We start from the raw sequence: 57,671 nt of genomic DNA on the forward strand, positions 1-57,671 counted from the left end.
ATTAATCGTTTTAATATTGTTGATTAGAGGGAACTAATGACATTAACCCAGATCCACGCCCTGCTTGCCGTACTTGAGTACGGTGGTTTTACCGAAGCCAGTAAGCGGCTGTACATGACCCAATCCGCCGTTAGCCAGGCAATTTCAGCGCTAGAGGAAGAGCTAGGGGTTGATATTCTTATCCGCGAACGCCGCAAAGACATTCAACTTAGTCCGGCCGGGAGTCGGATCGTTTCACACCTGCGGACGATCGTGTCTGAAACCAACGCGGTGAAAGAGATTGCCGAGCAAGAGCGACAAAACCCGGCCAGAACCCTGCGAATCGGCTGCTTTCCCAGCGCCTGTGCCTGTATTTTGCCCGGCATCATCCACCACTTCGAACAGCATCACCCGCACATCAAAATTATCCCTTATGAAGAAAACAGCACGGCAATCGTTGATTCCCTGCGCAGTGGGGACATCGATGCGGGATTTGTGCATTTCCCGGTAAATGGCATGTACTGCGTACCGGTGTATCGCGACAAATTTACCGTTGTAGTTCCTGAAAGCCATCCGCTGGCGGCCAATAGCACAATTTCAGTGGAACAACTGGTTGGAGAACCGCTCATTATCAGCAAAGGTCGCTATGAATTAAGCATCATGACGCTATTTAAAGAGAAGGGAATTGAACCGGTCATTAAATACGAGTTTAACCATCCGGATACCGCGATGAGCTTTATTCGTCAGGGGCTGGGTATAGCGTTATTACCGGAATTAACGCTGAAGGCGGTTGGTGGGAAAGTACGCTCAGTCGCGCTGGAACCGACGTTCTATCGACAGATATCCTTACTGGCAAAAGAGCCGCCGGTGGACGGCAGCCCTTTATTTCTCCTGCAGGCATGTATGGAAACGTTGACAGCAGACGGCCTTATCTAGCAGTTAAAACGTTTCATCCATTAAGGCCTGTGACCGGAGGTGCATCACAGGCCTTACGCCATCACTCTTTATTCAAGAATTTCACTGCTTTGTCGGGGAAGTCGGTGAACAGCCCGTCCACGCCCGCCTTGTTATAAAGAATGTCATACAGCTGGTTTACGTCAGTGGTGTAATCCGGCAGTTGATCGGCGCGAACGGTATAAGGATGCACCACCATCTTATTCTGATGTGCGTCCTGCACCATGCCAGTTAACGAGATATTGCCCTTCTTCGACTTCTCATCAATCAGCATGTGGTAGTCCGGCCCAATGCCGTCCGCATACTGCGCAACCTGCTTCATGGCACCCGGCTTAAACATCCAGTCGTAGTTGTAATTAACCCAACTACCGTCCGGCTTTTTCTCCTGAGTTTCATTCCAGTCGGTGTACGCAATCAACTGTACCAGATTGAGATCCATCCCCATCTTCGGTTCCAGTTCATTTTTAATGCGCTTCAACTCTGCAACATCAAAACACTGTAGATAGACCTTGTCGTTCTTGTCGGTATACCCGTACTTTTTCAGCACTTCCAGCGTCTTAGCCGCAATGTCCTTCCCTTCCTGGTGATGGAACCACGGCGCTTTCATTTCCGGGTAAATACCGATGTTTTTACCGGTGGAATGATTTAATCCCTGAACAAACTCAATCTCTTCTTCGAACGTGTGCACGCGGAAATCAGATTTACCCATCGGGAAGCGCCCTGGGTAGGTCTGGACCTTTTTGCCATTTTCGATATCGAAGCCTTCGGTAAATTTCAGCGATTTAATTTCATCCAGCGTAAAGTCGATAGCGTAGTAACGCCCGTCTTTACGCGCCCGATCCGGGAAACGCTCGGCAACATCGGTGACGCGGTCAAGATAATGATCATGCAGGACGACCAGATGGTCATCCTTGGTCATCACCAAATCCTGCTCCAGATAATCCGCACCCTGGGCATAGGCCATCGCTTTCGCTGGCAGCGTATGCTCCGGTAGATAACCGCTCGCACCACGGTGCGCAATCACGATTTTATCTGCGGCAACCGCCGCGCTGCTGACCACCATACCTGTGAGCATCAGCGCCACGCTGAGACTTTTCAATGTAGTTTTCATCTATTAGCCCCCGTTACGTTTCAGTTGCATCTCTTCGTGATGACGTTTTTCGCCAATCATGACGACCACCAGCAGGATAACCGCCAGCACGCTACCGCCAATCATCACCATAAAGCCGCCGTCCCAACCGAAGAAGTCAACGGTGTAGCCAACAATGGCGCTCGCAGCCACAGAACCACCGAGATAACCGAACAGACCGGTAAAGCCAGCTGCCGTTCCCGCCGCTTTTTTCGGTGCCAGTTCCAGCGCGTGCAGACCAATCAACATTACCGGGCCGTAGATCAAGAAGCCGATGATGATCATACAAGCCATATCCACGTTCGGGTTGCCTGCCGGGTTCATCCAGTAAACGATGGTCGCAATAGTTACCAGCGTCATAAAGAACACGCCGGTCGCACCACGGTTACCACGGAAGACTTTATCCGACATCCAGCCGCACAGCAGCGTGCCCGGAATACCCGCATACTCATACAGGAAGTAGGCCCAGGATGATTTATCGAGTGCGAAATGCTTCACTTCTTTCAGGTAGGTCGGTGACCAGTCCAGGATGCCGTAGCGCAGCAGATAAACAAACACGTTGGCGATAGCGATGTACCACAACAGTTTGTTTGGCAGTACATACTGCATGAAGATCTGCTTCGCAGTCAGCTCTTCTTCCGCTTTCTCGTTGTAATCGTCCGGATAGTCGTTCTTATACTCTTCGATAGGCGGCAGGCCGCAGGACTGCGGCGTATCACGCATCATCGCAAAGGCGAACAGCGCAACCACAATCGCACCGAAAGCAGGCATATACAGCGCCGCTTTCCAGTCATTGAACCAGGCCATACCGAGCAGGAACAGCAGAGGAGGCAGACCGCCGCCCACGTTGTGCGCACAGTTCCAGACGGAAACAATACCGCCACGTTCTTTCTGCGACCACCAGTGCACCATGGTACGACCACACGGCGGCCACCCCATCCCCTGGAACCATCCGCAGAGGAACAGCAGCACAAACATTATCGCAATGCTCGATGTCGCCCACGGCACAAAGCCCATAAACAACATCACTGCGGCAGCCAGAATCAAACCTGCTGGCAGGAAAACGCGCGGATTCGAGCGATCCGAAACGGACCCCATGATGAATTTCGAAAATCCGTAAGCGATGGAGATACCGGACAACGCAAAACCCAGATCGCCGCGAGAGAAACCCTGCTCAACCAGATATGGCATCGCCAGGGCGAAGTTCTTACGTACCAGATAGTACGCGGCATAACCAAAGAAAATCCCCAGGAAAATCTGCCAACGCAATCGACGATATGTCGGATCGATCTCCGTAGCAGGCAAACGCGCCTTATGTGGCGCTGGTTTAAAAATACTCAACATAGTGTAGCCTCCGTGGCCGTCTTTCATTCGAAGTAAACACTGCAGTTCGTCATTACTACCCTACCGCTTCCAGTGTGGCCGCGATGTTAAGGAAAGATACCTAACAAAAATGTGAAACGCAGCACATATTGTTACAGATTTATGACAAATGTTCATAAAGGCGCACGGAATCACGTTTCATTTTCGAATAATGAGCGATTATGCGCGAAATCAAACAATCCATTTTTTTTATGTGGCTAAATGATAAAAAACGAACTGTGAGGAAAAACAATGAAAACTCGCGACTCGCAAACAAGTGACGTGATTATCATTGGTGGAGGAGCAACAGGTGCAGGGATCGCACGTGACTGTGCGCTGCGCGGGTTGCGCGTCATCTTAGTGGAACGCCACGATATCGCCACAGGTGCGACCGGGCGCAACCACGGTCTGCTGCACAGCGGTGCACGCTACGCCGTCACCGACGCTGAATCTGCCCGTGAGTGCATCAGCGAAAACCAAATTCTGAAACGTATCGCCCGTCATTGCGTTGAGCCAACGGACGGTCTGTTTATTACTCTGCCGGAGGATGAGCTGTCCTTCCAGGCCACCTTTATTCGCGCATGTGAAGAGGCAGGGATTCGCGCAGAAGCGATTGACCCTCAGCAGGCACGTATTATCGAACCTTCTGTGAATCCACAGCTGATTGGTGCAGTAAAAGTACCAGACGGCACGGTCGATCCTTTCCGCTTAACAGCAGCTAACATGCTGGATGCGCGTGAGAATGGCGCGGTTATCTTAACGGCGCATGAAGTGACGGGACTGATCCGCAAAGGCGCAACGGTTTGCGGCGTTAACGTGCGCAATCATCTGACAGGCGAAATGCAGTCCCTGCATGCACCGGTTGTCGTCAACGCCGCTGGGATCTGGGGTCAACGCATTGCGGAATATGCCGATCTGAGCATCCGTATGTTCCCGGCCAAAGGTTCGTTGCTGATTATGGATCATCGCATTAACCAGCATGTCATTAACCGCTGCCGTAAGCCTTCTGACGCCGATATTCTGGTGCCTGGCGATACCATTTCACTGATCGGTACCACCTCACAGCACATTGATTACGACGATATCGACAGCAACCGCGTCACCGCAGAAGAGGTCGATATTCTGCTGCGTGAAGGCGAGAAGCTGGCGCCGATTATGGCGAAAACGCGCATTTTACGCGCCTACTCCGGCGTACGCCCGCTGGTGGCCAGCGACGACGACCCAAGCGGTCGTAACGTCAGCCGTGGGATTGTACTGTTCGATCACGCTGAACGTGACGGACTGGAAGGGTTTATCACCATTACCGGCGGCAAACTGATGACCTACCGCCTGATGGCGGAATGGGCCACCGATGCCGTTTGCCGTAAGCTGGGCAATACCCAGCCTTGCACAACGGCAGACACCGCGCTGCCTGGCTCACAGGAATCTACCGAGCATACGCTTAAACGCGTGATCTCATTGCCCGCGCCACTACGCGGCTCGGCGGTCTACCGTCACGGCGATCGCACCCCTGCGTGGCTTAGCGAAGGCCGTCAGCACCGCAGCCTGGTCTGCGAATGCGAAGCAGTCACCGCAGGCGAAGTGCAATACGCCGTCGAGAATTTAACCGTCAACAGCCTGCTCGATTTGCGTCGCCGTACCCGTGTTGGAATGGGGACCTGCCAGGGCGAATTGTGTGCCTGCCGCGCCGCAGGTTTGCTGCAACGTTTTAATGTCACTACCGCAGCGCAGTCCATTACCCAGCTTTCCGATTTCCTCAACGAACGCTGGAAAGGCGTGCAGCCTATCGCCTGGGGAGATGCGCTGCGCGAAAGCGAATTCACGCGCTGGGTTTATCAAGGGTTGTGTGGTCTGGAAAAGGAGCACCAGGATGAAATTTGATACCGTCATTATCGGCGGCGGCCTCGCCGGACTGCTATGTGGCCTGCAACTGCAAAAAAGCGGACTGCGCTGCACGATTGTTACCCGCGGCCAAAGCGCCCTGCATTTTTCCTCCGGCTCACTGGATTTGCTCAGCAGCTTACCCGATGGTCAACCGGTGACGGATATAGAAGCGGGTTTGAATGCGCTGCGCACTCAGGCACCCGCACATCCGTATAGCACCATCGGAACGCAGAACGTTCTGGAACTGGCCCAGCAGGCGCAAAATTTGCTGGAAGAATGCGGAACACATTTGCAGGGCAAAGTGCATCAGGCGCATCAACGTGTTACCCCGCTGGGCACCCTGCGCTCAACCTGGTTAAGTTCCCCGGAAGTGCCGGTCTGGCCTCTGTCCGCACAGCGTATCTGCGTTGTAGGGATTAGCGGGTTACTGGATTTTCAGGCGCATCTCGCCGCGGCGTCATTACGCCAACGCAATCTCAGCGTCGAGACAGCAGAAATCGAGCTACCGGAGCTGGATGTCCTGCGTGATAACCCAACCGAGTTTCGCGCCGTTAATATTGCGCGCCTGCTGGATAACGAAGATAAATGGTCGCTGCTCTATGACGCATTGCTGCCAATGGCAAAAACCTGCGACATGATAATCATGCCGGCATGCTTTGGTCTGGCAGATGAGCGGCTCTGGCAGTGGCTTAACGAGCGCCTCCCCTGCTCTCTGACACTGTTACCGACCCTACCACCTTCGGTACTGGGCATGCGTTTGCACAACAAATTACAGCGCCAGTTTGTGCGCCAGGGCGGTGTGTGGATGCCGGGTGATGAAGTGAAAAAAATCACCTGTCAGGATGGCGTGGTCAGCGAAATCTGGACCCGAAATCATGCCGATATCCCCTTGCGGCCACGTTTCGCCGTGCTCGCCAGCGGCAGTTTCTTCAGCAGCGGGCTGGTCGCCACGCGTGAGGCAATCTACGAACCAATCCTGGGACTGGATGTACAGCAAACAGCTACCCGCGCCGAGTGGTATCAGCGTGATGTTTTCGATCCACAACCGTGGCAACAGTTTGGCGTGACTACCGATTCCGCATTACGCCCATCACTGGCGGGAAAAACGATAGAAAACATGTATGCCATTGGTTCCGTCCTCGGCGGATTCGACCCTATCGCCCAGGGTTGCGGAGGCGGCGTGTGCGCAGTTAGCGCCTTACATGCCGCGCATCATATTGCGAAACGTGCAGGAGGACAGCAATGAGCGACACACGTTTTGAAAGTTGTATCAAATGTACGGTGTGCACCACCGCCTGCCCGGTAAGCCGCGTCAATCCGAGCTACCCGGGTCCTAAGCAGGCCGGCCCGGACGGTGAACGTCTGCGCCTGAAAGATGGCGCGCTATATGACGACGCGCTGAAATACTGCATCAACTGTAAACGCTGCGAAGTGGCCTGTCCGTCAGACGTGAAAATCGGCGATATTATCCAGCGCGCGCGCGCCAAATACGACACGACGCGCCCATCGTTGCGTAACTTTGTCTTAAGCCATACCGATTTAATGGGTAGCGTATCCACCCCCTTCGCCCCAATAGTGAATACCGCCACCTCTTTAAAACCGGTGCGTCAACTGCTGGATTACGCGCTAAAAATCGATCATCGCCGTACGCTGCCGAAGTACTCCTTTGGCACCTTCCGCCGCTGGTATCGCAGCGTTGCCGCACAGCAGGCGCAGTATCAGGATCAGGTCGCCTTTTTCCACGGCTGTTTTGTGAATTACAACCATCCCCAGCTCGGCAAAGACCTGATCAAGGTGTTGAATGCGATGGGTACTGGCGTGCAACTGCTGAGTAAAGAGAAATGCTGCGGCGTGCCGCTGATTGCCAACGGTTTTACCGATAAAGCGCGTAAGCAGGCAGTAAGCAACGTGGCCTCACTCAGAGAGGCGATTGATGGCAAAGGCATTCCGGTGATCGCCACCTCATCAACCTGTACCTTTGCGCTACGTGATGAATATCCGGAAGTGCTGGATGTCGACAACTCAGGCCTGCGTGAACACATTGAACTGGCAACCCGCTGGCTATGGCGCAAGCTGGATGAAGGTAAAACGCTGCCGCTGAAAACGCTGCCGCTGAAGGTGGTCTATCACACGCCATGTCACATGGAGAAAATGGGCTGGACGCTCTATACGCTGGAGCTACTGCGACAAATTCCAGGGCTGGAGCTGACGGTGCTGGATTCTCAGTGTTGCGGGATTGCCGGGACTTACGGCTTTAAAAAGGAAAACTATCCGACGTCACAGTCTATTGGCGCACCGTTATTCCGCCAAATTGAAGAAAGCGGCGCTGATATCGTCGTCACCGACTGCGAAACCTGTAAATGGCAGATTGAGATGTCTACAAGCAAAAGCTGCGAACATCCTATCACCCTGCTTGCCAAAGCGTTGGGTTAACTCTGTTGCCCGGTAGCATTTGCTACCGGGCATTTTTGCGTAGTCCGTTCCGCTTAATTGAATACGTTGCAGTCGGACGTATTTATCTCTGATTCACCCACGCAAAGAACACATTTCCCGCATGCAGCGCATATTAAAAGTGGATACCGTCACGCCATCTTCTCTTTCTGGTGACGGACTACCATGGCTAAATCCACTACATCTATACCGCATGATGCCGTTTTTAAAAAGATAATGTCTTACCCTGAGATGGCTCGGGATTTTCTGGATATACACCTTCCCATCGCATTACGTGAGATATGTGATTTACAAACGCTGAAGCTGGAGTCCACCAGTTTTATCGAGCAGGATCTCCGCGCATACTACTCCGACGTAGTGTGGTCACTAAAAACCCGCGAAGGTCAGGGCTATATTTATTGTGTTATTGAACATCAGAGTACCGCGGTACCGCATATGGCATTTCGCCTGATGCGTTATGCCACCGCGGCGATGCAGCATCATCTTGATGCCGGGAATAAAACGCTGCCGCTGGTGATCCCCATGTTGTTTTATCACGGTCAACAAAGTCCCTATCCCTGGTCGCTCAACTGGCTGGATGAATTTGAAAATCCGCAACTGGCACGACAACTGTATTCAGAGGCTTTTCCGCTGGTCGACATTACCGTAATACCTGACGATGAAATCGCGCAGCATCGCGGGGTTGCGCTGCTTGAGTTGATGCAAAAACATATCCGCGATCGTGATTTAATGGGGTTAGTGGACCGCCTGGTCTCGCTATTAATTACAAGCACTGCTAATGACAGCCAGCTACAAACGCTATTTAATTACCTGATACGGTACGGCGACGTTTCTCGCGTCAGTGAGTTTATCCGCGAAGTTGCCGAACGATCCCCCCATCACAAGGAGAAGCTGATGACAATTGCAGAGAGGCTCAGGCAGGAAGGCCACCAAAATGGACTGCAAGAAGGGATACAGCAAGGGTTAGAACAAGGGGTGCAAAAAGGTACGCAAGAAGAAGCCTTACGTATCGCTCACATAATGCTGGAACAAGGTATTGATCGTGATTTAGTTCAGTTAATTACCGGGCTATTGCCTGGCGATACCACCGCATGAGCCAGATTGGGAAGGCATTTAGCCTTCCCAATCTGTGATTAAATCGTCAACGACTCAACCACTTCGATCCAGCCGTGTTCGCTAGCGATTTCCAGATTGTTAAGCCAGCGGCGCAGCATATTTAGCGCCATCATCGCGCACACTTCCTGACGAATCGCCAGACTGTAGCGATTTGCATTCAGCCGTACGCGCAAGGCGTGTGTCCCATCAGCCGTGGCCAGCGCAAAGTTAATATGTTCGTTTTCGAAAGCCGATATAGCGAGTGCTAATCCAGCATAATGCTTGCTGCGTCGCTCGGTTATCCAATGCGCCGTTTGCGCCAGCGTTTCTTCCTGGGGCGGAACCACTTCACTCGCCAATAACGGAGCATTCGCACGAGAAAGCTGCAATGCCACCAGACCACCGGTGAATTGTTCGCTCAGCGTCAGGCTGAATTGCCGTTCTTGCAACGTGCGGGCGATTTGCGCGGGTAAGCCTTCCGTACCTTCAAAAATCATATTCTGCCCGGCAACCCGCTTAACTTCTGGCCACAGCGCCAGCATCGCTTCCCGTTGGGAATCCGGCCCGGTCAGCTTCAGCTCAATAATCGGCATTGAGGAGCGGTAGCCCATTGTCACTCCCGGTGGCAACGGGAGCGGATCCAGGCTCTGCGCCAGGTCGCTTTCAGAACGGCCAAAGGTGGTTAATCGCAGGCATAACGGGGGCTGAGCCAAAGAGAAACGCTCACGCAAACGAGGCAGGATCTCATGCTCCACCATGACTTTGAATTCTGACGGTACACCCGGTGTAAAGAACATCAGGCAGCGGTTAAGCTTCAGGGCGAACCCACACGCGGTACCCACCGGATTATTGATAAACTCAGCGCTGGCCGGAAGTTCAGCCTGTTTGCGGTTGCTCGGCGCCATCACGCGGCCACGATCGCGGAAATATCGCTCCATCTCGGCCAGCCATGCTTCATGCAGCACCAGCCCTTCGCCTTTTGCCGTTGCCGCTGCCAGCGCGCTCAAATCATCGCTGGTAGGTCCTAGACCGCCATTAACGATCAGTACATCGGCGTGCTCGCTACGCTCACGCAAAACGGCGACCAAATCGTTAAGATTGTCACCTACCGTGTTGCGGCGTGTTAGCGGTAAACCCTGATTAAAGAAAAAATCGGCCAGCCAGGCGGCATTGGTGTCGACGATTTGTCCGTGCAACACTTCATCCCCTGTGGATAGCATCTCCACGTTTAACATCGTGTTCTCCTGCTTTTATGATGAAAACACTATAACGCATGGAGGGGGGAAGGCGCGACTGAACGCCGCGCCAGAAATGTTAGAAGCTAGCGTTAACCCCAACGTACGGGCCATCAGCAATCGCGTTATCACGGTTGCCGTCTTTGCCTGCCAGGTTCAGGTAACGATAACCGGCTTCGATGCTCAGCGGACGCATAATGGTCAGACGCGCACCGGCATTCGCTTCTTCATAGCTGTCGATACCGCTGGAAAGTGAATCAGGAGAGTAATAATACTCACCAAACAGACGGAAGCTATCGCCAATTGGCCATTGTAAACCACCACCGACAGCAGCAGCATAGCCTTCATCGCCATCGTTTGGATTAGTATAAACACCTTTACCACCAACGGTCGCCATCAGCGGCCCCAGTGGGATATTCAAACCTAAACCCAGCCCGGCAACATCACCGTCGTCATCGTTATGCATCCAGTTACCGCTGACGGCCAGACCAGTACTCTCAGTGCCCATACCGAATCCCAGGTTGGTGTAGTCTTCGCCAGCCTGGCCGCTGATGCTAATCGCGCTCGCCGACGCGGAAACAAACAGCATTCCGGCAAAACCCAACATTAAACTTTTTTTCATTTTCTATCCTTTCCAGCAAGAATCAAAACATAGCCCCAAAACCGATGAATTGTACTGTCAGATGGCGAGGAATCAATGAGCTAAAAAAGCGATGCAATGACATATTGTAACTAAATACTACTCACAAGATTTATTTAAGGTTAAATTCTTGTGCCAATTACACCGTTGGACGTCCCAGAACGTCATTTTCAACAAACATCCTGTTTTCCCTGCCAAAGCGCTCTTGATCACCGATGAAACATTTTTTCTGCCGCCAGCAAAAGGTAAGATGCGTGCATGACGGAATTTTCTCTACCTCCCCAACAAGGACTCGACTGATGCGCCAAAGAACGATTGTTTGCCCATTAATTCAAAACGATGGCTGTTATTTACTCTGCAAAATGGCTGATGACCGCGGTGTGTTTCCCGGTCAGTGGGCGCTTTCTGGCGGCGGTGTTGAACCGGGTGAACGTATTGAAGAAGCTCTGCGCCGTGAAGTGAGGGAAGAGCTGGGCGAGCAACTGGTGTTATCAGAAATTACCCCCTGGACCTTCAGTGATGATATTCGCACTAAAACCTATGCTGATGGCAGTCAGGAAGAGATTTACATGATTTATCTTATCTTCGATTGTGTCGCGGCGAATCGTGAAGTGAAGATTAACGAAGAGTTCCAGGCATTCGCCTGGGTTAAACCGGAAGATCTCAGTGCCTACGATTTAAATATCGCCACGCGTAAAACGTTAACCTTAAAAGGGTTACTGTAGGTTATCATTTTAATAACGGCATATAATTAACATTCTGAATAGCGGCATTGCACTCTTCAACTTATAGCAAACAGCAATGTCGCAAAAACCTAAAAAAACACTTAATTTCATTAAGATAAACAAAAAAACACCTCTATTTAGCTATCGTTCCCAAACCTTAAACTCTTAAGGATAAATTAACCTTCAGTCATTAACCTTTGTAGCCTGATGAAATAATTAACGACGCCCCTGTTTATCACTAAAAATAAAACTTCGGTGGCGTTAAATGGCTTGAAGGAATAATGATGTCTGACTTTTTGCCTTTCTCTCGCCCGGCCATGGGCGCTGAAGAACTTGCCGCAGTGAAGGCGGTTCTGGACTCTGGATGGATAACCACCGGCCCGAAAAATCAACAGTTGGAAGAGGCTTTTTGCCAGCTCACGGGGAATAAGCATGCCGTCGCCGTTTGCTCCGCCACTGCAGGAATGCACATTACGCTGATGGCGCTGGGCATTGGTGCGGGCGACGAGGTCATTACGCCGTCGATGACGTGGGTTTCTACCCTCAACATGATTGTTTTGCTGGGGGCGACGCCAGTGATGATCGATGTCGACCGCGATACGCTTATGGTGACACCTGAGCAAATTGAAGCTGCTATTACCCCACGAACCAAAGCCATTGTTCCAGTACATTATGCTGGCGCCCCCGCCGACCTCGACGCAATTTATGCCATTGGCGAGCGTTATGGAATCCCGGTAATAGAAGACGCAGCCCATGCCGTAGGGACATTGTATAAGGGCCGTCATGTCGGTGCTCGCGGCACGGCAATCTTCTCGTTTCACGCTATTAAAAATATCACCTGTGCGGAAGGTGGACTGATCGTTACCGACGACAGCCAGCTTGCTCAGCGGCTTCGCAGTCTGAAGTTTCACGGTCTGGGCGTTGATGCTTTTGATCGACAAACCTATGGTCGGGCACCGCAGGCCGAAGTGCTTGCACCTGGATACAAATACAACCTGACGGATATCAATGCCGCTATTGCGCTGGTACAGCTCAATAAGCTGGAGCAACTGAACTCACGCCGGGCGCAAATTGCCCAGCACTATCAAAAAGCGCTGGCTGATACGTCATTTCAACCGCTGGGCCTACCGCAGTGGTCGCACGTTCATGCCTGGCATCTGTTCATCATTCGCGTTGACGAAGCGCGCTGTGGCCTGAGCAGTGATGCGCTGATGGAAGCGCTAAAGGCCAAAGATATCGGCACCGGCCTGCATTTTCGTGCAGCCCATACGCAAAAATATTATCGCGAACGCTTCACTACCCTTTCGCTCCCAAATACAGAATGGAATAGCGCACGCATCTGTTCGCTGCCGTTATTCCCCGACATGACCGACGATGACACTCAGCGGGTCATTACGGCGCTTCGCGAGATAGCAGGACAATGAGCATGTTTGAAGCCACACCGATTAAAAAAGTCTCGGTTGTTATTCCCGTTTTTAATGAACAGGAAAGCCTGCCAGAGTTAATCAGACGCACCAGCGACGCCTGCGAGAAATTGGGCAAAGACTATGAAATTCTGCTAATCGACGACGGCAGCAGCGACCGTTCCGCTCAGTTGATGATGGGCGCCTCTCAGGCACCGAACAGCCATATTGTCTCTATTTTACTGAATCGTAATTACGGACAGCACTCGGCGATTATGGCCGGTTTCAGCCATGTCACCGGAGACTTGATCATCACGCTGGATGCTGATTTGCAAAACCCGCCGGAGGAGATCCCACGGTTGGTCGCCACTGCAGATGAGGGTTTCGATGTGGTAGGCACGGTACGCCAGAACCGTCAGGATAGCGTATTTCGTAAGACCGCCTCACGAATGATCAACCATCTGATCCAACGAACCACCGGTAAAGCAATGGGCGACTACGGCTGCATGCTACGCGCCTATCGCCGTCACATCGTCGATGCCATGCTGCATTGCCAGGAGCGCAGCACCTTTATCCCTATTCTGGCCAACATTTTTGCCCGTCGCGCCACGGAGATCCCGGTACATCATGCAGAGCGTGAATTTGGTGACTCCAAATACAGCTTCATGCGTCTGATCAACCTGATGTATGACCTGGTGACTTGCCTTACCACAACACCGCTTCGCATGTTGAGCCTGCTGGGCAGCGTGATCGCTGCCACGGGCTTTACCTTATCAGTCCTGCTTGTTGTTCTGCGCCTGACGCTCGGCCCACAGTGGGCAGCAGAAGGGGTATTCATGCTGTTTGCCGTCCTGTTTACCTTTATCGGCGCACAGTTTATTGGCATGGGTTTACTCGGCGAATATATCGGCCGCATCTATAACGATGTCCGCGCCCGCCCCCGCTATTTTGTTCAACACGTTATCCGCCCACAAACTACGCAGTCAACCGAGGAAAACCGCGCATGAAAGCCGTCGTATTTGCCTATCACGATATGGGATGTCAGGGTGTCCAGGCCTTGATGGATGCAGGTTATGAAATCGCTGCCATTTTTACGCACACCGACAACCCGGGTGAAAAAGCGTTTTTTGGATCTGTTTCCCGCCTCGCGGCCAGCGCCGGTATTCCGGTTTACGCCCCAGACGAGGTTAATCATCCCCTGTGGATTGAGCGCATTAGCCAACTGGCACCCGATGTTATCTTCTCGTTCTACTATCGCCATTTACTGAGTGATGAGATCCTCAGTCTTGCCCCTAAGGGTGCATTTAATCTGCACGGCTCGCTGCTGCCGAAATACCGTGGTCGCGCACCGCTGAACTGGGTATTGGTCAATGGTGAAACCGAAACCGGCGTCACGCTTCACCGCATGGTTAAACGCGCGGATGCTGGTGCCATAGTTGCCCAGCAGCGTGTCGCTATTTCACCGGATGATGTGGCGTTAACGCTGCACCATAAGCTGTGCCAGGCTGCGCGTCACCTGCTGGAAGAGGCGCTGCCCGCGATTAAAACGGGAGATTATGCAGAACTCTCCCAACAGGAAGCAGAGGCGACCTGTTTTGGTCGCCGCACACCGGAAGATAGCTTCCTCGACTGGAACAAGCCTACTGCGGAATTACATAACCAGGTCCGTGCCGTCAGCGATCCATGGCCGGGTGCATTTAGCTATGTCGGCACGCAAAAGTTCACCGTCTGGTCATCGCGCGTTTGCGCAAACGACATTGCGGCCCAGCCGGGCACCGTCATCTCCGTGTCTCCTTTACTGATCGCCTGTGTCGATGGCGCACTGGAGATTATTACCGGACAAGCTGGCGATGGTATTGCAATGCAGGGTTCACAACTGGCGCAAGTTCTGGGTCTGGTGCCAGGTTCTCGCCTGAACAGCCAGTCAGTGACCACCAGCAAACGCCGTACTCGCGTACTGATCCTCGGCGTTAACGGCTTCATTGGTAACCATCTAACCGAGCGCCTGCTGCAAGAAGATAATTACGAAGTGTATGGACTCGATATTGGCAGCGACGCCATTGGGCGTTTCCTGCAACATCCGCGATTCCATTTCGTCGAAGGTGATATCAGCATTCACTCCGAATGGATTGAATATCATGTGAAAAAATGCGACGTTGTGCTGCCGCTGGTGGCGATCGCAACGCCTATCGAATATACCCGTAACCCGCTGCGCGTATTTGAGCTCGATTTTGAAGAGAACCTGAAAATCATTCGTTACTGCGTGAAATACCGCAAGCGCATCATTTTCCCGTCAACCTCCGAAGTCTACGGCATGTGTACCGACAAAGTCTTTGATGAAGACAGTTCGAATCTGATCGTCGGTCCGGTCAATAAACCACGCTGGATCTACTCCGTATCCAAGCAGTTGCTGGACCGTGTTATCTGGGCATACGGCGAAAAAGAGGGATTGCGCTTCACCCTGTTCCGCCCGTTTAACTGGATGGGACCGCGTCTGGACAGCCTTAACGCCGCGCGTATCGGCAGCTCACGCGCCATTACACAGCTGATCCTCAACCTCGTGGAAGGTTCACCGATTAAGCTGATTGAAGGCGGTAAGCAAAAACGCTGCTTTACCGACATTCGCGATGGTATCGAAGCTCTGTACCGCATCATTGAAAACGAAGGCGGCCGCTGTGACGGTGAGATTATCAACATCGGTAATCCACAGAACGAAGCAAGTATTCAGGAACTGGCAGAAATGCTGCTTTCCTGCTTTGAAAAACATCCGTTGCGTAACCACTTCCCGCCGTTTGCCGGTTTCCGTGACGTCGAAAGCAGCACCTACTACGGTAAAGGTTATCAAGACGTTGAGCATCGTAAGCCTAACATTCGCAATGCAAAACGCTGCCTGAACTGGGAACCGACCATTGAGATGCAGGAAACAGTAGAAGAGACGCTGGACTTCTTCTTACGCAGTGTGGATATCACGGAACACACATCATGACCAAAGTAGGCTTGCGCATTGATGTCGATACATTCAGGGGGACGCGCGAAGGCGTGCCCCGCCTGCTGGAGACATTAAACCGACATAACGTTCGGGCAAGTTTTTTCTTTAGCGTTGGGCCTGACAACATGGGACGCCATCTCTGGCGTCTGGTGAAGCCACAATTTCTGTGGAAGATGCTGCGTTCAAACGCAGCATCACTCTACGGATGGGATATTTTATTGGCGGGAACCGCATGGCCGGGAAAAGAGATTGGCCAGGCCAACGCGGCAATCATTGCACAAACCGCCCAGATTCATGAAACCGGTTTGCATGCCTGGGATCATCACGCCTGGCAAGCGCGAAGCGGAAACTGGAATGACAAACAGCTGATTGATGATATTTCACAAGGTATCACCACACTTGAAGCCATCATCGGTCAGCCAGTCACCTGCTCTGCCGTTGCCGGATGGCGTGCCGACAACCGTGTCGTCCACGCCAAAGAAGCATTCCATCTGCGCTATAACAGTGACTGTCGGGGAACGTCGTTATTTCGTCCGGTGCTGGAATCCGGGAAAACGGGGACGCCACAAATTCCCGTCACCCTACCAACATGGGATGAAGTGGTTGGTCAGGAGGTCCAGGCGGTGGACTTCAACTCCTATATTCTCTCCCACATCCAGATGAGCAGAGGAACACCGGTGTACACCATTCATGCGGAAGTTGAAGGCATCGCCTTTCATCAGAACTTTGACGAGCTGCTTACTCGCGCCGCGGACATGGGGATGACATTCTGCCCGCTTGGCGAGCTGTTACCTGACGACATCAGTACGCTGCCGTTAGGACAGATCGTACGTGGAAAAATACCCGGCAGAGAGGGATGGCTCGGCTGCCAACAACCGGTGAGTGTGACACCATGAAACCTGCTGCCCGCTACACTCTGGCATTTATCGCTTTAATCGCACTGTATTTTATTTTACCTATCAACAGCCGTATGCTCTGGCAGCCTGATGAAACGCGCTATGCTGAAATCAGCCGGGAAATGCTCAACTCTGGTGACTGGATCGTTCCACACTTTTTAGGGCTGCGTTATTTTGAAAAACCAATTGCCGGATACTGGTTGAACAGCATCGGACAATGGCTGTTTGGCGCAAACAATTTTGGTGTCAGAGCGGGGGCTATTTTTGCCACTTTGTTGACCGCATTACTGGTAGCCTGGCTTGCCATGCGACTGTGGCATGATAAGCGTACCGCCGTACTCTCCTCCGCTATCTTTTTAACGTTTTTTTCGGTTTACAGCATCGGCACCTACGCGGTACTTGATCCCATCATAGCGCTTTGGCTGATGGCGGGCATGTGCTGTTTTTGGGAAGGCATGCAGGCCACCACCAGAACACGCAAAATCATCGCTTTTTTGTTGCTTGGGCTGACCTGCGGTATAGGTGTAATGACCAAAGGTTTTCTGGCACTCGCCGTCCCTGTGCTTAGCGTATTACCATGGGTTTTTGCCCAAAAGCGTTGGAAAGACCTCATTCTCTACGGTCTGCTGGCGGTGATCGGCTGCATCGCGATCGTACTACCGTGGGGTATAGCGATTGCACAACGCGAGCCGGATTTCTGGCATTACTTCTTCTGGGTTGAACATATTCAGCGCTTTGCGCAGGATGATGCCCAGCATAAGGCTCCTATCTGGTACTACATCCCGATATTTGTGGCAGGCACATTACCGTGGCTCGGTCTGCTACCCGGCGCGCTGCGTACGGGCTGGCGTGAGCGGGATGTTCCGCGCAGTGCTCTGTACCTGTTAAGCTGGATTATTATGCCAATTCTGTTTTTCAGCATCGCGAAAGGAAAACTGCCGACCTATATTCTTTCCTGCTTCGCGCCACTGGCGATATTAACGGCGCGCTTCGGCCTGCAGGCTGCGGAAAAAGACTCAGCATCCCTGCGCATCAATGGCTGGATCAACGTGCTATTTGGTGTCGTAGGCATCGTCGCTACGTTTATTGTTTCCACGCTGGGACCATTGAAGACGCCGGTCTGGTCGCATATCGAAACGTATAAGGTTTTTTGTGCCTGGGGCATCTTTATCATCTGGACGATTTTTGGCTGGTATACGCTAAATAACCGCGAGAAGAACTGGAAATTCGCAGCACTATGCCCATTAGGGCTGGCGCTGTTATTTGGCTTCTCCATTCCTGACCGGGTGATGGAATCTAAACAGCCGCAGTTTTTTGTCGAGATGACCAAAGAATCGCTGGAGCCGAGCCGTTATATTCTCACCGACAGCGTTGGCGTCGCTGCGGGACTGGCCTGGAGCCTGAAGCGCGACGACATCATGATGTACGGACAAACGGGCGAGTTAAAATACGGCCTCAACTACCCGGATGCTCAAGGCCGCTTTGTCAGTCGGGAGAATTTTGCCGACTGGTTAGCGCAACATCGACAGCAAGGAAACATTACGCTCGTGCTCTCGATTGATAAGAATGAAGATATTAATCAGCTTGCCATCCCTCCCGCTGACTACATTGATAATCAGGGGCGTCTGGTCCTGATTCAGTATCGGCCCAAATGATCTGGATAGCCTTAGTCCTCGCCAGCCTGCTCAGCGTCTGCGGCCAGCTATGCCAGAAGCAGGCGACCCGACCGGTGTCTGTTCGTGCACGAAAACGCTACATTACGCAATGGATTGGGCTTGCTCTGGCAAGCCTCGGTCTGGCCATGCTGCTATGGCTGGCGGTTTTACAAAACATTCCTGTCGGTATTGCCTATCCCATGCTGAGCCTTAACTTTGTCTGGGTTACTCTCGCGGCATGGAAAATCTGGCGCGAACCCGTCACAACCCGCCACTGGCTGGGCGTTGGGCTAATCATTACCGGCATATTTATTCTTGGGAGCGCAGTGTAATGGGCATATTTTGGGGATTATGTAGCGTTATTATCACCTCTGCTGCCCAGTTGAGCCTTGGCTTTGCGATGGATAATCTGCCGCCAATGCTGCAGCCGCTGGCGTTCATCTCCGCCGTATTCTCTGTCAGTATTGGTGCGTTTGCTTTATATGCCGGGCTGGCAGGGTATTTGCTGTCGGTTATTTGCTGGCATAAAGCCCTACACCAACTCGCGCTGAGCAAAGCCTATGCCCTACTCAGCCTGAGCTATGTGCTGGTGTGGGTTGCCTCAATGATCCTGCCCGGCTGGCAGGGAACATTTTCAGTGAAAGCGCTGGCAGGGGTACTGTGCATCATGGCAGGGTTAATGACGATTTTTCTGCCTTCACGCAAACACCTGTCCTGAGATTATTTATCTTTAGACAGTTGTAACAGACGTTCCCATTCATCACAAATGTACTGTCTGGCATCAATGATCTTAATCACCCGAGATGTATCGCGGTTAATACAATACTGAGCATCCTTCAGCGGCGAAAGAAGATCGCCGGGCTTAATCCGCTCAGATGATTGCGCCTGGGCAAGCATCTTGAGCGAACCACCGCTATCGCAAAGTACGATATAGAGTCTCCCTGCTTTTTTGTGACAGCAGGTCTTCTTCACATGCCATTCCATAGCGCACCTATTGTTAATAAATTTCACAATAGGTTACACATTAGCTCATAAACAAAAGGACAATAGCTGCGGAATGACAGAAATGAGAAATGTAATTAATGTTTTCTTAATGCTAACGATGAAGCGCTTACCCAATCCGACAACGCACGACGCGAGATTTTAATCCCTCCGGCTTTGAGTTCGGGCGGCAATGTCAGCCAACATACCGGTTGTTGAAAGCGGGCCAGCTTATCGTTTACCCACTCAGCCAGATTAGTTTCTCCAGCATTAGCGTCATACTCAATGACCGCCACCGGGCGATGGCCAAACTCTTTGTCTTCAATTGGTATAATAAAGGCCTGCAGAACATGCGGATGCGCTGCAATCACGCGTTCCACTTCTTCCGGCTGTATACCTTCCCCGCCGCTAAAAAACAGATTATCCATACGACCGACAATCGTTAACTTGCCGTCCTTTAGCACGCCGCGATCGCGGGTTGCAAACCAGCCTTCCGCGTTCACTAAAGGAATAAGCTGTCCGTTACGCCAGTAACCTTGCGCCATGCTGGCAGCCCGTAACCAGACTTCATCATCAACGATTCTGACTTCTCTGCCTACCAGAGGGGAACCCACATCTGCCAGACCATCCGCCTCTTTCGCACAGACCGTAGAAGCGAATTCCGTCAGTCCATAACCGCACCAGCAGCGAATCCCCTGCTCGTGCGCCTGCTCCGTCAACTCAACAGGAATAGCCGCGCCGCCCAGCAGCACCGCTTTGAGCGTGACCGGCGTTTTATTGACCAACAAGCGCCACAACTGTGTAGGGACCAACGAGGCATGGGTGCAGCCGACCAGCATTTGCTCCAGCGGCTGCTTGTCGCGCACGGTCATTCGCGCCCCGGCAAACAACCAGCGCCACAAAATCCCCTGGCCGGAAACATGAAACAGCGGCAGCGAGAGCAGCCAGTCATCCTCAGCACCAAACGGCATTAATGACAGTACGCCCTGCGCGCTTGCCAGATGCGCCTGACAGGTATGAACAGCCGCTTTTGGCAATCCGGTAGAACCTGAAGTTAACGTCATCGTGCTCAAACGTTCAGGCAACCACGCGGCGGCGCGATCGCCTGGTAACGACCGCATCTGCAACGGGCTGAGTTCCGGAAGTGCGATAGCGGCCTCCAGATCCAGCGCAAAACGTAGCGTTAAGTCCGGGATCAGCGCATCAAGCAGCGGCTGAGGCAACTGTGGGTTCACAGGTAAAACCCGCGCCCCACATTGCAGCAGCGCGAGCCAGGCCAGCAAAGCGCGCGGATGATTCCAGGCGCGAAGCAGAACACCATCGCCCTCTTCCACGCCCTGAGCGGCAAAACCGCAGGCCAGATGATCTACACGTGTGCAGAGATCGCTCCAGCTTAGTACCTCATCGTTGAGGCGTAAGGCTGGCGCCTTCGCACGAACCTGTCGCCAGTGACGCCACGGCCAGTCACTGAACTGCACCAGGCCCGATAAGCTCACGCTATCGGGCATTTCCTGCTGGGTCATAGCAGACGTTCCAGCGCATCAACGTCGATACACGGCAACGTGCTACCCGGCCAGGTGCGAACCTGCTGGCACTGCATCAGACTCAGGGTATCCAGACCCGGAATGGTCTGCGGCGTTAACCAGGCGGCAATTCTCGCCAACTGGGTTAAGCCCAGACTCGACTCAATTGACGAACTAATAACGGCAGTAAGACCAAGCGCATGCGCCGCAGCCACCTGTTCACGGACTTTATCGAGACTGCCGGTCAGCGTAGGTTTGATAACCACAGCTTTGACGCCTTCTTCGGCTTCGAAGGTGAAATCCGCTTCACGCAGACTTTCATCCCAGGCGATGGCAATGCCGGTTTCCCGCGCGAAGGCACGGGAGTCATCGCGGGTTTTGCACGGTTCTTCGAGGAAGGCAATGCGTCCGCGATATTCCGGATTAACGTATTTCGCGAACTGCTGTGCTTTCAACGGCGTCCAGGCCCGGTTGGCGTCAAGTCGCAAATGCAGCTCCGGGATCGCCTCAAGCAGCAGATTGGCTACCATGCCGTCGCGGACCGCTTCATACAGACCGACCTTGATCTTCGCCACTTTTTCGCCCGGCATATCCGCCAGTTGTAGCACCAGATCGTCAGGATCGCCGGTACACAGCGGCGCAGCACGATAGTCCGCGTCCTGCGGCAATACGCCAGCCAGTTCGGCCAGCGCACAGCTTACGCCAAAGGCGACCGAAGGCAGTTGCGGTAAGGAGTCATCCCCTTGCAACCAGCCTTTCACCCAGGCCAGCAGCTCGGTTTGCGCCTCTTCCCAGCTTTCCTGACTAAAGCCCGGCAGCGGGGAGATCTCTCCCCACCCTTCGCGCTCGCCGTCACGAAGACAAACGTACAGCCCGTCACGCGTTTTTAACCGCCTGTCGCGCAGAATCACCCCCGCGTCCATGGGGATCTGCCAGCGGTATACCTGCGCGCTACGCATTACGGATTCCGTTTGAATTTGCTGAAATCAGGCTGACGTTTTTGGTTAAAGGCGTTACGGCCTTCCTGACCTTCTTCCGTCATGTAGAACAGCATAGTGGCGTTACCTGCCAGCTCCTGCAGACCAGCCTGACCATCACAGTCGGCGTTCAGTGCGGCTTTCAGGCAGCGCAGCGCCATTGGGCTGTTTTGCAGCATTTCACGGCACCAGCGTACGGTCTCTTTTTCCAGATCCGCCAGCGGAACCACGGTGTTGACCAGACCCATATCCAGCGCCTGTTTCGCATCGTACTGACGGCACAGGAACCAGATTTCACGCGCTTTTTTCTGACCGACGATGCGCGCCATGTAGGAAGCGCCCCAACCGCCGTCGAAAGAACCGACTTTCGGGCCGGTCTGACCAAAGATGGCGTTTTCAGCCGCAATGGTCAGGTCACACATCATGTGCAGCACATGGCCACCGCCAATGGAGAAACCTGCAACCATCGCTACTACCGGTTTCGGACAGGTACGAATCTGGCGCTGGAAGTCCAGTACGTTCAGGTGATGCACACCGGAGTCATCCTGGTATCCGCCGTAGTCACCACGCACTTTCTGATCGCCGCCTGCGCAGAACGCTTTGTCGCCAGCACCGGTCAGAATAATTACGCCGATGTTGTCATCATAGCGGGCATCCGCCAGCGCCTGGATCATCTCTTTCACGGTGACCGGACGGAAGGCATTGCGTACCTGTGGACGATTAATGGTGATTTTTGCGATACCGTCGGTGGATTTCTCGTAAAGAATGTCGGTATAGCCTTCAGAGCAATCGTGCCATTCTACCGGTGCGTAAAGCATTGTTTCATCAGGATAGATCATAAAATGTCCTATAGTCAGCGACGCAGAATCTGAGCCAGACAGTCCACTACACCCGCGGGGTTGTCCCGATGCGCGTTGTGTCCGGCATTACGAATCACATGGTTTGGTACTGATATTTCCGCCGCCAGAGCACGGAATTTTTCGTCACGTTCACCACATAAATAATAAAACGGAAATGTGCGCGTCGTGAGTTGCGCACGTAAATCAGGTTGTACGGCAAGCGAGGTGGCCTCCAGCATTGCCGCCAGCGTTTGCCCATTATTCTGGCTACGCAGTGCGACCAGCGCCTCTCTTTGTTTCGCGTTCAGCGAGGAAAAAACGGGCTGTTGATACCAGTCATTAAACACCTCACGTAGCGGATCTGCGCGAAATCGTGCAGCCCAGCAGCCATCCGAGAGACGGCGTTGCACGCGCGCCTCCTCGCTTTGCAAGCCGGGATGTCCACCTTCAACCACCAGACCACAAAGCCCTGGCATCTCCTGACTGGCCGCCATCATCGCGACTCTGCCGCCAAGAGAGTATCCCACCAACCAAAAGTTAAGTATGTTGTAACTAAGCAGGGTGTTACGCAGCAAAACGTTTACGTCATCGAACCCGCTCACGCTGATGTCAGCGGAGCCACCGTGTCCCGGCAGGTCGATGTATAGCCGCGAATAATCCTGAAACGCTTCGCCGATCGTCTGCCATTCCCGGCAATCGCCAGAGAAACCGTGCAGGAAAACCAGCCAGGGAAATCCCGTTTGGCCCTCTTTCGCCTGCGCATGCAGGATCATAGATGACTTACCTGCGCCAGCAGTTGCTGCAAGGTTTGCGCCCCGTCAGTTTCGTTCACCACCAGCTCAATCACCGTGGCCGCAGGTGTACGCCACGCGTTAGTCAACGCGCTCTCCAGCTGCTCCCAGTTTTCCGGGCGCTGGTATTTAAGGTTAAACATGGCGGCAGCATGCTCGAAATGTACATTCTGCGGCATCAGATAGAACCGTTCGCGTTCGCTGGCTGGCGTCGGCAGCAGGGAAAAAATCTGCCCGCCGTTATTATTGACCACTATCAGGACAAACGGTGCAGAAACCTGGCGCAATAACGCCAGCGCATTCAGGTCATACAATGCAGATAAATCGCCAACAATCGCCAGCGTCGATTTCGCGCTGGCACGCTGTACACCTGCTGCCGTTGACAGCAGGCCGTCAATACCGCTCGCGCCACGGTTGCTATAGACCGGGTAACCAGCCGGAAGCTGCGACAGCGCATCAATCAGGCGCACCACCAGACTGTTACCCACAAACAGCTGGCCCTGCTCCGGCAAATAGTCGCGGATACGGTGGGCTAGTTGCGCTTCACCAAACGCCTCACGACGGGCTTCTACCGCCTGCCAGGCCTGTTGCGCCAGACGAGGGATCTCAATACACCAGGGCTGACGTTTCTCCGCCGGATGCAGCTCCAGCCAGTCGCCAACTTTCGCCACCAACCTGCGGCCGCGATGATGGGCCGGATCGAGGCGGCCTTCGATATTATCGACAATCCAGTATTCCTGCGGATCGCAGCTGACCTGCCATTGCAGCAGACGTTTTCCGGTCAGGCTGCTACCAAGCTGCACCACAATCTGCGCCTGCTGCAATTCAGCTACCGCTTTCGCATTTCCCAGCCACAGGTCGGCGCACGGCAGCGGTTGTCCGGTTTGCGACAGAACATCACCAATCAGCGGCCAGCCTAACGTCTGCGCCCACTGCGCAACCTTCTTACCTTCTTCCGCGCTCATGCGGCCCGCAATGACTACGCCGCGTTTTTGTCGCCAGATAAACCAGTCGCGTTGTTTGTCGCTTTCCAGCCGACGCGCTTCTCGCAGCCAGGGTTTATCGTCCTGCCACCAGTCGCCGAGGCGCTGCTGCCAGGCAATCCCCGTTTCGTCCATATCGCCATACAGCGGTTCCGCAAACGGGCAATTGATATGAACCGCCCCGCCATGCAGGGCAGCTAACGCATTATCAATCGTGGACACCAGCCAGCTTGCCGGAATGTCCTGAGTCGGACGCGGTAAAGAGAGCGTTTGCGATGGATGCGAGGCAAACATTCCGGCCTGACGAATCGCCTGGTTCGCGCCACAGTCGATAAGCTCTGGCGGTCTGTCCGCGGTAAGTAAAATCAGTTTTTCACCGGTCAGGCCCGCTTCAATCAACGCGGGATATAAATTCGCCACCGCGGTACCGGACGTCACAATCACGGCGACAGGCTGCCGGCTGACTTTTGCCAGACCTAAAGCCAGATGCCCAAGACCGCGCTCGTCAAAATGGGTATGGTGGATGAATGCGGGGTTTTCCGCTGCCGCCAGCGTCAACGGTGTAGAACGAGAGCCAGGGGCAATGCAGACATGCCTGACGCCGTGGCGAGTGAGTGCTTCCAGAATGACCGCCGCCCAGCGTCGGTTAAATGCGCTTACTGACATGAGATTGTCCGGTATCAATATTGCGACACAGTATAGAGAATCGAATAAATGGATTTTTGATATGAATCGGAAATATACACGAAATCACTATCCTTCCATCTGTAATAAAGTACGTAACCCTGCCGCTTTATTGTCTATTTCTTGCCATTCCTGCTCAGGATCTGAGCCACGTACAATCCCTGCCCCGGCATACAGGCGTACCACGTTTGCGCTAATTTTCGCTGAACGCAATGACACACAAAACTCGCTTTGGCGCAAAGAAAGATAACCCGCTGAACCGGCATACCACTCGCGTTCAAAGGGTTCATTTTGTTGGATGAATTCACGCGCCAGCTCACGCGGAATACCGGCAACTGCCGCCGTGGGCTGAAGCTGCATCAGGCAAAGCATATCGTCGGCCTGATTCAGTTCCGTCCAGATGCAACGGCGCAGGTGCTGCACTTTACGCAGCCTGAGCACCTGCGGTGGCAGCACATCGAGAGTTTGCGTACAGCCTTGCAGACGCTGGCAAATATCTTCGACCACCAGCATATTCTCGCGCTGGTTTTTATCATCTTTCATTAGCCAGTCGCCCAATTGCCAGGCCCGATGATCCTCAGGGTGATTGGCCACGGTTCCGGCCAGCGCCTCGGTGCGCAGCGCCGTATCACGTCGTCGATACAGACGTTCAGGAGAAGAGCCAAGAAAAGCGGTGTCGGCGGAGAATGCCATAAAGAAATGGTAGCAGTTCAGATTTAAGCGACGGCTGGAAGCCATCACGGCAGCGGCATTAACTGACTGAGAAAATTGTAAATCGGTCGCCCGCGCCAGCACGACCTTATCGAGGTCTTCTCCTGCGATCGTTTGAGTGGCGAGTTTTATCAGGTCTATCCAGCCAGCTTTCTCCGGCCAGTGCTGTTCTCCCGTCAAACTCAAACGCAATGCAGGGAGCGGTTTTACGGGAGCAAGCGATGAGATGAAGGCGATCGCTTGTGTAGCGTCTTCACGTAGCGACACGTCGCTATAGAGATGTAAGCGTAAGCTCGCCACTCCGGCGCAACGTCGCCACTCCAGCCGCGGCAGCAGTAAATTGCCACGCTGAGGCTCAAAGGCATTCAGGCCCCAGATGCGCAGGTCGGGATGATTATCATGCTGATGTAAAAATTGCTGGGCTGATTCCAGCGAGGAAAATGCGGCGACGGTCCCTAATACGGCGGCTTCTTCATCGCCGTTACGCTGCTGCCAGTAAAACTGGGGCCAGACGGGTTGACTGGCCAGCCATCCTAAAGCGTCAAACGCATCATTCAGTGGGAAAGGTATATCGTAAATACGAATTCCAGGTGCTGCTGGCATCTCTTGCGATAAATGACGCATCAGACTTTCCAGCGCAGTAGTGATTGAATGCACGCGGACCTCTCCCTGTTAAAAACCTCTCATTATACGGGGTACTGAGCAGAAAAAGCAGTACCCCCAGTTAGGGAGTACGTACAAATGCGATGACAGAACGGAATTTATCGCCGCGCTAACAATAATCCCATCACTAAACCGACCGTGGCGCCAACGCCGATTCCTCGCCAGGGTTTTTCGTGCACATAGTCATCCGCCCGACAAACGGCTTTTTTCGCACGGTAATAGTAGCTGTCAGAAGCATGGCTGACGCGATTTCTCACCTCTTCTAACGCCCGCTCTGCCCGCGCTTTTAACTCAAGGTATTTTTGATCTGCAGGGTCGCCAGAAGAACGCAGCACCTCTTCCAGCGTTTCACTTAATAATTCCAGATCATCATCGATACGTGATTCATAAGAATGAAAAGACATTATATTCTCCCTTTCTATTGACGTACCCGCTAACTATAGACAACCTGGACTGATTGCGCCTGTTTACGCCTGATGTGCTTCCCGCGCCATTCCGACGTGTGGAATACCATCTTCGTCATAGATATCCGTAACCGGAACAAAGCCAAAGCGTGCATAGAATGATTGCAGATGCGCCTGCGCGCCCAGATACAACGCCTTGTGCGGCCAGTGTTGCGCGCAGGATGCCAGCGTCTGGGCCATTAGCTGTTGCCCCAGTTTTTCACCACGCAGCGCTTCGCTTACAATCACCCGACCAACCACTACCGGCTCCAGCTCGTCATCGCTTTTCAGAATCCTCGCATACGCCACCAGCTCATCGTTATGCCAGCCCAGAATATGCCGATTCTCTCCAGCCAGGTCATCGCCATCCACATCCTGGTACGGACACTGTTGCTCAACTACAAACACCGCGCATCGTAGCTGAAGTAGTGCGTACAGTTGTTGGGTACTCAGCTTTGCATGGTGGAGATCTTGCCAGTGAATCATTGTCTGCCCCTATGTTGTGATAACCTGAACACCCTGCCTTATTGATGGCGAAAAGTGTAACGCAAAGATGGAATTACTATTTTTAGGCACGTCTGCGGGAGTCCCCACGCGCTCACGCAATGTAACGGCAATTTTACTGAATCTGCAACACCCGACTCAGGCGGGGCTGTGGCTTTTTGATTGCGGCGAAGGGACACAGCATCAGATGCTCACCACGCCTTTCAATCCAGGAAAACTCGATCGTATTTTTTTCAGCCATCTGCACGGCGATCACCTGTTTGGTTTACCGGGGCTACTGTGCAGTCGCTCAATGGCCGGCAATGTCCAGCCTCTGACGCTCTACGGGCCAAAAGGGTTGCGAGAGTTTACCGAAACCGCATTGCGTCTGAGCGGCTCCTGGACCGATTATCCGCTGGATATTGTAGAAATCACCGCGGGAGAGATTGTGGATGACGGCCTGCGAAAAGTAACGGCTTACCCGCTGGCGCATCCGCTGGAATGCTACGGTTTTCGCATTCAAGAGCACGACAAACCGGGTGCGCTTGACGCTAGCGCCCTGAAGGCGGCAGACGTTAAAGCGGGCCCGTGGTTTCAGGATTTGAAAGCCGGAAAAACCATCGTGCTGGAGGATGGTCGAGCGATTAACGGTGCCGATTTTCTTTCCCCGCCCACCAGGGGAAAATCAGTCGCTATTTTCGGTGACACAGGACCCTGCGCGTCCGCCATTGAACTGGCTCGAGGTGTAGATGTCATGGTACACGAAACCACGCTGGACGCTTCAATGGAGGAAAAAGCCAACAGTCGCGGGCACAGCTCGACCCGACAAGCCGCAAAGCTGGCGCTGGAGGCCGGAGTGGGACGCCTGATCATGACCCACGTTAGCTCACGTTACGATGAAAAAGGCTGTCAGCGATTACTCGAAGAGTGCAAAGCAATATTTCCAGACACGGAACTGGCTCACGATTTCGCCATTTTCACCGTTTAACGCTCTATTTTTCCGCCTCAGTGCCGATAACAGTGGAAAGGCTGGCTTTCACACTGAGGACAGGATGAACAATTTCCAGAAAGATATTGATGACAGGACAAACCTAACCCTGTCTAACCGTTTTGAACTGCTGCTGTTTCGCCTCGGCAAATCTGTTGAGGAGCAGAAATCAGAGCTGTTTGGCATCAACGTATTCAAGCTGCGTGAAATCGTGCCGATGCCGACCTTTACGCGTCCGGCGGGTATGAAGGCCCCGTTACTGGGTATGGTTAACATTCGCGATCAGGTGATCCCGGTGATTGACCTGCCCGCCGTCGCGGGCTGTAAGCCAGAGACCGGACTCAATATTCTGTTGATCACAGAATATGCCCGCAGCGTCCAGGCTTTTGCGGTGGAGTCAGTGGAAAATATTATGCGCCTGGACTGGCAACAGGTGCATACCGCCGAGAAAGCCGTCAATGGTCGCTATATCACCAGTATCGCTTGCCTGGACGACAACAAAGAGACCAACAACCTGGCGCTGGTACTCGACGTTGAGCAGATCCTGTACGACATCGTACCGGCGAACCACGACCTGCGCGCAACCGATCTGAAAACCAATAAATTCAACATCACGCCGGGTGCGGTGGCGATTGTGGCTGATGATTCCAAAGTGGCCCGCGCAATGCTGGAAAAAGGGCTTAACGCCATGGAGATCCCGCATCTGATGCATGTAACAGGTCAGGATGCGTGGGAAAAAATACAGCAGCTTTCCGCAGAAGCGCTGGCGGAGGGTAAGCCTGTCAGTGAGAAGATCGCTCTGGTTCTCACCGATCTCGAAATGCCGGAGATGGACGGTTTTACGCTTACCCGTAAGATAAAAACCGACGAACGTCTGAAGAAAATCCCGGTCGTTATCCACTCTTCGCTTTCCGGTAGCGCGAACGAAGATCACGTTCGCCGAGTAAAAGCGGATGGCTACGTGGCCAAATTCGAAGTCAATGAGCTTTCTTCAGTGATCCAGGAAGTGATGGATCGCACAGCGAAAGGCATCAGCGGTCCGCTGGTGAGCCGTCAGCTATTAAACTGACCGTATTTCACGCATAAAAAAACCCGCCAAGGCGGGTTTTTTCGTTTCCGTATTTCTTTTACATCAGCGGAGTCGCTAACTGCACAATGCTGATCAGCGGTTGCGGGTAAATACCCAGCACCAGTACCAGCAGGGCAGAAATCAGCACTACGATACCGCCCGCGCTGTACTGCCAGTTGGACGGCGCATCGCGGTTCAACTGCTGCGGTGCGCTCAAGTACAGGCTCACCGCAACACGCAGGTAGTAGTACAAACCAATCGCGGAACCGACCACCACCGCGGCAACCAGCCACCACAGGTTAGCCTGTACACCGACGGCCAGTACGTAGAACTTACCGATAAAGCCCAGCGTCATCGGGATACCTGCCAAAGACAGCATCATCACCGTCATCACTGCCGCGAGGATCGGACGATGCCAGAACAGACCACGGTAGGAGAACAGAGAGTCTGCATCCGGACCGCGGTACGGGCTGGACATCAGGCTGACCACACCGAACGCGCCGAGGCTGCTGAACAGGTAACCGGCCAGGTAAACGCCAACCGCTTCCATCGACATCTCGCCGCTCTGCAGAGCAATCAGCGCCACCAGCAGGTAGCCGAGGTGAGAGATAGAAGAGTAACCGAGCAGACGTTTAATATTGGTCTGGCTCAGCGCCATCAGGTTACCGAAGATGATGGAAGCAAAGGCAATCACGCCCAGTACGATACGTACCGCTTCGCTATCCCCTACCGGTGCGTACAGGAACAGACGCATCACCACGCCGAAGATAGCGATTTTGCTCGCCGTCGCCAGGAAAGTGGAAACCGGAGCAGGAGCGCCCTGGTATACGTCTGGCGTCCACAGGTGGAACGGAACCAGCGAGAGTTTAAAGCCGAGGCCAACAATCATCAGACCGAAGCCCGCCAGCAGCAGCGGTTCGTGCAGCATGCCGTCGCCGAGGCTCTTACCGAGCGCAACAAACGACAGATTACCAGACTGCGCGTACACCAGCGCCATACCGAACAGCAGGAAGGAAGACGCTGCGGCAGACAGAATGGTGTATTTGATACTGGCTTCCAGCGAACGTTTCTGACGGAACGCATAGCCAACCAGACCAAACAGCGGCAGAGAGATAAGCTCAATACCAAGGAACAGCGCCGCCAGATGGTTAGCGTTAGCCAGCAGAATACCGCCAAGTGCGGCAATCAGCACCAACAGGTAGAACTCTTCCCGGTTGTCATCGTAGCCTTCCAGCCACGGGTAAGCAAAGGTACAGGTGGCAAGACTCGCCAGCAGCACCAGCCCGGTGTAGAGCATGGCGAAACCGTCAACCCGCATCAGCGGGGTGACGTCCATGGCGCCCGCCTGGCCAACAAACCAGAGCGAAACAAGCGCGGCGTTAAGCCCAATGACCGACAGCGTGGCATTGAGGAAGTGATTGCGTCGCCACGCAATGGAGAGCATCACAACCACCACCGTCAAGCCGACGATCAGCAGCGGTAGCAGCGCAATCAGGTGTTGTGGAGTTATTGTCATGGCGATTTACGGCCTTGTAGTAGTAACGGAATTAACAAACCACTGCTGGATGTTGCTCATCGCAGAATGCGAGGTATCCAGAATCGGCTGCGGATAGAAGCCAAGCAGTACCAGAAGCACGACCAGCAACAGGATGATAAACAGCTCACGCAGCGACATCCCTGGCAGTTCAACACTGGCAATCTGGCTCTTCGCTTTACCGAAGTAAGCGCGATGCAGCATCGCCAGCGAGTAAACAGAGGCAAACACCAGACCAAAGGTCGAGATCACGGTAATGACCGGAACCACCTGGTAGCTGCCGAACAGAATCATAAATTCGCCAACGAAGTTACCTGTACCCGGCATACCCAGCGTACACACTGCGAAGAACATCGACAGCGCAGGCAACCATTTCATTTTGCCCCACAGGCCGCCCATCATACGCATATCACGCGTGTGCAGACGTTCGTACAGCTGACCACACAGAATGAACAGACCGGCTGCGGACAGACCGTGCGCAATCATCTGGATAACAGCACCCTGGTACGCCAGCTGGCTGCCGGTGTAGATAGCAATCAGTACGAAGCCCATGTGCGATACGGAGGTGTAAGCGATCAGACGTTTGATGTCGTACTGATTAAAGGCCATCCACGCGCCGTAGAAGATACCGATAACGCCCAGCCACATTGCGATAGGTGCAAACTCAGCCGACGCGTTCGGGAACAGCGGCAGAGAGAAGCGCAGCAGACCGTAAGCCGCGGTTTTCAGCAAGATCCCCGCCAGGTCAACGGAACCTGCGGTCGGCGCCTGGGAGTGCGCATCCGGCAACCAGCCGTGCAGCGGAACTACCGGCATTTTCACCGCGAAGGCGATGAAGAAGCCCAGCATCAACAGATATTCCACACCGTGGGACATCGGGGTATTCAGCAGCTCTTCATAGTTGAAGGTCCACACACCGGTCGCTTTATAGTGCACAAACACCAGCGCCAGGATGGCAATCAACATTACCAGACCACTCGCCTGGGTATAAATGAAGAACTTGGTCGCCGCAGTGATACGCGTTTTACCGTCAGAGGCTTTATGGCCCCACAACGCGATCAGGAAGTACATCGGCACCAGCATCATTTCCCAGAAGAAGAAGAACAGGAACATGTCGATGGCAAGGAACACGCCGATCACGCCGCCTAAGATCCACATCAGGTTCAGATGGAAGAAGCCCTGGTATTTTTCGATTTCATTCCAGGAGCAAAGTACCGCCAGAACACCGAGCAGACCGGTCAGCACTACCATCAGCAGCGACAGACCGTCGATAGCCAGATGAATAGAGATGCCAAAACGTGGGATCCACGGCAGGACAAATTCAGACTGCCACTGCGGAATGCCAGCGGATTGCGTCAGTGAATAGCCGCCCTGCAACCACAGTTGCAGGCCAAGCGCCAGCGTCAATCCCATGGTAATCAGCGCGATCCAGCGCGGCACCTTCACGCCAAAGCGTTCGGTCTGCCAGCACAGGAAGCCACCGATAAAGGGAATTAATATCAACCAGGGTAATAACATAGCTAAGTATGTCCCTTATATTTACTCCTGCTCAGGCTATCTCACTCGTCAGCCCAAATCCCGGCAGTGCTCGCAATCTTCACGTACTTCAGTACGCTCCGGTTGCTCTGCGCTGGCGGTCTCCGGTCTGACTTCGTCGATGACGCCTGTACATCAGGAACAGATTTTCAACGAATTCTAAAAATTATTTTTGGGTTTGTAGGCCGGATAAGCGCAGCGCCATCCGGCAATCGTTCATCCAGCCAACAAACTCAACGCAGTACCATCAACAGTGCCAGCACAACGACGGCGCCGATGCTCATTGATGCAACATACCAGCGCAGATAACCGTTCTCGCTCAACAGCAGGCCTTTACCTGCAAAGCGGGAAAGGATCGCCGGAATGTTCATCATTGAGTTGAGCGGATCGCGTTTCAGCAACCAGGCAACACCCAGGAACGGCTTAACGAACACTTTGTCGTACAGCCAGTCGAAGCCCCAGGCGTTATACCACCAGGTACCCAGCAGGCGGCCCGGCGCACTGTTCGCAATCGACGTCACCAGTGTGCGTTTACCCAGCCACAGCCATGCTGCGATCAGGATGCCCGCAATCGCTACGATACCGGAGGTAATTTCCAGCGTCATGACGCGACCATGCTCAAGCTCGGTCGTCGCAGGCAGTACACCCTGCAGTGGCGGCACAATCAGCGCGCCAACGAAGGTGGACAGGATCATCAGCACAATCAGCGGCAGATGATGGGTAATCCCCTTCCCTGCGTGGGCGTGAATTTGTTCTTTACCGTGGAACACGATGAAAATCATACGGAAGGTGTACAGAGAGGTCATGAATGCACCGACCAGACCTGCAACCATCAGATTAATATGACCATTCGCCATTGCACCGGCCAGAATCTCATCCTTACTGAAGAAGCCAGCGGTAATCAGCGGCAGAGCCGACAGCGCCGCGCCACCGATCAGGAAGCAGAGATACACCAGCGGAATTGACTTACGCAGCCCGCCCATCTTGAAGATGTTCTGTTCGTGGTGGCAAGCCAGGATAACCGAGCCGGATGCCAGGAACAGCAGCGCTTTAAAGAAGGCGTGCGTCATCAGGTGGAAAATCGCCGCATCCCACGCCTGTACGCCGAGAGCCAGGAACATATAACCAATCTGGCTCATGGTGGAGTACGCAAGAACGCGTTTGATGTCGGTCTGTACCAGCGCAGCAAAACCCGCCAGCACCAGCGTGATCGCACCGATAATCCCCACCAGGTGCAGGATTTCAGGCGTCATCAGGAACAGGCCGTGCGTACGTGCTATCAGGTAGACACCAGCGGTAACCATCGTCGCGGCGTGGATCAACGCGGAGACAGGCGTCGGGCCGGCCATCGCATCAGCAAGCCAGGTCTGCAACGGCAGCTGTGCAGATTTACCGACCGCACCGCCCAGCAGCATCAGGGTTGCCCACATCAGCATGTTGTTACCGTCTGCAAAGTGCGCAGGCGCCAGTTCCACCATTTCGCGGAAGTTCAGCGTGCCCAGCTCGTTGTAGAGGATGAACAGCGCGAACGCCAGGAATACGTCACCAACGCGGGTTACCACGAAGGCTTTCATTGCCGCAGCGCCATTCTTCGGATCGGTGTAGTAGAAACCAATCAGCAGATAGGAGCACAGGCCCACGCCTTCCCAGCCGAGGTACATCAGCAGCAGGTTATCCGCCAGTACCAGAACCACCATGCTGGCGATAAACAGGTTGGTGTAGGCGAAGAAACGAGAATAGCCCTCTTCTCCGCGCATATACCAGGAGGCGAACATGTGGATCAGGAAACCAACGCCGGTCACCACGGAGAGCATGGTCAGCGACAGGCCGTCCAGCACCAGGTTAAAACCGATGTTGAAGTCGCCGACTGACATCCACGTCCACAGCGGCTGGCTGTAAGCCTGCTGGCCATTGGCAAAGAAATCAACGCCAACAAACGCAGTCACCAGCGCGGCCAGACCGATCGACCCGACACCCACGGTAGCGGACAGATTTTCTGACCAACGACCACGAGAAAACGCCAGTAATACAAAGCCAATAAATGGCAGAATAATGGTTAAGGCAAGCATGTTCATCCACGCATCTCACTTACTGAATCGATGTTCAGGTTCTGGCGACGGCGATGAAGTTGCAGCAACAGCGCAAGCCCAATGCTCGCTTCGGCAGCCGCAAGGCTGATGGCGAGAATATACATCACCTGACCATCGGTCTGGCCCCAGTAGCTTCCGGCGACCACAAAGGCCAGCGCGGAGGCGTTAATCATGATTTCCAGTCCGATCAGCATAAACAGCAGATTGCGGCGGATAACCAGACCGGTTAAGCCCAGCACGAATAAGATCGCAGCGAGGATCAGTCCATGTTGTAAGGGGATCATGCGTGCTCCTCCGTTTTTCTTTTCGCGCGGTCATCGGTGCGATTGCTCAGCACTTCACCAGAACGCTCTTCGCGCCCCACGTGGAAGGCCACAACCAGACCCGCCAGCAGCAGCATCGAAGCCAGTTCAACCGCCAGTACATACGGTCCGAACAGGGAAATACCGACTGCTTTCGCGCTAATTGGCGTGCCGTCGATGCCCTGATCGTTAACGCCCAGAATGGCGTAAACAATAACCACCAGCATAATGGCCGACAGAATCGCCGGACCAATCCACACCTGCGGTTTCAGCCACTGACGTTCCTGTTCAATTTCAGAACCACCAAGGTTGAGCATCATCACCACGAACACGAACAGCACCATGATGGCGCCCGCGTAGACGATAATTTCCAGCGCACCAGCGAAGTAAGCGCCTAACGAGAAGAACACCCCAGAAATCGCCAGCAGCGAAATAATCAGGTACAGCAACGCGTGTACCGGATTGGTGTGGGTGATCACCCGCAAGGTTGCGAGAATGGCTATCAGGCCACAGATATAAAAAGCGAACTCCATTGCCCCTCTCCTTACGGTAACAGGCTCTTGACGTCGATAGGCTTAGCTTCGTTCTCTGCTTCGCCCTTATCTTTGCCGTCGATTGCCATACCTGCCATCCGGTAGAAGTTATATTCCGGGTATTTGCCCGGACCGGAGATCAGCAGATCCTCTTTCTCGTAAACCAGGTCCTGGCGCTTGTACTCACCCAGCTCGAAATCTGGAGTCAGCTGAATAGCCGTAGTCGGACAGGCTTCTTCGCACAGGCCGCAGAAAATGCAGCGTGAGAAGTTAATGCGGAAAAACTCCGGATACCAGCGGCCGTCTTTGGTCTCTGCTTTTTGCAGAGAAATACAGCCTACCGGACACGCTACCGCACACAGGTTACAGGCAACGCAGCGCTCTTCACCGTCTGGATCACGAGTCAGAACGATACGACCACGAAAACGGGGCGGTAGATAGACCGGCTCTTCCGGATACATCTGCGTTTCGCGTTTCGCGAACGCATGCAGGCCGATCATCCAGATACTGCGTACCTGGGTGCCGAAACCTACGAACAATTCTTTTAAGGTCATGGTCTTTGTGTCCCTTATTGCGCCTGCCAGAGAATGACAGCCGCCGTTACCAGCAAGTTGACGAGCGTCAGCGGCAGACAGACTTTCCAGCCGAAGGACATTACCTGGTCATAACGAGGACGCGGTAACGACGCACGAATCAAAATGAACATCATCATGAAGAACGCGGTTTTCAGCGCGAACCAGACGAATGGCGGTAAGAACGGGCCATGCCAGCCACCGAAGAACAGGGTAACCATCAGTGCAGAAATGGTGACGATGCCGATGTATTCACCCACGAAGAACAAACCGAATTTCATACCGGAATATTCAATGTGGTAACCGTCGGCCAGTTCCTGCTCGGCTTCTGGCTGGTCAAACGGGTGACGGTGGCACACCGCCACGCCCGCGATGGCAAAGGTGACAAAACCAAAGAACTGCGGAATAACGTTCCAGATATCAGCCTGGTTGTTGACGATGTCGGTCATGTTAAATGAACCGGCCTGCGCCACCACGCCCATCAGGGAAAGCCCGAGGAACACTTCGTAGCTCAGCGTCTGCGCAGACGCACGCATCGCACCGAGCAGGGAGTATTTGTTGTTACTGGACCAGCCAGCGAACAGCACCGCGTATACCGCGAGGCCCGCCATCATCAGGAAGAACAGGATCCCGATGTTCAGGTCAGCAACCACCCAGTTCGGACTCACCGGCACGATGGCGAAAGCCAGCAGCAGCGAGGTGAAGGCGATCATCGGTGCCAGGGTAAAGATGACGCGATCCGAGAATTTCGGGATCCAGTCTTCTTTAAAGAACATCTTGATCATGTCCGCAACCAGCTGGAGCGAACCGCCCCAGCCAACACGGTTCGGTCCGTAACGGTTCTGGAACAGACCCAGCAGACGACGTTCGCCAAAGCTCATGAATGCCCCGCAGGTGACCACCACCAGCAGGATCACGACCGCTTTGAGAATGCTCAGCAAGATCTCAATCAGATCGGGTGTAATCCAACTCATTGTTGTGCCTCCTGCAGATCCTCAAGACGCGCACCTGCCAGAACCGGCGCGATGCCAGGCATACCCATCGGCAAACCAACCTGCCCTGCCGTTAATCCTTCAGCGATTTCAACCGGCAGCGTAACCGTGTTGCCATCGTAGCTGAAAGAAACGCGCGTACCGGCATTAACACCCAACTTCGCGGCATCAGCCGGGTTGAGTTTGATGTACGGCTGCGGCATACGGGTCTGGAAGACTGGCGCACGCTGGGACATTTCGTCACTGCCAAACAGATGGTAGTACGGCGCTATACGCCACTGACCATCCTGAGCCTGGAAGCTCGCCGGAACGGTAGTGAAGTAATCCATACCATCTGCAGAAGCTTCGATCAGACGCACGCCCGGATCGCCATGACGCAGTTTACCGCCCACTTCATCCTGGAACTTGTTCCACGCCTGTGGGGAGTTCCAGCCCGGAGCCCAGGCAAACGGAATTTGTGAACGCGGCGCAGACGGTTGGTTGTTCCCTTCCATAGAGAAGGCGAACATTGTGTCTTTGTCCTGCGGCTGGCGCGGTTCGTGTACGCTGATGTTGGCGCGCATTGCGGTACGACCGCTGTAGCGGTGCGGTTCACGAGCCAATTTCTGTCCACGGATACGGAAGCTTGCGTCCGGAGCGGCATCTTTGATACCCGCCAGTTGCGGCAGCTTCTCAACGACCGCGTCGATAACGTGGTCGAGCTGCGTCCAATCCACTTCGCGGCTCTGCACGGTGCTGTGCAGCGAGTGCAGCCAGCGCCAGCTTTCCAGCATCACGGTGTTACTGTCGTAGTAGGACGGGTCGTAGACCTGGAAGAAACGCTGAGCGCGGCCTTCGTTGTTAATCACCGTACCATCGCTTTCGGCGAAACTTGCGGCGGAAAGCACCAGATGAGCGTTTTCCATAATTGCCGTACGCTGATGGTCAATGACCAGTACCAGCGGCGCTTTCGCCAGCGCTGCGTTCACACGCGTTGCTGAAGCATGGCGATGCAGGTCATTCTCCAGCACCACAACGGCGTCAGCACGACCTGTTTCCAGCTCGGTCAGCGCATCGTCAAGGGAACCACCGCCAATCATACCCAGGCCCATGCTGTTAACAGAGCGAGCAATCATGGTGATGCCGACGTCTGCGCCACGGCCTTTCAGCGCCTTCGCCACGTTGGCAGCCGCCTGAATCACTTCGGCGCTACCGGCGTTGGTGCCGGAAATAATCAGTGGTTTCTTCGCCCCGGCCAGTGCCTGAACGATAACGTCAATTTTGTTCTGCAGGTCACGGTCGATACCGTCAACCGCCGGAGCGTTGTTATCCAGCGCATGAGCGATAGCGAAACCTAAACGCGCCTGATCTTCAACCGGTGCACGATAGGTCCATGCGGCGATGTCATCCAGACGGGTGTTATCGACGTTGGTAACGAACAGCGGGTGCTTAGCACGCTGGCCGATGTTAAGGATTGCTGCGATCTGCCAGTCAGCCACTTTCTGTGCCGCCGCCATTTCACGCGCTTTACCTTTCACCGCCTGACGCACTGCCAGCGCAACGCGTGCGCCGGTCTGGGTGACATCTTCGCCCAGCACCAGAACCGCATCATAAGATTCGATTTCGCGCAGTGCCGGAGTATGAATCCCGCCGTCACGCAGCACGCTCAGTGCCAGTTGCAGACGTTCCTGCTCGCCCTGGGCGATACCGGTATAGAAGTTATCCGCACCCACCAGTTCACGCAGCGCGAAGTTACTTTCAACGCTGGCGCGCGGGGAGCCGATACCAATTACTTTCTTCGACTGACGCAGAATATCTGCCGCGCCCTGCATCGCCTGCTCGGCGTTCAGCGTGATCAGGTCATCGCCACGACGCTGTACCGGCTGACGCGGACGGTCTTTCAGGTTCACGTAACCATAGCCAAAACGACCACGGTCGCAGAGAAAGTAGTGGTTAACGGTACCGTTATAACGGTTTTCGATACGACGCAGTTCACCGTAGCGCTCGCCCGGGCTGGTGTTACAGCCGATGGAACACTGCTGGCAGATGCTCGGCGCAAACTGCATGTCCCATTTACGGTTATAACGCTCAGAGTGCGTTTTATCGGTGAAGACGCCGGTCGGGCAAATTTCTACCAGGTTACCGGAGAACTCGCTTTCGAGCGTACCGTCTTCCGGGCGGCCAAAGTAGACGTTGTCATGTGCGCCATAGACGCCCAGATCCGCGCCATCGGCGTAATCTTTGTAGTAACGTACGCAGCGATAGCAGGCGATGCAGCGGTTCATTTCGTGAGAGATGAACGGCCCCAGGTCCTGGTTACGGTGAGTACGCTTCGTGAAGCGGTAGCGACGGAAGCTGTGACCGGTCATGACGGTCATATCCTGCAGGTGGCAGTTGCCGCCCTCTTCACAGACCGGACAGTCGTGCGGGTGGTTAGTCATCAACCACTCCACGACGCTTTCGCGGAACTGTTTCGCTTCTTCGTCATCAATAGAAATAAAGGTGCCTTCGGTGGCCGGTGTCATACAAGACATCACCAGGCGACCACGCGTGTCTTCCGCGTTTTGATATTGCTTCACCGCACACTGGCGGCAAGCACCGACGCTTCCCAGCGCCGGGTGCCAGCAAAAGTACGGAATATCAAGGCCGAGAGACAGACAAGCTTCCAGCAGGTTGTCCGCTCCGTTGACCTCATATTCTTTGCCGTCTACATGAATCGTAGCCATAGTCAGCATGCTTCCAGTTGGCTCGGTCGTAACCGAGCGTTAATCGAATTTCTTATCGCGACACAGGGCTAACCCTGTAATCACCAGCGCTCTTTCAGCAGGTTCGGCTGAATACCACCAATCTGATGGGTATTGCTGAAGGACTGCTTGATGCCAGCTTCGAATTCTTCGCGGAAATATTTAATGGCGCTCTGCAGCGGTTCCACTGCACCCGGTGCGTGTGCACAGAAGGTTTTACCCGGGCCGAGGAAACGACACAGTTGCTCAAGTGTCTCGATATCCCCAGGCTGGCCTTCGCCACGCTCCAGCGCGCGCAGAATTTTCACACTCCACGGCAGACCGTCACGGCACGGCGTACACCAGCCGCAAGACTCGCGGGCAAAGAACTCTTCGAGGTTACGCACCAAAGGAACCATGCCAATCTCGTGATCAACAGCCATGGCCAGCGCGGTGCCCAGACGGCTACCTGCTTTACCAATGCTTTCGAATTCCATCGGCAGATCGAGGTGTGCTTCGGTCAGGAAGTCAGTCCCTGCACCGCCTGGCTGCCAGGCTTTAAACTTCAGTCCATCGCGCATGCCGCCCGCGTAATCTTCGAGGATCTCACGCGCGGTAGTACCGAAAGGCAGTTCCCACAGGCCAGGATTCTTCACGCGACCAGAGAAGCCCATCAGCTTGGTGCCCGCGTCTTTGCTCTTCGAAATGTTCTGGTACCACTCCACGCCGTTCGCGAGGATAGCCGGTACGTTACACAGGGTTTCGACGTTGTTTACGCAGGTCGGTTTGCCCCATGCGCCAGAGCTTGCCGGGAACGGCGGCTTGGAACGAGGGTTAGCACGGCGACCTTCGAGGGAGTTGATCAGCGCGGTTTCTTCACCGCAGATGTAACGCCCTGCCCCAGTGTGGACAAACAGTTCGAAGTCGAAACCGGTGCCCATGATGTTTTTGCCAAGCAGACCGGCTTCGGTCGCTTCGGCGATCGCGCGACGCAGATGCACGGCTGCTTCGATATATTCACCGCGCAGGAAGATGTAACCACGGTACGCTTTCAGCGCAAACGCGGAAATCAGCATGCCTTCCACCAGCAGGTGCGGCAGCTGTTCCATCAGCAGACGGTCTTTATAGGTGCCCGGCTCCATTTCATCGGCGTTACACAGCAGGTAACGGATGTTCATGGATTCGTCTTTCGGCATCAGGCTCCACTTCAGACCGGTGGAAAAGCCCGCGCCGCCGCGCCCTTTCAGGCCAGCGTCTTTTACCTGATTAACGATTTCGTCCGGTGACAGCCCGGTCAGGGCCTTACGCGCACCTTCGTAGCCGTTCTTGCTACGGTATTCGTCCAGCCAGACCGGCTGTTTGTCATCACGCAGACGCCAGGTCAGCGGATGGGTTTCGGGAGTACGGATAATGTCTTTCATTTATACCGCTCCAGTAGTTCGGGAATGCCTTCCGGGGTCAGGTGAGCATGAGTATCTTCATCGATCATCATGTTTGGCCCTTTATCGCAGTTCCCCAGGCAACAGGTCGGCAGCAGCGTAAAGCGACCATCAAAGGTCGTCTGCCCCGGCTTGATGTTGAGTTTTTTCTCAAGCGCGGCCTGGATCCCCTGGTAGCCGTTGATATGGCACACCACGCTGTCGCAATAGCGGATCACGTGGCGACCTACCGGCTGGCGGAAGATCTGGCTATAAAACGTAGCAACACCTTCTACGTCGCTTGCCGGAATACCCAGCACATCAGCGATCGCATAGATCGCCCCATCCGGCACCCAGCCACGCTGTTTCTGAACGATTTTCAGCGCTTCAATGGACGCCGCACGCGGGTCTTCGTAGTGGTGCTTCTCGTGCTCAATCGCTTCACGCTCAGCCGCACTCAGCTCAAAAGCCTCGGTTTGTGGTTGTTGATTCTCGTGCATAATTAGCGGTCCACATCTGACATAACAAAATCGATACTACCCAGATGGACGATTAAGTCGGACACCAGGCTGCCACGTACCGCTACCGGGATCTGCTGCAGGTGCGCATAGCTCGGGGTACGGATACGGGTACGGTAACTCATGGTGCTGCCATCGCTGGTCAGGTAGTAACTGTTGATACCCTTGGTCGCTTCCACCATCTGGAAGGACTCGTTTGCCGGCATAACCGGACCCCACGAAACCTGCAGGAAGTGGGTGATAAGGGTTTCGATATGTTGCAGCGTGCGCTCTTTCGGCGGCGGCGTCGTCAGCGGGTGATCCGCTTTGAACGGGCCTTCCGGCATATTATTGAGGCACTGCTCAAGGATGCGCAGACTCTGGCGCAGCTCTTCAACTTTCAGCATCACGCGGGTATAGCAGTCAGAAACGCCGCCGCCAACCGGGACTTCAAAGTCAAAGTTTTCGTAGCCAGAGTACGGACGCGCTTTACGCACGTCGAAATCAATACCGGTCGCGCGCAGCGCAGCACCGGTACAACCCCAGTCCAGCGCTTCTTTCTTACCGTAAGCGGCAACGCCCTGCGAACGGCCTTTCAGGATGGTGTTACGCAGTGCGGCTTTCTCGTAAGAATCCAGACGTTTTGGCATCCAGTCGAGGAAGTCACGCAGCAGCTTGTCCCAACCGCGCGGCAGATCGTGTGCCACACCGCCGATACGGAACCAGGCCGGGTGCATACGGAAACCGGTGATCGCTTCCACCACGTCATAGATTTTCTGACGGTCGGTAAAGGCGAAGAATACCGGGGTCATCGCGCCGACGTCCTGAATGAACGTGGAGATGTACAGCAGGTGGCTGTTGATACGGAACAGTTCGGACAACATCACGCGAATCACGTTGACGCGATCCGGTGTGGTGATACCAGCCAGCTTCTCAACGGCCAGTACGTAAGGCATTTCGTTTACGCAGCCGCCGAGGTACTCAATACGGTCGGTGTACGGAATGTAGCTGTGCCAGGACTGACGTTCACCCATCTTTTCAGCGCCACGGTGGTGGTAGCCGATGTCAGGTACGCAGTCGACGATTTCTTCGCCATCAAGCTGCAGCACAATACGGAAAGCACCGTGAGAAGACGGGTGGTTAGGACCGAGGTTGAGGAACATGAAGTCCTCGTTTTCGGTACTACGCTTCATACCCCAATCTTCAGGTTTGAAGGTCAGCGCTTCCATTTCCAGATCCTGTTTGGCTTTAGTCAGCTCAAACGGATCAAATTCAGTCGCACGCGCCGGGTAGTCTTTACGCAGCGGATGACCTTCCCAGGTATGCGGCATCAGCAGACGCGTCAGGTGCGGGTGACCTTCGATATCGATGCCAAACATTTCCCAGGTTTCACGCTCGTACCAGTTGGCGTTCGGGAACAGTTTGGTGAAAGTCGGTACGCGCAGATCGTTTTCAGACAAAGCCACCTTGAGCATGATATCGCGATTGCGTTCAATGGAAATCAGGTGATAGAAAACGGAAAAATCCGCGGCAGGTAACCCTTCGCGGTGCGTACGCAGACGTTCGTCCATGCCGTGTAAGTCAAACAGCATGACGTAAGGTTTCGGCAGTCTCTTTAAGAAATCGCCAACTTCCAGTAATTGTTCACGCTTGACCCAAACAACGGGTACCCCGGTGCGAGTCGCCTGAACGGTAAAGGCATCCGGCCCAAAATGGTTGCGCAGTTCGCCAATGACCGGGTCATCAAGGTGATCCCGTGTTTGCCATACGGCGTCTTGCGCGGTTAAGTCGGTCATATTGTTCACCATTGCAAATGGTCCGTGGTGGTCGGCAGTGCTTCGCGCTATTTATGTAGTGATAAGCGAAGGAAGTGCTGCTGCCGACAGGCGCAAATTAAATCTCGTCTGGTGTACGAAGATTCGTTACAGCAATACGTTCGCCGCGTTTACGCTCGCGTTCTGACTGCATATTGGCGCGATAAACGCCCTGATCGCCAACCACCCAGGAGAGCGGACGGCGTTCTTTGCCAATGGAATCTTGCAGCAGCATCAGAGCCTGCATATACGCTTCTGGGCGCGGCGGACATCCCGGGATGTACACATCGACCGGAATAAATTTATCAACACCCTGCACCACAGAATAAATGTCGTACATACCGCCGGAGTTGGCGCATGCGCCCATGGAAATAACCCATTTCGGTTCCAGCATCTGATCGTAGAGGCGCTGAATAACTGGTGCCATTTTGGTAAAGCAGGTTCCGGCTACGACCATCAGGTCAGCCTGACGCGGCGATGCACGCAGTACTTCCGCACCAAAACGGGCCACATCGTGCACGGCGGTAAACGAGGTCACCATCTCAACGTAGCAGCAGGAAAGGCCAAAGTTATATGGCCAAATTGAGTTTTTACGGCCCCAGTTAACCATGTCATGCAGTTTGCCCATGAACACGTTTTTGTTAACTTCTTGTTCCAGGGGGTCGGTTACGATCTCCTGTTTTTGCAGGGGGTAACGGTCGTTCTCACCGTTAGGATCTATGCGGGTGAGCGTATAATCCATCTTAATGCCTCGCGGTTAGCGTTGACGATTAGCGATACTGTTCGTTTCCGGGTTCATACGCTCGCGGCGTGAACGCGCGGGCGTCCAGTCCAGCGCGCCAATACGCACCAGATAAACCAGACCTGCCAGTAACACAAAAATAAAAATTGCAGCTTCCACAAAGCCAATCCAACCGCTTTCACGGATAGAAGTTGACCATGCGAACAGATACAGCGCTTCAACGTCGAAGATAACGAAGAACATGGCTACCAGATAAAACTTGGCAGACAGGCGCAGGCGGGCGGTGCCGACCGAGTCGATACCTGATTCAAACGGCACGTTTTTAGATCTCGCGCGTGCGCGACCCCCTAAAAACCAGCCGCCGACGAGCATCAGGCAGCACAGGCCAATGGCAACGATAAGAAAGATAGCGAATGCCCAGTGATGAGCGATGATTTCAGTGGATGTTGACATACTCATTGCTTACTCATCAAAAGTAGCGCCAAATTCTCTGCTCTTTTCGGCAGATGAACGCCACATCGATTCATGGGGAGGAATAAAAAAAACCTTACAATCACTGTGAAAAATCATTTTATACAGCTAATTGATGGGGTTTTTTACTCCTTTCTATAACCTTTTGTCAACTTTAACAAAAGTTTCCTCACATTATTTTACACTGTTCCAACTTCATTAACATAAAGTGCTCTTTAGACCCATTTCGATTGCATCATAGGTCATTTTTAATGTTGTTGAATCGTGTCCGTAGTGAAGTAAAAAAGATAATACACGTCTATTTTGACAGGAATTCACCCAGATGCCTCCCCCTAAATGGGAGTATTTTCTTGATCTGTGACACGCTTTTGTTAATTCACCATAAAAAACAGCAACAATTTCTCTAGTTTTTTAACATGGAAACATTTAGTAACTCAGCTGATTATTTTTCACCCTATTGTCAGTCTGTTTTTTTACCTGCTGATTTTGTTAAGTTTTAGTATATCAATGAACAGAAAGCAGTAATATTCGCATAAAAAAAGAGCCACTGGATGTTTTTTCATCATCAGTGGCTCTTTTTTACACTTACATTTTAAAACGTTTTTTTGTGACGCTTTACTCAAAGTCGCCTTCAACAATCAGCGAGTCATCTCCCCCTTCAGGGGTAAACTGATTGTATTGCCAAGGATTTTGATATGTCTGCATCGACTTAAAGATAACCTGAGCTAATTCATTTTGCGTGGCCGGATCGCTGCACAGCAGATACTCGGTATCAGGCAGAGGTGGCAATCCGTCTGCCGCACCCAGTACGCGTAAATCCGGGCTCATCATTTCGACAGGACGGGCAGTAACGCCCAGCCCTGCTTTTACCGCCGCGCGGACCGCAGGCAATGTTGAAGCGACATAAGCCAGACGCCACGGGATCTGTGCTGCATTCAACGTCGCCAGCACGATATCGCGAAACGGGCTGGGATCGTCCAGCAGAACTAACGGCACCGGTTCCCCTTTTTGCAGGATATATTCGGCTGCGCAATACCAGTGCGTCGGTGAAGTTCGCAAATTCAGGCACTCAAAATCGCCAGGTCGGTTAGTGGTGACCACTAAATCCACTTCTTGCGACTTAAGCATCTCCACCATGTAGGCGTTGCGTTTCACTCTGACATCCAGTGCAAGTTTCGGATAAACCGAACTTATACGGTTAAGCAGAAAAGGGAGTATGGTATCGGCGGATTCATCAGAAGCACCGATAGTTAACACCCCCTGAAGATTGTTAAACATCAATGATGAGCATGCCTCATCATTAAATCGCAGTATTTTCCTGGCGTAACCCAACAGCTGGATACCATGTTCGGTCAGCAGTTTGTTGCGTCCATGGCGCGCGAACAACTCTTTCCCCACAAGTTGTTCAAGACGCTGCATTTGCTGACTTACCGCAGACTGAGTTCGACATACCGCAGCTGCCGCAGCCGCAAAGGTATTCAGGTCGGCAACAGCAACAAAGGTTCTCAGCAGATCGAGGTCGAGGTTAATTATCGGACGATTTGCATTTATCATAGTTTTTCACTTACTCGCGGGTCATACCGGGTTAATGCTGTGCATTCAGAATCAAACAACTCCATTTGTAATGTGCCTCCCTTCAGTTTCGCTTAGTGTAACCAAGTGAAAATAAGGATGTATTTGGTTTAACAAACGAAACAATTCTCTTTCTGAGCTATTTTAATACCCGTGATATTCATCGGAATATAGCAACGAGAAAGAGCCGTATTTTTAGCTGCTGGATGATTCTGACTAATGGGAAACATGTAAATTTTGTAAATTTAAAAAATAGTTAACGAACAATAATTTACACATTAAAAACTAACTTTTCAGGATGTTAGGAACAACCAACAAACATTTGAATTATCGTAAAATTCGTACTACACACCATTTCATAGGAGTTATCTTAACCTAAAACCACTATATTTATAAGTGTTATCGCGAATAATTCCGGGCAAATTGGTGTTATGTCAGCGCAACGGTTTTCGTATTATTGGCCCACTCAATTTGATGTCGTTTAAATAATAAATAATAATTAATTAAGAATCTCTCAATTCATTAATTATGCTTAACAATGGATTCACACCGCATCACGCAGGGATCAGACCGATAACAGATTTCGCAGGCAAAACCTCAGTATTTTCGAATTACGCCATTCAGCTGAGATCTCGGCTACCTTTTTCTTTACAGGTCTAACTTTTTTTGACCAGACAAATCACCACACCCACACTAACAAAGCAAAATATAAACCACAAAAAACACAACAATCCAGATTATTACTCTACAAAAATCACATTATTTAGTTATTAACAGTGAATTATAATCCTCCTACTTTCCAAAATCTTCTACTAAAGACCCTTCAAAACTCACCGTCGTGGGAGTACATTGTGCTGGGCTGACTTCCACGGCAGGGAGTGGCATTCACAGCTAAAAAGGTCAACGTTCATGTCCCCCATTGAAAAATCCAGCAAATTAGAAAACGTCTGTTATGACATTCGCGGCCCGGTTCTGAAGGAAGCAAAGCGCCTGGAAGAAGAAGGCAACAAAGTTCTGAAACTGAACATCGGCAACCCTGCGCCTTTCGGGTTTGAAGCGCCAGATGAAATTTTGGTGGATGTGATCCGCAATTTGCCAACTGCGCAAGGATATTGCGATTCCAAAGGCCTTTATTCAGCCCGCAAAGCAATCATGCAGCATTACCAGGCCCGTGGGATGCGCGACGTAACCGTGGAAGATATCTATATCGGTAACGGCGTATCTGAATTGATTGTGCAGGCCATGCAGGCATTGCTAAACAGTGGGGACGAAATGCTGGTTCCTGCACCTGATTATCCACTGTGGACGGCGGCGGTTTCGCTCTCTGGTGGTAATGCCGTGCACTACCTGTGTGACGAATCGTCAGACTGGTTCCCGGACCTGGATGATATCCGCGCCAAAATTACGCCGCGTACCCGTGGGATCGTCATCATCAACCCAAACAACCCTACTGGCGCGGTGTATTCTAAAGAGCTGCTGATGGAGATTGTTGAGATTGCCCGCCAAAACAATCTCATCATCTTTGCGGACGAGATTTACGACAAAATTCTTTACGATGACGCCGAGCACCACTCGATTGCGGCAATGGCCCCTGACCTGCTGACTATTACCTTTAACGGCCTGTCAAAAACCTATCGTGTTGCCGGTTTCCGCCAGGGCTGGATGGTATTGAACGGACCGAAGAAACATGCCAAAGGGTATATCGAAGGCCTTGAGATGCTGGCTTCTATGCGCCTTTGTGCCAACGTTCCGGCACAACATGCCATTCAGACCGCACTGGGTGGATATCAGAGCATCAGCGAATTCATCATGCCAGGCGGGCGTCTGTATGAGCAACGTAACCGCGCCTGGGAACTGCTTAATGACATCCCCGGCGTCTCTTGCGTAAAACCGCGCGGTGCGCTGTATATGTTCCCGAAAATTGATGCTAAACGCTTCAATATTCATGACGACCAGAAAATGGTACTCGACTTCCTGTTGCAGGAAAAAGTACTGCTGGTCCAGGGGACGGCATTCAACTGGCCGTGGCCGGATCATTTCCGCATCGTCACGCTACCGCGTATTGACGATATCGAAATGTCGCTGAGTAAATTTGAGCGTTTCCTGTCAGGGTATCGCCAGCTGTAACCACGCAAAGTGCTGCCGGGTTTGCATCCGGTAGCACTCTCTGCGCAAAATACCGTTACTGAAGTCACTGAGTAAGGGTCGTTATGAAGCAGAGCCACTTTTTTGCCCACCTCTCCCGTCTGAAACTCATTAACCGCTGGCCGCTGATGCGCAACGTGCGCACCGAAAACGTGTCCGAACACAGTCTGCAGGTTGCCATGGTTGCCCATGCGCTGGCCGCAATTAAAAACCGTAAATTTGGTGGTCAGGTTAATGCTGAGCGTATTGCCCTGCTGGCGATGTATCACGATGCGTCAGAGGTGTTAACCGGCGATCTCCCTACCCCAGTGAAATATTTCAACTCGCAGATTGCCCAAGAATATAAAGCGATAGAGAAAATTGCCCAACAAAAACTGGTCGATATGGTTCCCGATGAGCTGCGCGATATTTTTGCGCCGCTCATTGATGAACATGCCTTAAGTGAAGAAGAGAGGTCGATTGTTAAACAGGCCGATGCCCTGTGCGCGTATCTGAAGTGCCTGGAAGAACTCTCTGCCGGTAACAACGAATTTCTGCTGGCGAAAACACGTCTGGAAAAAACGCTGGAGTCACGACGCAGCGAAGAGATGGACTACTTTATGGACGTATTCGTCCCGAGTTTTCACCTCTCATTAGATGAAATCAGTCAGGATTCTCCATTGTAAGTTTGCGGCGACATTGCCTTTGTAGGCCGGATGAGGCGTTAGCCGCCATCCGGCACATAAAAATCAAAACGGAAACAGCATCGGGATCATCACCACGCACACCACCATCACAATGATGGTAAACGGCACGCCAATTTTTACGAAATCGCTAAAGCTGTAGTTACCCGGCCCGAGTACCAGTGTGTTTACCGGTGAAGAAACTGGCGTCATAAAGGCTGCGGAAGCCGCCATCGCAATCACCATTGCAAAAGGATACGGCGAAACGCCCATCGACTTTGCTGCCGCCAGCGCAATCGGCGCCATCAGTACCGCCGTCGCAGTGTTAGAGATAAATAACCCAATGGTCGCGCACAGCACGAACAGACAGCCCAGCATCATATACGGGCCGTACCCTCCACCAACGTCCATTAGCCCTTTAACCACCAGATCGACGCCGCCCGTTTTTTGTAATGCCAGCGCAAAAGGCATCATTCCGACAATCAAAATAATACTTGGCCAGTGAATGGCTTTGTAGGCGCTTTCGGCATCGATGCAGCGGAATTTTCCCATCAGCAAACAGGCGATAATCGCGGCAACTGTATTAGGGATTTCATCGGTGAGCATTAACGCGACCATCAGCACCAGACAGAAAATCGCATGCGGCGCCTGGCTGTGCGCCGGAGAAGCTTCACTGACTTCCACGGGCATATTCAGCACCACGAAATCGCGCCCTTTTTGCCCCAACAAAGTGATGAGTTTCCAGTTGCCCACCACCAGAATGATATCGCCCATCAGTAGTGGTTCATCCACCACCGCTCCGGCCAGTGCCATACCATCACGCTTCAGTCCGACGACATTAAGCCCGTAACGCGAACGAAAAGCGATTTCCCGTACCGTTTTGCCGATCAATTCCGATTCAGGAATCAATGAAATCTCGGCCATACCCACATCAAGCGCCTGCTCGGAGAAGTATTCACCACGCAGCACCATCGGCTCCAACAGTTGCTCGCTGCAAAACTCACGCAGGTCAACGTCGGCCGCTGACATATCGATCAGCAATACGTCACGGGCACGGAACTCAGAAACCCCGTTAACATCGACTATCACGCGGCGAAAACGCCGCCAGCGTTCAACACCAATCACGTTTGCCCCGTAGCGCTCACGCAATTTCAGGTCATCCAGACGTTGGCCAATCATGGGAGAACCCGGGCGAATCGCCAGGCGACGGGCACGCCCTGTCAGGCGATATTCTTTGATCAGATCGCGAAAGGTCCGGCGCTTCCAGCCGTCTCCCGGCTGCCCGGAGTCTTCACCTTTCAGCATAAAACGCATCACCAGCATATAAATTATGCCGAGTACCAACACCACCAGTCCCAGTGGGGTTACGCTAAAAAAGCTAAAACCGTTAAGTCCTTCACGTAACAATTCACTGTTGACGACCAGGTTCGGCGGCGTTGCCACCAGCGTCATCATGCCGCTTATCAATCCGGCAAAGCTCAATGGCATCATCAGGCGTGAGGGGGAGATTTGCATGCGCATGGAAACGCTTAAGACAACCGGAATAAAGATGGCGACCACACCGGTCGAACTCATGAAGGCACCGAGTCCGGCTACGGTTATCATCAGCAACACCAGCATTTTAACTTCACTGCTGCCAGCGACCTTCACCAGCCAGGCACCCATTACCGTCGCCACGCCGGTACGCACCAGGCCGTCGCCGATAATGAATAAAGCCGCTATCAAAATAACGTTAGGATCGCTGAACCCGGAAAAAGCCTCTGTGATGCTCAATGTTCCGCTCAGAACAAAGGCAATAATGACCAGCAAAGCGACCGCGTCCATACGCACTCTGCCAGTTGCAAACAAGACGACGGCAATCGCCAGCAATGAGAGAACCCATATCAATTCACCGTTCACAACATATCCTTGTTAAATGAGAGGGATGGGCTGATTCTGCCATAAAAAAGCCCCAACAATCTGGGGCTAAATCATGATCAGGTATTTCTTATAACGACCACATTTCCGTTGGGTTGTTTGGTCACAGAAATATGTTCCAGACTGGTCAGCGAAAAATCAACCTCGTCCAGACGCGGCGTATCCGCTGGCGCGTTAACCGCGATGACATGACACCCAGCAGCCAATCCTGAGAGCACCCCGGCGGGGGCATCTTCCACCACTGCACATTCCTGCGGCGCCAGACCCAGAAGTTGAGCGCCTAACAGATACGCGTCTGGCTCTGGCTTCCCTCTTTTTACCCGCTCAGCGGTGACAAACACTTCTGGAGCAGGAAGCCCAGCAACACGATGGCGCGCCCGTGCGACCGGCATGGAGCCGGAGGTCACAATCGCCCATGGAATACCCGCTTTATTGAGATGGTTGAGTAAATCAACTGCCCCCGGCAGCGCGGTGATCCCGGCGGTTTCCGTCGCTTCGATCTGCTCCAGACGGGTAAATTCCGCGGCGATCTCTGCCTCAGACTTGCCCACCATAAAGTGTCGCAGGGAGGTAATGGCCTGCTTGCCATGAATAAAGCCGAGTACCTCGGCGTGATCGAGGCCGAAGCGATCGGCCCAGTTGCACCACGCACGCTCTACTGCGGGTAAGGAATCGACCAGCGTTCCATCCAGATCAAACAGAAAACCTTTGCACTGCACGCTCGCCCCCTCAGGCATTAATGATTTGGTTAATTTCATTCGCGCTCAGGTGATATTGACGCGGGCAAGAGTGCCAAACATTCAGCATACGCTGATATTTTTCCCACATTGGGGTCTGGGCGTTGAAGCCATGCGTACCCGCATCAAAGTGGGTGTAACGACCTTCCACATTGACCATAAAACGAACATACCCGAGGAAACGGGCTTCCGTTGCGGCGTCAAAACCGAGGAAGGTCACGCGACGCTCATCAATAGCCTGCGCATCCTTAAGATTAGTCCAGGACACATGTAATGCGTGATACATCTCCATAATATCGATAATCGTACGACAGGTTTCTTCCGTCAGTTCACCAAACTCACGATCCAGCTCACGCATCTGCAAGCCGTAACCGCGTTCAATAATCGTCTGCAAACGACGATAACGCTCGGCGTTAGTTGGATCGAGCATAGTCATCATTTTGTACTGATTCGACAAAATCAGACGTTGAGCGTTGGTCATTTCCATTTGGGACTCCTGTATCACTACTACTGCGATGAAAAAAAAGAAGGCATCTTGTGCCTTCTTTTATATGCGTAATCAGGGGTCAATTACAAATCATCAAGGAAAGTTTTATCCAGTTGTTTGAAGGCGCGCTTAAGCGTGTCAGCCAACGCCTGGTAATCCGGCTTTCCTTCCACCGGAGAGAGCGCCTGCCCAGCTTCTTGCAATTTACCCCGAACTTCGTAGAACCAATTGAGAATTGAAGGCGGCAGCGGCGTTACGGAACGTTTTCCCAGCCACCACATCCCCTGCATCGGCAGGCTAAGCGCAAACAGAGCAGTCGCCACGGCCGGGCCCAACTGCCCCCCTAACGCAATTTGCCAACATAAGGTGAAGACGGCGATAGGCGGCATAAAACGAATCGCGTAACGCGTCATGCGGATCACGCGGTTCTCAACAAACACGGGCGCAAGGCGCTTTTCCATTGGCCACGTCTTTGCATAGTGCTGCCCCCGGCGAAACAAGCTAAAAAAATTGACGGAGCGATTATCCGGTGTCGACATGGCGGTTACCTCAACTTCACATATAAAAATTAAAAAATTTGTGCAAAACAACAACTACAAGGGACATCGTTCAAAACATTTTGTCTTTGATACCCACATTCAGGTATCCTGTGCCGGCCTGTAAGGCCTGTAGTCCAAAATCATTGAGTCGTCAAATTGGCATACATTATGCCATTGCCTGAAAAATACGCAAAATGACATAGACTCAAAGGTATTTATTCCATCGTGCCCAAAAAGACTATGGCGCATGATGTTAATCATAAACGTCGGTGTCATCATGCGCTACGCTCTATGACTCCCTGACGTTTTTTTAGCCACGTATCATAAATAGGTACTTCCATGTCGAGTAAGTTAGTACTGGTTCTGAACTGCGGTAGCTCCTCACTGAAATTTGCCATCATCGATGCAGTAAACGGTGAAGAATACCTCTCTGGTTTAGCCGAATGTTTCCATCTCCCAGAAGCACGTATCAAGTGGAAAATGGACGGCGGTAAACAAGAAGCGGCTTTAGGTGCAGGCGCCGCTCACAGTGAAGCGCTGAACTTTATCGTTAACACTATTCTGGCACAAAAACCAGAATTGTCTGCGCAATTGACCGCTATTGGTCACCGTATCGTACACGGCGGCGAGAAGTACACCAGCTCCGTGGTTATCGATGATTCCGTTATTCAGGGCATCAAAGATTCTGCCTCTTTCGCACCGCTGCATAACCCGGCTCACCTGATCGGTATCGCAGAAGCGCTGAAATCCTTCCCTAATCTGAAAGACAAAAACGTGGCTGTATTCGACACCGCGTTCCATCAGACTATGCCGGAAGAGTCTTACCTCTATGCTCTGCCGTACAGCCTGTACAAAGAACACGGCGTTCGTCGTTACGGCGCGCACGGTACCAGCCACTTCTTCGTCACACAGGAAGCGGCAAAAGTGCTGAACAAACCGGTTGAAGAGCTGAACATCATCACTTGCCACTTGGGCAATGGCGGTTCTGTATCTGCTATCCGTAACGGTAAATGTGTTGATACCTCCATGGGTCTGACCCCGCTGGAAGGTCTGGTGATGGGTACGCGTTCCGGTGACATCGACCCGGCGATCATCTTCCACCTGCACGATACCCTGGGCATGAGCGTTGACCAGATCAACAAAATGCTGACCAAAGAGTCCGGCCTGCTGGGTCTGACCGAAGTCACCAGCGACTGCCGTTATGTTGAAGATAACTACGCTACTAAAGAAGACGCTAAACGTGCAATGGACGTTTACTGCCACCGTCTGGCGAAATACATCGGTTCTTACACTGCGCTGATGGATGGTCGTCTGGATGCAGTTGTCTTCACCGGTGGTATCGGTGAAAACGCAGCGATGGTTCGTGAACTGTCTCTGGGCAAACTGGGCGTTCTGGGCTTTGAAGTTGACCACGAACGTAACCTGGCCGCACGTTTCGGCAAATCTGGTTTCATCAACAAAGAAGGTACCCGTCCTGCGCTGGTTATCCCAACCAACGAAGAACTGGTTATCGCGCAAGACGCGAGCCGTCTGACTGCCTGATTTCACACCGCCAGCCTAGCTGGCGGTGCTGTTTTGTAACCCGTCTAAATTGGCGGTAACGAAAGAGGATAAACCGTGTCCCGTATTATTATGCTGATCCCTACCGGAACCAGCGTCGGCCTGACCAGCGTCAGCCTTGGCGTGATCCGCGCAATGGAACGCAAAGGCGTTCGTCTGAGCGTCTTTAAGCCGATCGCTCAACCGCGTGCCGGTGGCGATGCGCCAGACCAGACTACCAGCATCGTCCGTGCTAACTCTTCTCTGCCAGCCGCTGAGCCGCTGAAGATGAGCCACGTTGAATCTTTACTGTCCAGCAATCAGAAAGATGTGCTGATGGAAGAGATCATCGCGAACTACCACGCGAACACCAAAGACGCTGAAGTTGTACTGGTTGAAGGCCTGGTCCCAACCCGTAAACATCAGTTCGCGCAGTCTCTGAACTACGAAATCGCGAAAACGCTGAACGCGGAAATCGTCTTCGTTATGTCTCAGGGTACCGACACCCCGGAACAGCTGAACGAGCGTATTGAACTGACTCGCAGCAGCTTCGGCGGCGCGAAAAACACCAACATCACTGGCGTAATCGTTAACAAACTGAACGCACCGGTTGATGAGCAGGGCCGTACTCGCCCGGATCTGTCCGAGATTTTCGACGACTCTTCCAAAGCGAAAGTGATCAAAGTTGATCCGGCTAAACTGCAAGAATCCAGTCCGCTGCCGGTTCTGGGCGCGGTGCCATGGAGCTTCGATCTAATCGCTACTCGTGCAATCGATATGGCGCGTCACCTGAACGCCACCATCGTTAACGAAGGCGATATCAACACCCGTCGCGTGAAGTCTGTGACGTTCTGCGCACGCAGCATTCCACATATGCTGGAACACTTCCGCGCAGGTTCTCTGCTGGTGACTTCTGCCGACCGTCCTGACGTGCTGGTTGCAGCATGTCTGGCTGCTATGAACGGCGTGGAAATCGGTGCCCTGCTGCTGACTGGCGGCTACGAAATGGACGCGCGCATCACTAAACTGTGCGAACGTGCATTTGAAACCGGCCTGCCGGTATTCATGGTAAACACCAACACCTGGCAGACCTCTCTGAGCCTGCAGAGCTTCAACCTGGAAGTTCCGGTTGACGATCACGAGCGCATTGAGAAAGTTCAGGAATACGTTGCTAACTACATCAACGCTGACTGGATTGAATCCCTGACTGCAACCTCTGAGCGTAGCCGTCGTCTGTCTCCACCGGCGTTCCGTTATCAGTTGACCGAGCTGGCACGCAAAGCGGGCAAACGCGTTGTTCTGCCGGAAGGCGACGAACCGCGCACCGTTAAAGCGGCAGCCATCTGTGCTGAACGTGGTATCGCAACCTGCGTACTGCTGGGTAACCCGGATGAGATCACCCGCGTTGCAGCCTCTCAGGGCGTTGAACTGGGCGCTGGTGTAGAAATCGTTGATCCAGATGTGGTTCGCGAAAGCTACGTTGCTCGCCTGGTCGAACTGCGTAAAAACAAAGGTATGACCGAAACCGTTGCCCGCGAACAGCTGGAAGACAACGTGGTTCTCGGTACCCTGATGCTGGAACAGGACGATGTTGACGGTCTGGTTTCTGGTGCAGTGCACACCACCGCGAACACCATCCGTCCGCCGCTGCAGCTGATCAAAACTGCACCGGGTAGCTCTCTGGTGTCTTCCGTGTTCTTCATGCTGCTGCCGGATCAGGTTTACGTTTACGGCGACTGCGCGATCAACCCGGATCCGACTGCAGAGCAGCTGGCAGAAATCGCGATTCAGTCCGCTGATTCCGCAATTGCCTTCGGTATCGAACCGCGCGTAGCGATGCTCTCCTACTCCACCGGTACTTCTGGTGCAGGTAGTGACGTAGAGAAAGTTCGCGAAGCAACCCGTCTGGCACAGGAAAAACGTCCTGACCTGATGATCGACGGTCCGCTGCAGTACGACGCCGCCGTTATGGCTGACGTAGCGAAATCCAAAGCGCCGAACTCTCCGGTTGCAGGTCGCGCTACCGTGTTCATCTTCCCGGATCTGAACACCGGTAACACCACTTACAAAGCGGTACAGCGTTCTGCCGACCTGATCTCCATCGGGCCAATGCTGCAGGGTATGCGCAAGCCGGTGAACGACCTGTCTCGTGGCGCGCTGGTAGACGATATCGTCTACACCATCGCACTGACCGCGATCCAGTCTTCCCAGCAGCAGCAGTAATCTGCCGAGTGTGCCGGATCTCTTATCCGGCAACACATCTGCTTATCAAACCGGAAATAGCTGATATTTCCGGTTTTTTTATGTCTATTTCCCTTTTGGCATAATCTGAAACATTTGCCTGGATGCGCTGCATCAATGAATAACTATTCTTCTGTTCGCATACTTACTCTCTTTTGCGTTGCAACAGGGATAGTCTTTCATGTCAGCAGTAACAGAATCACAGCCAGCTAAAAAATGGGCGATGCCCGACACGCTGGTGATTATTTTTTTCGTCGCCATTTTAACCAGTCTGGCAACATGGGTTGTTCCCGTCGGGATGTTCGACAGCCAGGAAGTTCAGTATCAGGTTGATGGACAAACCAAAACCCGTAAGGTGGTTGACCCCCATTCCTTTCGTATTCTGACCAACGACGCAGGTGAAGAGCAGTATCACCGGGTGCAGTTATTCACCACCGGAGATGAACGCCCAGGCCTGATGAATTTCCCGTTTGAAGGATTAACCTCCGGCTCGAAATTCGGCACTGCTGTCGGCATCATTATGTTTATGCTGGTCATTGGCGGCGCATTCGGCATCGTTATGCGTACCGGCACCATTGATAACGGCATCCTGGCGCTCATTCGCCATACGCGGGGCAACGAGGTCCTGTTTATCCCAGTGCTGTTTATTCTCTTCTCCTTAGGCGGTGCGGTGTTTGGCATGGGGGAAGAGGCTGTTGCCTTTGCCATTATCATCGCGCCTTTGATGGTACGGCTAGGTTACGACAGTATCACCACCGTGCTGGTTACCTATATCGCGACTCAGATTGGTTTCGCCAGTTCATGGATGAACCCATTTTGCGTGGTGGTCGCGCAAGGTATTGCGGGGGTACCGGTGCTCTCTGGTTCCGGGCTACGCATCGTGGTCTGGGTGATCGCTACACTAATCGGGCTGACCTTCACGCTGGCCTATGCGGCGCGTATCAAAAAGAATCCGCTTTTGTCCCGGGTACATGAATCCGACAGCTTCTTTCGCGAGCAGCAGGACGAGGTCGTGGAACGACGCTTCACGCTGGGCGACTGGTTAGTGCTACTGGTGCTAACCGCGGTGATGATTTGGGTTGTCTGGGGCGTTATCG

General features: G+C 53.2%; 51 protein-coding genes (1 of these 51 cut by a window edge). 20 read left to right on the forward strand and 31 right to left on the reverse strand.

All coding sequences use genetic code 11. The features are described from left to right. Window positions 1-36: 36 nt before the first annotated feature. Window positions 37-915 carry a LysR family transcriptional regulator gene (locus tag OGY33_RS11975; RefSeq protein WP_048234858.1) on the forward strand — a complete coding sequence of 293 codons (879 nt, stop codon included), beginning with the start codon at window positions 37-39 and terminating at the stop codon, window positions 913-915. Window positions 916-976: 61 nt separating this feature from the next. Here the strand turns inward: OGY33_RS11975 and glpQ are convergent, their stop codons facing one another. Further along, window positions 977-2,044, reverse strand: coding sequence for a glycerophosphodiester phosphodiesterase (gene glpQ, locus OGY33_RS11980; protein ID WP_032944051.1), 1,068 nt, complete (start codon window positions 2,042-2,044; stop codon window positions 977-979). A 3-nt stretch (window positions 2,045-2,047) separates the two neighbouring features. After that, the gene (glpT, locus tag OGY33_RS11985; protein WP_048215877.1) at window positions 2,048-3,406 is read right to left on the reverse strand and encodes a glycerol-3-phosphate transporter; all 1,359 of its coding nucleotides are present in this window, start codon (window positions 3,404-3,406) and stop codon (window positions 2,048-2,050) included. A 270-nt stretch (window positions 3,407-3,676) separates the two neighbouring features. Here glpT and glpA point away from each other — a divergent pair, with 270 nt between their 5' ends. The 4 genes from glpA (at window position 3,677) to OGY33_RS12005 (ending at window position 8,854) form a co-directional block, all read left to right on the forward strand. After that, window positions 3,677-5,305: an anaerobic glycerol-3-phosphate dehydrogenase subunit A gene (gene glpA / locus OGY33_RS11990; protein WP_149607662.1), complete on the forward strand. Its 1,629-nt coding sequence runs from the start codon at window positions 3,677-3,679 to the stop codon at window positions 5,303-5,305. Beyond that, window positions 5,295-6,554 carry a glycerol-3-phosphate dehydrogenase subunit GlpB gene (glpB, locus tag OGY33_RS11995; protein ID WP_103014185.1) on the forward strand — a complete coding sequence of 420 codons (1,260 nt, stop codon included), beginning with the start codon at window positions 5,295-5,297 and terminating at the stop codon, window positions 6,552-6,554. Before glpA ends, glpB begins: the two co-directional genes overlap by 11 nt. After that, entirely contained in the window at window positions 6,551-7,741 is a 1,191-nt protein-coding gene (glpC, locus tag OGY33_RS12000; protein ID WP_048224697.1) for an anaerobic glycerol-3-phosphate dehydrogenase subunit GlpC, read from the forward strand. The genes glpB and glpC overlap by 4 nt, the downstream gene beginning before the upstream one ends. A 183-nt stretch (window positions 7,742-7,924) precedes the next feature. Beyond that, window positions 7,925-8,854 carry an Rpn family recombination-promoting nuclease/putative transposase gene (locus OGY33_RS12005; RefSeq protein ID WP_048215873.1) on the forward strand — a complete coding sequence of 310 codons (930 nt, stop codon included), beginning with the start codon at window positions 7,925-7,927 and terminating at the stop codon, window positions 8,852-8,854. A gap of 38 nt (window positions 8,855-8,892) precedes the next feature. Here OGY33_RS12005 and OGY33_RS12010 read toward each other — a convergent pair whose 3' ends face one another. Further along, the gene (locus tag OGY33_RS12010; protein WP_149607663.1) at window positions 8,893-10,089 is read right to left on the reverse strand and encodes a nicotinamide mononucleotide deamidase-related protein YfaY; all 1,197 of its coding nucleotides are present in this window, start codon (window positions 10,087-10,089) and stop codon (window positions 8,893-8,895) included. A 79-nt stretch (window positions 10,090-10,168) separates the two neighbouring features. Next, window positions 10,169-10,711, reverse strand: a complete 543-nt coding sequence (locus OGY33_RS12015) for a YfaZ family outer membrane protein (RefSeq protein ID WP_048215871.1) — start codon at window positions 10,709-10,711, stop codon at window positions 10,169-10,171. A 317-nt stretch (window positions 10,712-11,028) separates the two neighbouring features. On the opposite strand from OGY33_RS12015, the gene nudI reads away from it, so the two are divergent. The 8 genes from nudI (at window position 11,029) to arnF (ending at window position 19,115) form a co-directional block, all read left to right on the forward strand. Further along, on the forward strand, window positions 11,029-11,454 hold the full coding sequence (nudI, locus tag OGY33_RS12020; protein WP_048215870.1) for a nucleoside triphosphatase NudI: 426 nt from the start codon (window positions 11,029-11,031) through the stop codon (window positions 11,452-11,454). Between the two features lie 284 nt (window positions 11,455-11,738). Then, window positions 11,739-12,878 (forward strand): UDP-4-amino-4-deoxy-L-arabinose aminotransferase, encoded by a 1,140-nt coding sequence (gene arnB, locus OGY33_RS12025; RefSeq protein WP_286571708.1) that lies wholly within the window; start codon window positions 11,739-11,741, stop codon window positions 12,876-12,878. Between the two features lie 2 nt (window positions 12,879-12,880). Next, window positions 12,881-13,864 carry an undecaprenyl-phosphate 4-deoxy-4-formamido-L-arabinose transferase gene (gene arnC / locus OGY33_RS12030; protein WP_191238274.1) on the forward strand — a complete coding sequence of 328 codons (984 nt, stop codon included), beginning with the start codon at window positions 12,881-12,883 and terminating at the stop codon, window positions 13,862-13,864. Next, window positions 13,861-15,843, forward strand: a complete 1,983-nt coding sequence (gene arnA, locus OGY33_RS12035; RefSeq protein ID WP_191238273.1) for a bifunctional UDP-4-amino-4-deoxy-L-arabinose formyltransferase/UDP-glucuronic acid oxidase ArnA — start codon at window positions 13,861-13,863, stop codon at window positions 15,841-15,843. Before arnC ends, arnA begins: the two co-directional genes overlap by 4 nt. Further along, entirely contained in the window at window positions 15,840-16,742 is a 903-nt protein-coding gene (gene arnD / locus OGY33_RS12040; protein WP_079934568.1) for a 4-deoxy-4-formamido-L-arabinose-phosphoundecaprenol deformylase, read from the forward strand. The genes arnA and arnD overlap by 4 nt, the downstream gene beginning before the upstream one ends. Continuing rightward, window positions 16,739-18,397, forward strand: coding sequence for a lipid IV(A) 4-amino-4-deoxy-L-arabinosyltransferase (gene arnT / locus OGY33_RS12045; RefSeq protein ID WP_191239010.1), 1,659 nt, complete (start codon window positions 16,739-16,741; stop codon window positions 18,395-18,397). The genes arnD and arnT overlap by 4 nt, the downstream gene beginning before the upstream one ends. After that, on the forward strand, window positions 18,394-18,729 hold the full coding sequence (gene arnE, locus OGY33_RS12050; protein WP_003834709.1) for a 4-amino-4-deoxy-L-arabinose-phosphoundecaprenol flippase subunit ArnE: 336 nt from the start codon (window positions 18,394-18,396) through the stop codon (window positions 18,727-18,729). Before arnT ends, arnE begins: the two co-directional genes overlap by 4 nt. After that, window positions 18,729-19,115, forward strand: a complete 387-nt coding sequence (gene arnF, locus OGY33_RS12055; RefSeq protein ID WP_149607665.1) for a 4-amino-4-deoxy-L-arabinose-phosphoundecaprenol flippase subunit ArnF — start codon at window positions 18,729-18,731, stop codon at window positions 19,113-19,115. The genes arnE and arnF overlap by 1 nt, the downstream gene beginning before the upstream one ends. 2 nt (window positions 19,116-19,117) lie before the next feature. Here the strand turns inward: arnF and pmrD are convergent, their stop codons facing one another. From pmrD to OGY33_RS12100, 9 genes are all read right to left on the reverse strand, one after another. Next, entirely contained in the window at window positions 19,118-19,381 is a 264-nt protein-coding gene (pmrD, locus tag OGY33_RS12060; RefSeq protein WP_149607666.1) for a signal transduction protein PmrD, read from the reverse strand. Between the two features lie 95 nt (window positions 19,382-19,476). After that, window positions 19,477-20,901 carry an o-succinylbenzoate--CoA ligase gene (gene menE, locus OGY33_RS12065; RefSeq protein WP_149607667.1) on the reverse strand — a complete coding sequence of 475 codons (1,425 nt, stop codon included), beginning with the start codon at window positions 20,899-20,901 and terminating at the stop codon, window positions 19,477-19,479. Further along, complete coding sequence (gene menC, locus OGY33_RS12070; protein WP_048215863.1) at window positions 20,898-21,860, reverse strand: o-succinylbenzoate synthase; 963 nt, start codon at window positions 21,858-21,860, stop codon at window positions 20,898-20,900. Before menC ends, menE begins: the two co-directional genes overlap by 4 nt. After that, window positions 21,860-22,717, reverse strand: coding sequence for a 1,4-dihydroxy-2-naphthoyl-CoA synthase (gene menB, locus OGY33_RS12075; RefSeq protein WP_003027671.1), 858 nt, complete (start codon window positions 22,715-22,717; stop codon window positions 21,860-21,862). Before menB ends, menC begins: the two co-directional genes overlap by 1 nt. Window positions 22,718-22,731: 14 nt before the next feature. Continuing rightward, on the reverse strand, window positions 22,732-23,490 hold the full coding sequence (gene menH, locus OGY33_RS12080) for a 2-succinyl-6-hydroxy-2,4-cyclohexadiene-1-carboxylate synthase (protein WP_048215862.1): 759 nt from the start codon (window positions 23,488-23,490) through the stop codon (window positions 22,732-22,734). Next, window positions 23,487-25,157: a 2-succinyl-5-enolpyruvyl-6-hydroxy-3-cyclohexene-1-carboxylic-acid synthase gene (gene menD, locus OGY33_RS12085; protein WP_191238272.1), complete on the reverse strand. Its 1,671-nt coding sequence runs from the start codon at window positions 25,155-25,157 to the stop codon at window positions 23,487-23,489. Before menD ends, menH begins: the two co-directional genes overlap by 4 nt. 87 nt (window positions 25,158-25,244) lie before the next feature. Then, the gene (gene menF / locus OGY33_RS12090; protein WP_048215860.1) at window positions 25,245-26,543 is read right to left on the reverse strand and encodes an isochorismate synthase MenF; all 1,299 of its coding nucleotides are present in this window, start codon (window positions 26,541-26,543) and stop codon (window positions 25,245-25,247) included. Between the two features lie 104 nt (window positions 26,544-26,647). Beyond that, window positions 26,648-26,953 (reverse strand): stress response protein ElaB, encoded by a 306-nt coding sequence (gene elaB / locus OGY33_RS12095; RefSeq protein WP_003027683.1) that lies wholly within the window; start codon window positions 26,951-26,953, stop codon window positions 26,648-26,650. A 63-nt stretch (window positions 26,954-27,016) separates the two neighbouring features. Next, window positions 27,017-27,478 (reverse strand): GNAT family N-acetyltransferase, encoded by a 462-nt coding sequence (locus OGY33_RS12100; protein WP_191238271.1) that lies wholly within the window; start codon window positions 27,476-27,478, stop codon window positions 27,017-27,019. A 67-nt stretch (window positions 27,479-27,545) separates the two neighbouring features. Between OGY33_RS12100 and rbn the strand changes: the two genes are divergently transcribed. Together rbn and OGY33_RS12110 are read left to right on the forward strand one after the other, a co-directional pair. Further along, window positions 27,546-28,463, forward strand: a complete 918-nt coding sequence (gene rbn, locus OGY33_RS12105) for a ribonuclease BN (protein ID WP_191238270.1) — start codon at window positions 27,546-27,548, stop codon at window positions 28,461-28,463. 64 nt (window positions 28,464-28,527) lie between these two features. Next, window positions 28,528-29,532, forward strand: a complete 1,005-nt coding sequence (locus tag OGY33_RS12110; RefSeq protein WP_032944079.1) for a chemotaxis protein — start codon at window positions 28,528-28,530, stop codon at window positions 29,530-29,532. Between the two features lie 58 nt (window positions 29,533-29,590). On the opposite strand, the gene nuoN is transcribed toward OGY33_RS12110, so the two are convergent. The 14 genes from nuoN to lrhA all read right to left on the reverse strand — a co-directional run bounded on the left by nuoN (window position 29,591) and on the right by lrhA (window position 46,289). Next, on the reverse strand, window positions 29,591-31,048 hold the full coding sequence (gene nuoN / locus OGY33_RS12115; protein ID WP_003027689.1) for an NADH-quinone oxidoreductase subunit NuoN: 1,458 nt from the start codon (window positions 31,046-31,048) through the stop codon (window positions 29,591-29,593). A 6-nt stretch (window positions 31,049-31,054) separates the two neighbouring features. Next, window positions 31,055-32,584: an NADH-quinone oxidoreductase subunit M gene (gene nuoM, locus OGY33_RS12120; protein WP_003027692.1), complete on the reverse strand. Its 1,530-nt coding sequence runs from the start codon at window positions 32,582-32,584 to the stop codon at window positions 31,055-31,057. Window positions 32,585-32,835: 251 nt separating this feature from the next. Next, window positions 32,836-34,677 carry an NADH-quinone oxidoreductase subunit L gene (nuoL, locus tag OGY33_RS12125; protein ID WP_003834744.1) on the reverse strand — a complete coding sequence of 614 codons (1,842 nt, stop codon included), beginning with the start codon at window positions 34,675-34,677 and terminating at the stop codon, window positions 32,836-32,838. Continuing rightward, entirely contained in the window at window positions 34,674-34,976 is a 303-nt protein-coding gene (gene nuoK / locus OGY33_RS12130; protein WP_000612644.1) for an NADH-quinone oxidoreductase subunit NuoK, read from the reverse strand. Before nuoK ends, nuoL begins: the two co-directional genes overlap by 4 nt. Beyond that, window positions 34,973-35,527 carry an NADH-quinone oxidoreductase subunit J gene (gene nuoJ, locus OGY33_RS12135; protein WP_003028059.1) on the reverse strand — a complete coding sequence of 185 codons (555 nt, stop codon included), beginning with the start codon at window positions 35,525-35,527 and terminating at the stop codon, window positions 34,973-34,975. The genes nuoK and nuoJ overlap by 4 nt, the downstream gene beginning before the upstream one ends. A gap of 11 nt (window positions 35,528-35,538) precedes the next feature. After that, window positions 35,539-36,081 (reverse strand): NADH-quinone oxidoreductase subunit NuoI, encoded by a 543-nt coding sequence (nuoI, locus tag OGY33_RS12140; protein WP_003028062.1) that lies wholly within the window; start codon window positions 36,079-36,081, stop codon window positions 35,539-35,541. 14 nt (window positions 36,082-36,095) lie between these two features. Beyond that, window positions 36,096-37,073 (reverse strand): NADH-quinone oxidoreductase subunit NuoH, encoded by a 978-nt coding sequence (gene nuoH / locus OGY33_RS12145; RefSeq protein ID WP_003028063.1) that lies wholly within the window; start codon window positions 37,071-37,073, stop codon window positions 36,096-36,098. Further along, a complete protein-coding gene (gene nuoG, locus OGY33_RS12150; RefSeq protein WP_032941985.1) occupies window positions 37,070-39,796 on the reverse strand; it encodes an NADH-quinone oxidoreductase subunit NuoG in 2,727 nt (908 codons plus the stop codon). Before nuoG ends, nuoH begins: the two co-directional genes overlap by 4 nt. A gap of 80 nt (window positions 39,797-39,876) precedes the next feature. Next, the gene (gene nuoF, locus OGY33_RS12155; protein ID WP_003834753.1) at window positions 39,877-41,214 is read right to left on the reverse strand and encodes an NADH-quinone oxidoreductase subunit NuoF; all 1,338 of its coding nucleotides are present in this window, start codon (window positions 41,212-41,214) and stop codon (window positions 39,877-39,879) included. Next, window positions 41,211-41,711: an NADH-quinone oxidoreductase subunit NuoE gene (gene nuoE, locus OGY33_RS12160; RefSeq protein WP_003028069.1), complete on the reverse strand. Its 501-nt coding sequence runs from the start codon at window positions 41,709-41,711 to the stop codon at window positions 41,211-41,213. The genes nuoF and nuoE overlap by 4 nt, the downstream gene beginning before the upstream one ends. A gap of 2 nt (window positions 41,712-41,713) precedes the next feature. After that, the gene (nuoC, locus tag OGY33_RS12165; protein ID WP_191238269.1) at window positions 41,714-43,516 is read right to left on the reverse strand and encodes an NADH-quinone oxidoreductase subunit C/D; all 1,803 of its coding nucleotides are present in this window, start codon (window positions 43,514-43,516) and stop codon (window positions 41,714-41,716) included. Between the two features lie 85 nt (window positions 43,517-43,601). Further along, on the reverse strand, window positions 43,602-44,264 hold the full coding sequence (gene nuoB, locus OGY33_RS12170) for an NADH-quinone oxidoreductase subunit NuoB (protein ID WP_003028075.1): 663 nt from the start codon (window positions 44,262-44,264) through the stop codon (window positions 43,602-43,604). A gap of 15 nt (window positions 44,265-44,279) precedes the next feature. Beyond that, window positions 44,280-44,723: an NADH-quinone oxidoreductase subunit NuoA gene (gene nuoA / locus OGY33_RS12175; protein ID WP_003028077.1), complete on the reverse strand. Its 444-nt coding sequence runs from the start codon at window positions 44,721-44,723 to the stop codon at window positions 44,280-44,282. Window positions 44,724-45,350: 627 nt separating this feature from the next. Then, window positions 45,351-46,289 (reverse strand): transcriptional regulator LrhA, encoded by a 939-nt coding sequence (gene lrhA / locus OGY33_RS12180; RefSeq protein ID WP_003834760.1) that lies wholly within the window; start codon window positions 46,287-46,289, stop codon window positions 45,351-45,353. A gap of 927 nt (window positions 46,290-47,216) precedes the next feature. On the opposite strand from lrhA, the gene alaA reads away from it, so the two are divergent. Together alaA and yfbR are read left to right on the forward strand one after the other, a co-directional pair. Beyond that, entirely contained in the window at window positions 47,217-48,434 is a 1,218-nt protein-coding gene (alaA, locus tag OGY33_RS12185; protein ID WP_003028082.1) for an alanine transaminase AlaA, read from the forward strand. 83 nt (window positions 48,435-48,517) lie between these two features. Then, on the forward strand, window positions 48,518-49,117 hold the full coding sequence (gene yfbR / locus OGY33_RS12190; RefSeq protein ID WP_003028083.1) for a 5'-deoxynucleotidase: 600 nt from the start codon (window positions 48,518-48,520) through the stop codon (window positions 49,115-49,117). Between the two features lie 63 nt (window positions 49,118-49,180). Here the strand turns inward: yfbR and OGY33_RS12195 are convergent, their stop codons facing one another. The 4 genes from OGY33_RS12195 to yfbV form a co-directional block, all read right to left on the reverse strand. Continuing rightward, window positions 49,181-51,013 (reverse strand): SLC13 family permease, encoded by a 1,833-nt coding sequence (locus tag OGY33_RS12195; protein WP_191238267.1) that lies wholly within the window; start codon window positions 51,011-51,013, stop codon window positions 49,181-49,183. Between the two features lie 77 nt (window positions 51,014-51,090). After that, window positions 51,091-51,768: a sugar phosphatase gene (locus OGY33_RS12200; protein WP_008785348.1), complete on the reverse strand. Its 678-nt coding sequence runs from the start codon at window positions 51,766-51,768 to the stop codon at window positions 51,091-51,093. Then, entirely contained in the window at window positions 51,761-52,255 is a 495-nt protein-coding gene (locus OGY33_RS12205; RefSeq protein ID WP_003028086.1) for a YfbU family protein, read from the reverse strand. Before OGY33_RS12205 ends, OGY33_RS12200 begins: the two co-directional genes overlap by 8 nt. A gap of 83 nt (window positions 52,256-52,338) precedes the next feature. Further along, on the reverse strand, window positions 52,339-52,794 hold the full coding sequence (gene yfbV / locus OGY33_RS12210; protein WP_003028087.1) for a terminus macrodomain insulation protein YfbV: 456 nt from the start codon (window positions 52,792-52,794) through the stop codon (window positions 52,339-52,341). Between the two features lie 339 nt (window positions 52,795-53,133). On the opposite strand from yfbV, the gene ackA reads away from it, so the two are divergent. The 3 genes from ackA to yfcC all read left to right on the forward strand — a co-directional run. After that, window positions 53,134-54,336: an acetate kinase gene (gene ackA / locus OGY33_RS12215; protein ID WP_003834770.1), complete on the forward strand. Its 1,203-nt coding sequence runs from the start codon at window positions 53,134-53,136 to the stop codon at window positions 54,334-54,336. Window positions 54,337-54,411: 75 nt separating this feature from the next. Beyond that, window positions 54,412-56,556, forward strand: a complete 2,145-nt coding sequence (gene pta, locus OGY33_RS12220) for a phosphate acetyltransferase (protein WP_008785351.1) — start codon at window positions 54,412-54,414, stop codon at window positions 56,554-56,556. Between the two features lie 199 nt (window positions 56,557-56,755). Next, window positions 56,756-57,671: the 5' portion of a putative basic amino acid antiporter YfcC gene (yfcC, locus tag OGY33_RS12225; RefSeq protein WP_048224744.1), read on the forward strand. The gene runs 605 nt beyond the window's last position; the window shows 916 of its 1,521 coding nt (coding positions 1-916); its start codon is at window positions 56,756-56,758; the stop codon falls past the right edge of the window.

Source organism: Citrobacter sp. Cpo032 (assembly GCF_030332975.1).
Lineage (GTDB): Bacteria > Pseudomonadota > Gammaproteobacteria > Enterobacterales > Enterobacteriaceae > Citrobacter > Citrobacter portucalensis.

Excerpts from the sequence above, each read along its gene's own strand:
- OGY33_RS11975 (WP_048234858.1), top strand. The coding sequence starts at position 37 with ATGACATTAACCCAGATCCACGCCCTGCTTGCCGTACTTGAGTACGGT.
- glpQ (WP_032944051.1), bottom strand. The coding sequence starts at position 2,044 with ATGAAAACTACATTGAAAAGTCTCAGCGTGGCGCTGATGCTCACAGGT.
- glpT (WP_048215877.1), bottom strand. The coding sequence starts at position 3,406 with ATGTTGAGTATTTTTAAACCAGCGCCACATAAGGCGCGTTTGCCTGCT.
- glpA (WP_149607662.1), top strand. The coding sequence starts at position 3,677 with ATGAAAACTCGCGACTCGCAAACAAGTGACGTGATTATCATTGGTGGA.
- glpB (WP_103014185.1), top strand. The coding sequence starts at position 5,295 with ATGAAATTTGATACCGTCATTATCGGCGGCGGCCTCGCCGGACTGCTA.
- glpC (WP_048224697.1), top strand. The coding sequence starts at position 6,551 with ATGAGCGACACACGTTTTGAAAGTTGTATCAAATGTACGGTGTGCACC.
- OGY33_RS12005 (WP_048215873.1), top strand. The coding sequence starts at position 7,925 with ATGGCTAAATCCACTACATCTATACCGCATGATGCCGTTTTTAAAAAG.
- OGY33_RS12010 (WP_149607663.1), bottom strand. The coding sequence starts at position 10,089 with ATGTTAAACGTGGAGATGCTATCCACAGGGGATGAAGTGTTGCACGGA.
- OGY33_RS12015 (WP_048215871.1), bottom strand. The coding sequence starts at position 10,711 with ATGAAAAAAAGTTTAATGTTGGGTTTTGCCGGAATGCTGTTTGTTTCC.
- nudI (WP_048215870.1), top strand. The coding sequence starts at position 11,029 with ATGCGCCAAAGAACGATTGTTTGCCCATTAATTCAAAACGATGGCTGT.
- arnB (WP_286571708.1), top strand. The coding sequence starts at position 11,739 with ATGTCTGACTTTTTGCCTTTCTCTCGCCCGGCCATGGGCGCTGAAGAA.
- arnC (WP_191238274.1), top strand. The coding sequence starts at position 12,881 with ATGTTTGAAGCCACACCGATTAAAAAAGTCTCGGTTGTTATTCCCGTT.
- arnA (WP_191238273.1), top strand. The coding sequence starts at position 13,861 with ATGAAAGCCGTCGTATTTGCCTATCACGATATGGGATGTCAGGGTGTC.
- arnD (WP_079934568.1), top strand. The coding sequence starts at position 15,840 with ATGACCAAAGTAGGCTTGCGCATTGATGTCGATACATTCAGGGGGACG.
- arnT (WP_191239010.1), top strand. The coding sequence starts at position 16,739 with ATGAAACCTGCTGCCCGCTACACTCTGGCATTTATCGCTTTAATCGCA.
- arnE (WP_003834709.1), top strand. The coding sequence starts at position 18,394 with ATGATCTGGATAGCCTTAGTCCTCGCCAGCCTGCTCAGCGTCTGCGGC.
- arnF (WP_149607665.1), top strand. The coding sequence starts at position 18,729 with ATGGGCATATTTTGGGGATTATGTAGCGTTATTATCACCTCTGCTGCC.
- pmrD (WP_149607666.1), bottom strand. The coding sequence starts at position 19,381 with ATGGAATGGCATGTGAAGAAGACCTGCTGTCACAAAAAAGCAGGGAGA.
- menE (WP_149607667.1), bottom strand. The coding sequence starts at position 20,901 with ATGACCCAGCAGGAAATGCCCGATAGCGTGAGCTTATCGGGCCTGGTG.
- menC (WP_048215863.1), bottom strand. The coding sequence starts at position 21,860 with ATGCGTAGCGCGCAGGTATACCGCTGGCAGATCCCCATGGACGCGGGG.
- menB (WP_003027671.1), bottom strand. The coding sequence starts at position 22,717 with ATGATCTATCCTGATGAAACAATGCTTTACGCACCGGTAGAATGGCAC.
- menH (WP_048215862.1), bottom strand. The coding sequence starts at position 23,490 with ATGATCCTGCATGCGCAGGCGAAAGAGGGCCAAACGGGATTTCCCTGG.
- menD (WP_191238272.1), bottom strand. The coding sequence starts at position 25,157 with ATGTCAGTAAGCGCATTTAACCGACGCTGGGCGGCGGTCATTCTGGAA.
- elaB (WP_003027683.1), bottom strand. The coding sequence starts at position 26,953 with ATGTCTTTTCATTCTTATGAATCACGTATCGATGATGATCTGGAATTA.
- OGY33_RS12100 (WP_191238271.1), bottom strand. The coding sequence starts at position 27,478 with ATGATTCACTGGCAAGATCTCCACCATGCAAAGCTGAGTACCCAACAA.
- rbn (WP_191238270.1), top strand. The coding sequence starts at position 27,546 with ATGGAATTACTATTTTTAGGCACGTCTGCGGGAGTCCCCACGCGCTCA.
- OGY33_RS12110 (WP_032944079.1), top strand. The coding sequence starts at position 28,528 with ATGAACAATTTCCAGAAAGATATTGATGACAGGACAAACCTAACCCTG.
- nuoN (WP_003027689.1), bottom strand. The coding sequence starts at position 31,048 with ATGACAATAACTCCACAACACCTGATTGCGCTGCTACCGCTGCTGATC.
- nuoM (WP_003027692.1), bottom strand. The coding sequence starts at position 32,584 with ATGTTATTACCCTGGTTGATATTAATTCCCTTTATCGGTGGCTTCCTG.
- nuoL (WP_003834744.1), bottom strand. The coding sequence starts at position 34,677 with ATGAACATGCTTGCCTTAACCATTATTCTGCCATTTATTGGCTTTGTA.
- nuoK (WP_000612644.1), bottom strand. The coding sequence starts at position 34,976 with ATGATCCCCTTACAACATGGACTGATCCTCGCTGCGATCTTATTCGTG.
- nuoJ (WP_003028059.1), bottom strand. The coding sequence starts at position 35,527 with ATGGAGTTCGCTTTTTATATCTGTGGCCTGATAGCCATTCTCGCAACC.
- nuoI (WP_003028062.1), bottom strand. The coding sequence starts at position 36,081 with ATGACCTTAAAAGAATTGTTCGTAGGTTTCGGCACCCAGGTACGCAGT.
- nuoH (WP_003028063.1), bottom strand. The coding sequence starts at position 37,073 with ATGAGTTGGATTACACCCGATCTGATTGAGATCTTGCTGAGCATTCTC.
- nuoG (WP_032941985.1), bottom strand. The coding sequence starts at position 39,796 with ATGGCTACGATTCATGTAGACGGCAAAGAATATGAGGTCAACGGAGCG.
- nuoF (WP_003834753.1), bottom strand. The coding sequence starts at position 41,214 with ATGAAAGACATTATCCGTACTCCCGAAACCCATCCGCTGACCTGGCGT.
- nuoE (WP_003028069.1), bottom strand. The coding sequence starts at position 41,711 with ATGCACGAGAATCAACAACCACAAACCGAGGCTTTTGAGCTGAGTGCG.
- nuoC (WP_191238269.1), bottom strand. The coding sequence starts at position 43,516 with ATGGTGAACAATATGACCGACTTAACCGCGCAAGACGCCGTATGGCAA.
- nuoB (WP_003028075.1), bottom strand. The coding sequence starts at position 44,264 with ATGGATTATACGCTCACCCGCATAGATCCTAACGGTGAGAACGACCGT.
- nuoA (WP_003028077.1), bottom strand. The coding sequence starts at position 44,723 with ATGAGTATGTCAACATCCACTGAAATCATCGCTCATCACTGGGCATTC.
- lrhA (WP_003834760.1), bottom strand. The coding sequence starts at position 46,289 with ATGATAAATGCAAATCGTCCGATAATTAACCTCGACCTCGATCTGCTG.
- alaA (WP_003028082.1), top strand. The coding sequence starts at position 47,217 with ATGTCCCCCATTGAAAAATCCAGCAAATTAGAAAACGTCTGTTATGAC.
- yfbR (WP_003028083.1), top strand. The coding sequence starts at position 48,518 with ATGAAGCAGAGCCACTTTTTTGCCCACCTCTCCCGTCTGAAACTCATT.
- OGY33_RS12200 (WP_008785348.1), bottom strand. The coding sequence starts at position 51,768 with ATGCCTGAGGGGGCGAGCGTGCAGTGCAAAGGTTTTCTGTTTGATCTG.
- OGY33_RS12205 (WP_003028086.1), bottom strand. The coding sequence starts at position 52,255 with ATGGAAATGACCAACGCTCAACGTCTGATTTTGTCGAATCAGTACAAA.
- yfbV (WP_003028087.1), bottom strand. The coding sequence starts at position 52,794 with ATGTCGACACCGGATAATCGCTCCGTCAATTTTTTTAGCTTGTTTCGC.
- ackA (WP_003834770.1), top strand. The coding sequence starts at position 53,134 with ATGTCGAGTAAGTTAGTACTGGTTCTGAACTGCGGTAGCTCCTCACTG.